51 protein-coding genes and 2 tRNA genes (1 of these 53 only partly in view) are annotated in these 57,671 nt (G+C 39.6%); 25 read left to right on the top strand and 28 right to left on the bottom strand.

The window, feature by feature from the left end:
* Positions 1-105: 105 nt before the first annotated feature.
* Positions 106-1,815, top strand: coding sequence for a cation:proton antiporter (locus WA249_RS00820; protein ID WP_336165959.1), 1,710 nt, complete (start codon positions 106-108; stop codon positions 1,813-1,815).
* 35 nt (positions 1,816-1,850) lie between these two features.
* Here the strand turns inward: WA249_RS00820 and WA249_RS00815 are convergent, their stop codons facing one another.
* The 10 genes from WA249_RS00815 to WA249_RS00770 form a co-directional block, all read right to left on the bottom strand.
* Positions 1,851-2,129: a hypothetical protein gene (locus WA249_RS00815; protein ID WP_002114792.1), complete on the bottom strand. Its 279-nt coding sequence runs from the start codon at positions 2,127-2,129 to the stop codon at positions 1,851-1,853.
* 112 nt (positions 2,130-2,241) lie between these two features.
* Positions 2,242-2,745, bottom strand: a complete 504-nt coding sequence (locus WA249_RS00810) for a DUF6586 family protein (RefSeq protein ID WP_004794811.1) — start codon at positions 2,743-2,745, stop codon at positions 2,242-2,244.
* 81 nt (positions 2,746-2,826) lie between these two features.
* Positions 2,827-3,189: an ASCH domain-containing protein gene (locus WA249_RS00805; protein ID WP_336165957.1), complete on the bottom strand. Its 363-nt coding sequence runs from the start codon at positions 3,187-3,189 to the stop codon at positions 2,827-2,829.
* 9 nt (positions 3,190-3,198) lie between these two features.
* Positions 3,199-3,438, bottom strand: coding sequence for an RNA recognition motif domain-containing protein (locus WA249_RS00800; protein WP_003654760.1), 240 nt, complete (start codon positions 3,436-3,438; stop codon positions 3,199-3,201).
* A 72-nt stretch (positions 3,439-3,510) separates the two neighbouring features.
* The gene (locus tag WA249_RS00795) at positions 3,511-5,490 is read right to left on the bottom strand and encodes an ATP-dependent helicase (protein ID WP_336166122.1); all 1,980 of its coding nucleotides are present in this window, start codon (positions 5,488-5,490) and stop codon (positions 3,511-3,513) included.
* A 113-nt stretch (positions 5,491-5,603) separates the two neighbouring features.
* Positions 5,604-6,185 (bottom strand): HdeD family acid-resistance protein, encoded by a 582-nt coding sequence (locus WA249_RS00790; protein ID WP_005302107.1) that lies wholly within the window; start codon positions 6,183-6,185, stop codon positions 5,604-5,606.
* A gap of 132 nt (positions 6,186-6,317) precedes the next feature.
* Positions 6,318-7,076, bottom strand: a complete 759-nt coding sequence (locus WA249_RS00785) for a hypothetical protein (protein WP_336165955.1) — start codon at positions 7,074-7,076, stop codon at positions 6,318-6,320.
* 88 nt (positions 7,077-7,164) lie between these two features.
* Positions 7,165-9,801: a type I DNA topoisomerase gene (gene topA, locus WA249_RS00780; RefSeq protein WP_336165954.1), complete on the bottom strand. Its 2,637-nt coding sequence runs from the start codon at positions 9,799-9,801 to the stop codon at positions 7,165-7,167.
* Positions 9,802-9,836: 35 nt separating this feature from the next.
* Positions 9,837-10,286, bottom strand: coding sequence for a hypothetical protein (locus WA249_RS00775; RefSeq protein WP_003654749.1), 450 nt, complete (start codon positions 10,284-10,286; stop codon positions 9,837-9,839).
* 148 nt (positions 10,287-10,434) lie between these two features.
* Positions 10,435-10,809, bottom strand: coding sequence for a winged helix-turn-helix transcriptional regulator (locus WA249_RS00770; protein ID WP_336165953.1), 375 nt, complete (start codon positions 10,807-10,809; stop codon positions 10,435-10,437).
* Positions 10,810-10,908: 99 nt separating this feature from the next.
* On the opposite strand from WA249_RS00770, the gene WA249_RS00765 reads away from it, so the two are divergent.
* The gene (locus WA249_RS00765) at positions 10,909-11,919 is read left to right on the top strand and encodes a zinc-binding alcohol dehydrogenase family protein (protein WP_336165952.1); all 1,011 of its coding nucleotides are present in this window, start codon (positions 10,909-10,911) and stop codon (positions 11,917-11,919) included.
* A 54-nt stretch (positions 11,920-11,973) separates the two neighbouring features.
* Here the strand turns inward: WA249_RS00765 and WA249_RS00760 are convergent, their stop codons facing one another.
* Positions 11,974-12,219 carry a SlyX family protein gene (locus WA249_RS00760; RefSeq protein WP_003654743.1) on the bottom strand — a complete coding sequence of 82 codons (246 nt, stop codon included), beginning with the start codon at positions 12,217-12,219 and terminating at the stop codon, positions 11,974-11,976.
* Between the two features lie 32 nt (positions 12,220-12,251).
* Here WA249_RS00760 and WA249_RS00755 point away from each other — a divergent pair, with 32 nt between their 5' ends.
* On the top strand, positions 12,252-14,162 hold the full coding sequence (locus tag WA249_RS00755) for an ATP-binding cassette domain-containing protein (RefSeq protein WP_127493218.1): 1,911 nt from the start codon (positions 12,252-12,254) through the stop codon (positions 14,160-14,162).
* A gap of 18 nt (positions 14,163-14,180) precedes the next feature.
* On the opposite strand, the gene WA249_RS00750 is transcribed toward WA249_RS00755, so the two are convergent.
* Complete coding sequence (locus WA249_RS00750; protein ID WP_336165949.1) at positions 14,181-15,188, bottom strand: acyltransferase family protein; 1,008 nt, start codon at positions 15,186-15,188, stop codon at positions 14,181-14,183.
* Positions 15,189-15,327: 139 nt separating this feature from the next.
* Here WA249_RS00750 and WA249_RS00745 point away from each other — a divergent pair, with 139 nt between their 5' ends.
* The 3 genes from WA249_RS00745 (at position 15,328) to WA249_RS00735 (ending at position 18,381) form a co-directional block, all read left to right on the top strand.
* Positions 15,328-15,960 (top strand): LysE family translocator, encoded by a 633-nt coding sequence (locus WA249_RS00745; RefSeq protein ID WP_336165948.1) that lies wholly within the window; start codon positions 15,328-15,330, stop codon positions 15,958-15,960.
* Positions 15,961-16,076: 116 nt separating this feature from the next.
* Positions 16,077-17,012: an LpxL/LpxP family acyltransferase gene (locus WA249_RS00740; protein WP_336165947.1), complete on the top strand. Its 936-nt coding sequence runs from the start codon at positions 16,077-16,079 to the stop codon at positions 17,010-17,012.
* Between the two features lie 268 nt (positions 17,013-17,280).
* Positions 17,281-18,381, top strand: a complete 1,101-nt coding sequence (locus tag WA249_RS00735; RefSeq protein WP_336165945.1) for a glycosyltransferase family 4 protein — start codon at positions 17,281-17,283, stop codon at positions 18,379-18,381.
* Between the two features lie 58 nt (positions 18,382-18,439).
* Here WA249_RS00735 and gltP read toward each other — a convergent pair whose 3' ends face one another.
* Together gltP and WA249_RS00725 are read right to left on the bottom strand one after the other, a co-directional pair.
* Entirely contained in the window at positions 18,440-19,726 is a 1,287-nt protein-coding gene (gene gltP / locus WA249_RS00730; protein ID WP_336165944.1) for a glutamate/aspartate:proton symporter GltP, read from the bottom strand.
* Positions 19,727-20,427: 701 nt separating this feature from the next.
* Positions 20,428-21,537, bottom strand: a complete 1,110-nt coding sequence (locus WA249_RS00725) for an endonuclease/exonuclease/phosphatase family protein (protein ID WP_336165943.1) — start codon at positions 21,535-21,537, stop codon at positions 20,428-20,430.
* Positions 21,538-21,724: 187 nt separating this feature from the next.
* On the opposite strand from WA249_RS00725, the gene asd reads away from it, so the two are divergent.
* The 5 genes from asd to truA all read left to right on the top strand — a co-directional run bounded on the left by asd (position 21,725) and on the right by truA (position 27,559).
* Positions 21,725-22,843 (top strand): aspartate-semialdehyde dehydrogenase, encoded by a 1,119-nt coding sequence (gene asd / locus WA249_RS00720; RefSeq protein WP_336165942.1) that lies wholly within the window; start codon positions 21,725-21,727, stop codon positions 22,841-22,843.
* A 148-nt stretch (positions 22,844-22,991) separates the two neighbouring features.
* The gene (locus WA249_RS00715) at positions 22,992-24,344 is read left to right on the top strand and encodes a type IV pilus assembly protein FimV (RefSeq protein WP_336165941.1); all 1,353 of its coding nucleotides are present in this window, start codon (positions 22,992-22,994) and stop codon (positions 24,342-24,344) included.
* A gap of 59 nt (positions 24,345-24,403) precedes the next feature.
* A complete protein-coding gene (locus WA249_RS00710) occupies positions 24,404-25,720 on the top strand; it encodes a hypothetical protein (RefSeq protein ID WP_336165940.1) in 1,317 nt (438 codons plus the stop codon).
* Between the two features lie 55 nt (positions 25,721-25,775).
* A complete protein-coding gene (locus WA249_RS00705) occupies positions 25,776-26,747 on the top strand; it encodes an asparaginase (protein WP_336165939.1) in 972 nt (323 codons plus the stop codon).
* A 14-nt stretch (positions 26,748-26,761) separates the two neighbouring features.
* Complete coding sequence (gene truA / locus WA249_RS00700) at positions 26,762-27,559, top strand: tRNA pseudouridine(38-40) synthase TruA (RefSeq protein ID WP_336165937.1); 798 nt, start codon at positions 26,762-26,764, stop codon at positions 27,557-27,559.
* 23 nt (positions 27,560-27,582) lie between these two features.
* Here truA and WA249_RS00695 read toward each other — a convergent pair whose 3' ends face one another.
* A complete protein-coding gene (locus WA249_RS00695) occupies positions 27,583-28,593 on the bottom strand; it encodes an AraC family transcriptional regulator (RefSeq protein WP_005302061.1) in 1,011 nt (336 codons plus the stop codon).
* 263 nt (positions 28,594-28,856) lie between these two features.
* On the opposite strand from WA249_RS00695, the gene infA reads away from it, so the two are divergent.
* Positions 28,857-29,078 carry a translation initiation factor IF-1 gene (gene infA, locus WA249_RS00690; protein WP_001284370.1) on the top strand — a complete coding sequence of 74 codons (222 nt, stop codon included), beginning with the start codon at positions 28,857-28,859 and terminating at the stop codon, positions 29,076-29,078.
* A 51-nt stretch (positions 29,079-29,129) separates the two neighbouring features.
* On the opposite strand, the gene WA249_RS00685 is transcribed toward infA, so the two are convergent.
* A complete protein-coding gene (locus WA249_RS00685; RefSeq protein ID WP_336165935.1) occupies positions 29,130-29,501 on the bottom strand; it encodes a lysozyme inhibitor LprI family protein in 372 nt (123 codons plus the stop codon).
* Between the two features lie 171 nt (positions 29,502-29,672).
* On the opposite strand from WA249_RS00685, the gene WA249_RS00680 reads away from it, so the two are divergent.
* Positions 29,673-30,080 carry a hypothetical protein gene (locus WA249_RS00680; protein WP_336165934.1) on the top strand — a complete coding sequence of 136 codons (408 nt, stop codon included), beginning with the start codon at positions 29,673-29,675 and terminating at the stop codon, positions 30,078-30,080.
* 55 nt (positions 30,081-30,135) lie between these two features.
* Here WA249_RS00680 and leuB read toward each other — a convergent pair whose 3' ends face one another.
* From leuB to leuC, 4 genes are all read right to left on the bottom strand, one after another.
* Entirely contained in the window at positions 30,136-31,215 is a 1,080-nt protein-coding gene (gene leuB / locus WA249_RS00675; protein ID WP_336165933.1) for a 3-isopropylmalate dehydrogenase, read from the bottom strand.
* Positions 31,216-31,253: 38 nt separating this feature from the next.
* Positions 31,254-31,838 (bottom strand): hypothetical protein, encoded by a 585-nt coding sequence (locus WA249_RS00670; protein WP_336165932.1) that lies wholly within the window; start codon positions 31,836-31,838, stop codon positions 31,254-31,256.
* A gap of 112 nt (positions 31,839-31,950) precedes the next feature.
* The gene (gene leuD, locus WA249_RS00665) at positions 31,951-32,598 is read right to left on the bottom strand and encodes a 3-isopropylmalate dehydratase small subunit (protein WP_336165931.1); all 648 of its coding nucleotides are present in this window, start codon (positions 32,596-32,598) and stop codon (positions 31,951-31,953) included.
* 18 nt (positions 32,599-32,616) lie between these two features.
* On the bottom strand, positions 32,617-34,035 hold the full coding sequence (gene leuC, locus WA249_RS00660) for a 3-isopropylmalate dehydratase large subunit (RefSeq protein WP_336165929.1): 1,419 nt from the start codon (positions 34,033-34,035) through the stop codon (positions 32,617-32,619).
* Between the two features lie 237 nt (positions 34,036-34,272).
* Here leuC and WA249_RS00655 point away from each other — a divergent pair, with 237 nt between their 5' ends.
* The 3 genes from WA249_RS00655 to WA249_RS00645 all read left to right on the top strand — a co-directional run bounded on the left by WA249_RS00655 (position 34,273) and on the right by WA249_RS00645 (position 36,409).
* Positions 34,273-34,527 (top strand): DUF2061 domain-containing protein, encoded by a 255-nt coding sequence (locus WA249_RS00655; protein ID WP_171068112.1) that lies wholly within the window; start codon positions 34,273-34,275, stop codon positions 34,525-34,527.
* Positions 34,528-34,642: 115 nt separating this feature from the next.
* Entirely contained in the window at positions 34,643-35,503 is an 861-nt protein-coding gene (locus tag WA249_RS00650) for a LysR family transcriptional regulator (protein WP_016139370.1), read from the top strand.
* Between the two features lie 309 nt (positions 35,504-35,812).
* Positions 35,813-36,409: a hypothetical protein gene (locus tag WA249_RS00645; RefSeq protein ID WP_336165928.1), complete on the top strand. Its 597-nt coding sequence runs from the start codon at positions 35,813-35,815 to the stop codon at positions 36,407-36,409.
* A gap of 19 nt (positions 36,410-36,428) precedes the next feature.
* On the opposite strand, the gene WA249_RS00640 is transcribed toward WA249_RS00645, so the two are convergent.
* Positions 36,429-37,853, bottom strand: coding sequence for a DUF2252 domain-containing protein (locus tag WA249_RS00640; protein ID WP_336165926.1), 1,425 nt, complete (start codon positions 37,851-37,853; stop codon positions 36,429-36,431).
* A gap of 158 nt (positions 37,854-38,011) precedes the next feature.
* Complete coding sequence (locus tag WA249_RS00635) at positions 38,012-38,662, bottom strand: HAD family hydrolase (protein ID WP_336165924.1); 651 nt, start codon at positions 38,660-38,662, stop codon at positions 38,012-38,014.
* A gap of 182 nt (positions 38,663-38,844) precedes the next feature.
* Here WA249_RS00635 and WA249_RS00630 point away from each other — a divergent pair, with 182 nt between their 5' ends.
* The 3 genes from WA249_RS00630 to katG all read left to right on the top strand — a co-directional run bounded on the left by WA249_RS00630 (position 38,845) and on the right by katG (position 44,387).
* Positions 38,845-39,330 carry an RNA pyrophosphohydrolase gene (locus WA249_RS00630; protein WP_004794866.1) on the top strand — a complete coding sequence of 162 codons (486 nt, stop codon included), beginning with the start codon at positions 38,845-38,847 and terminating at the stop codon, positions 39,328-39,330.
* A gap of 85 nt (positions 39,331-39,415) precedes the next feature.
* On the top strand, positions 39,416-41,710 hold the full coding sequence (gene ptsP / locus WA249_RS00625; RefSeq protein WP_336165922.1) for a phosphoenolpyruvate--protein phosphotransferase: 2,295 nt from the start codon (positions 39,416-39,418) through the stop codon (positions 41,708-41,710).
* Between the two features lie 520 nt (positions 41,711-42,230).
* Positions 42,231-44,387: a catalase/peroxidase HPI gene (gene katG / locus WA249_RS00620; protein ID WP_336165921.1), complete on the top strand. Its 2,157-nt coding sequence runs from the start codon at positions 42,231-42,233 to the stop codon at positions 44,385-44,387.
* A gap of 72 nt (positions 44,388-44,459) precedes the next feature.
* On the opposite strand, the gene WA249_RS00615 is transcribed toward katG, so the two are convergent.
* Positions 44,460-45,512: an MBL fold metallo-hydrolase gene (locus WA249_RS00615; RefSeq protein ID WP_336165920.1), complete on the bottom strand. Its 1,053-nt coding sequence runs from the start codon at positions 45,510-45,512 to the stop codon at positions 44,460-44,462.
* A gap of 656 nt (positions 45,513-46,168) precedes the next feature.
* Here WA249_RS00615 and hcaR point away from each other — a divergent pair.
* Both hcaR and WA249_RS00605 read left to right on the top strand, forming a co-directional pair.
* On the top strand, positions 46,169-47,074 hold the full coding sequence (hcaR, locus tag WA249_RS00610) for a DNA-binding transcriptional regulator HcaR (RefSeq protein ID WP_336165918.1): 906 nt from the start codon (positions 46,169-46,171) through the stop codon (positions 47,072-47,074).
* Positions 47,075-47,339: 265 nt separating this feature from the next.
* Positions 47,340-48,017 (top strand): DUF1345 domain-containing protein, encoded by a 678-nt coding sequence (locus tag WA249_RS00605; protein ID WP_336165917.1) that lies wholly within the window; start codon positions 47,340-47,342, stop codon positions 48,015-48,017.
* A gap of 58 nt (positions 48,018-48,075) precedes the next feature.
* Here the strand turns inward: WA249_RS00605 and WA249_RS00600 are convergent, their stop codons facing one another.
* The 4 genes from WA249_RS00600 to WA249_RS00585 all read right to left on the bottom strand — a co-directional run bounded on the left by WA249_RS00600 (position 48,076) and on the right by WA249_RS00585 (position 51,097).
* On the bottom strand, positions 48,076-48,681 hold the full coding sequence (locus tag WA249_RS00600) for a glutathione S-transferase family protein (protein WP_336165916.1): 606 nt from the start codon (positions 48,679-48,681) through the stop codon (positions 48,076-48,078).
* A 49-nt stretch (positions 48,682-48,730) separates the two neighbouring features.
* Positions 48,731-49,423, bottom strand: a complete 693-nt coding sequence (locus WA249_RS00595; protein WP_336165914.1) for a helix-turn-helix transcriptional regulator — start codon at positions 49,421-49,423, stop codon at positions 48,731-48,733.
* A 70-nt stretch (positions 49,424-49,493) separates the two neighbouring features.
* Complete coding sequence (locus tag WA249_RS00590) at positions 49,494-50,168, bottom strand: HAD-IA family hydrolase (RefSeq protein WP_151821905.1); 675 nt, start codon at positions 50,166-50,168, stop codon at positions 49,494-49,496.
* Positions 50,165-51,097: an RluA family pseudouridine synthase gene (locus WA249_RS00585; protein ID WP_004794885.1), complete on the bottom strand. Its 933-nt coding sequence runs from the start codon at positions 51,095-51,097 to the stop codon at positions 50,165-50,167. The genes WA249_RS00590 and WA249_RS00585 overlap by 4 nt, the downstream gene beginning before the upstream one ends.
* 721 nt (positions 51,098-51,818) lie before the next feature.
* Between WA249_RS00585 and WA249_RS00580 the strand changes: the two genes are divergently transcribed.
* From WA249_RS00580 to WA249_RS00565, 4 genes are all read left to right on the top strand, one after another.
* Positions 51,819-55,184 (top strand): Rne/Rng family ribonuclease, encoded by a 3,366-nt coding sequence (locus WA249_RS00580; protein WP_336165913.1) that lies wholly within the window; start codon positions 51,819-51,821, stop codon positions 55,182-55,184.
* Between the two features lie 191 nt (positions 55,185-55,375).
* Positions 55,376-57,217, top strand: a complete 1,842-nt coding sequence (locus WA249_RS00575) for a long-chain-acyl-CoA synthetase (RefSeq protein ID WP_336165912.1) — start codon at positions 55,376-55,378, stop codon at positions 57,215-57,217.
* A 184-nt stretch (positions 57,218-57,401) separates the two neighbouring features.
* Positions 57,402-57,477: transfer RNA gene (locus WA249_RS00570), tRNA-Lys, on the top strand.
* Positions 57,478-57,499: 22 nt separating this feature from the next.
* Positions 57,500-57,575, top strand: a tRNA-Lys gene (locus WA249_RS00565).
* Between the two features lie 63 nt (positions 57,576-57,638).
* Here WA249_RS00565 and WA249_RS00560 read toward each other — a convergent pair.
* Positions 57,639-57,671: the final stretch of a LysR family transcriptional regulator gene (locus WA249_RS00560; protein ID WP_336165911.1), read on the bottom strand. The gene runs 864 nt beyond the window's last position; the window shows 33 of its 897 coding nt (coding positions 865-897); its start codon lies off the right edge, out of view — the gene reads right to left on this strand; the stop codon is at positions 57,639-57,641.

Here is a 57,671-nt window from a genome sequence, read left to right as displayed (position 1 = left end):
TGCATTTTTTTTATAGCTCGCTTTTTTTTGTTAAACTTTCCACATATTTCGCCTTGGCATTTTTTATGCTTGTCTTTAGCCTAACTCACGTAAAAGGAGTTTTTAGTGCCGCATGACGTAGATTTAATTGTTTTACTTGCTGTTGGTTTCGGTGTTGCCCTCTTTTTTGGTTATATTGCAGCCCGATTACGACTTCCTCCTCTTATCGGCTATTTAATTGCCGGAATTATTATTAGCCCGAATACACCCGGCATAGAAGCAGATATTCATCTTGCTAACCAGCTTGCAGAACTCGGGGTCATGTTCCTGATGTTTGGTGTAGGGATGCACTTTTCATTAAATGACTTGCTGCTGGTTCGGCGTATTGCTGTACCAGGCGCGATTTTACAAATTGCGGTCGCCACTCTATTAGGAGTTGGCGTATCCATGCTCTGGGGATGGAGCTTTGGTTCTGCACTCGTTTTTGGCTTAAGCCTGTCGTGTGCGAGTACTGTTGTATTATTAAAAGCTTTAGGAGACAGAGGTCTTTTAGACTCAGTCAACGGCAAAATTGCGGTGGGTTGGCTGTTAGTCGAAGATTTAGTGATGGTACTTGTTTTAGTACTCCTTCCAGCTACAGCAGTTTTACTCGGCGGAAAAGCACCACAAGGTGCAGATGGCAATATCTGGTTAACCCTTGGGCTCACTTTATTAAAAGTAGTTGGCTTTATTGCCTTTATGCTGATTGTAGGTAAACGTGTTGTCCCTATTATTATGCAGTTTGTTGCTCGTTTAGGTTCAAGAGAGTTATTCACCCTTACTGTTGTTGCTGCTGCTGTTTCAATTGCTTATGGATCGTACGCCATTTTTGGGGTTTCAATGGCATTAGGGGCTTTCTTTGCGGGGATGGTTGTTAAAGAATCAGACTTTAGCCACCGTGCAGAAGAAGAAACACTTCCATTACGTGAAATTTTCTCAATTCTGTTTTTCGTGTCTGTAGGCATGCTGTTTGATCCACATATTCTGGTTGAACGTCCACTCCATATTTTGGCCGTTATTGCCATTATTATGGTAGGTAAAACAGTTGCTGCAATGGCTTTGGTTTTATTCTTTCGCTATCCACTTAATACAGCGCTTACAGTTGGCGCGAGTTTAGCCCAAATTGGTGAATTCTCATTTATTTTAGCGACTCTCGGCGTCTCATTAGGTTTATTAACTTTAGAAGCACAAAATCTGATTTTAGCTGGTGCTTTATTTTCAATAACACTCAACTCTTTCATCTTCTCTGCCATTGAGCCTGTACAACGCTGGATTCGTGAGCGTTCTCACTTAGCCCGACTTCTTGAACGTAGTGGTGACCCATTAGCCATGTTACCCGATGAAGTTGATCAGGCTTACTTACGCGATCAGGTTGTCATTGTTGGATATGGCGGTGTGGGACGACGTATCACTGAAAATTTAATTAATGAAAATATTAAAGTCGTTATTGCCGAAGAGAATCGTGAAATCGTAGAAAAGCTACGTCAATCAAATATTGCTGCTGTGAGTGGTGTTGCAACCGAACCAGGTGTTTTAATTCAAGCACATATCATGCATGCAAGACTCTTGGTGATCTCACCTATGGATATTTTAGATATTCACCGTATTGTGGCGATTGCTAAGCAATTAAACCCTCAAATTCAGGTGTTAATTTGCGCAGAAAGTAAAGAAGAAGCCGCGGTGATCAGAGATGAAAATATTGGTGAAGTGTTCTATGCCAAAGAGGAAATGGCAAAGAATATGAGCCATCATATATTAAATCAGATCGAGCTCGCCCATCAGTCAACTATTCATTAACCCATATAAAAAGCGTACTCAAGAGTACGCTTTTTTTAACTCAAGAATTTAGGCTGTTCGTCTAGTACCTCAGCCTGCCATTCATTTACCTGCTTTTCGAGCAGTCCAAATAGTGCAGCCTGAATCATATGCTGAGCAACAACTGGAGTTTGCTCACCCAAGATTGCTTTTACTTCATCGCTAAATTGAATTTTAACCAAGGGTTCATTCTCAGAACCTGCATTACGCAAGGCGAGTTCGCCACCTTCGAGTTGGACTAATTCCAAAACGGCTTCTTGATTTCCAAATAACTCTTTCAATTGCTGTATAGACATATATTTCCTCCATGTTTCAACATGGTGGCAAAGCACCCTTGCACTTTGCATCTCTTGTCTTATTTATATAGGCACACCCGGATTAAATTTCAAGCATCTAAGCAGTTTAATTTTAGAACTCGACCATTTCATTACGAAAACCATCAATTAAATGGCTTAATTCGCGATGCCATTCACGCAAAATCTTAACATCTGGCAACCAAGATTGAGGACCTTGAGTCACTTTGATAATGAGATTAGAAGATGTTTCTTCTTCTGGGGTCGGCTCTTTAGGTTCTGGTGCATATTGACACATACGGTAAGCTCTTTTGAGCTCTGCAACAAAACCATCTTTCGCCAATTGTTGCAAAACGGACACTTCTGGAGAAACTTGTCCTTTTGCCGCCATATGTTCTTCAATAGATTTTAAAGTGGGTTGCAATTCATTTAAACGGTAATAACGTACGAGTTCTTGTAAGAAAGCTAACATTGCGCCATGTAAATGAAACACAGCTGCTTCACGATAGGCTTGTATCTGCTGCACATGATCGGTCTGTTCTGCCTGTTGACACGCTAAGCGCGCAAAATAGAGCTTCTGATTGGTACGATCGGCATGATAACGAGCAACACGTGACATAACTAAACTTTCCTGTTCTAAAATCGCTATTGCAACAGCTATTCTTTAGCTTAACGACTCCATTAATAAAATCAACGTTATTTATGGTAAATCCAGCTCAACTTGATAAATTTTACGTTTCGCTAAAACTTTTAGTGGCTGCTTTATAGGACGAACATTACTTAAAACCCAAGCAAAATACCCTTCGTCCCAAGCAGTTGCACATGCTGGCTTAATTTCATCATTTCGCCAAGCATGAATAGAGTCGACATCAACCAAAGCGACAGCAACTCCCTCTTCTTCATCAGTATCTTTAACCAAAAAATTTTGGTTCTCGACAATTAATAGATCTTTGATTGGCAGTTTTGTAGGTACCCATGAACGCACTTCAAGTGTTTTGATACCTTCAGCGATACGAGTGCCATTTGGCGTTACAATCGAAAGAGCTAAAAACTGTCTTTTCACACTGAAGACTTATTCTTCAGCTGCTTTAACACGAATTCCATTGCCTTTAACTTTAAGCAGGTTCAAGCCTTTAATTGCCTTAATTGCTTCACGTGGGTTAGGCATTTCAACAAAACCAAAACCTTTTGATTTGCCAGTGTCTTTATCAGTAACAAGAACACATGTTTCAACTTTACCAAATGCTTTGAATAACTCTAAAATTTCAGTTTCACTCACAGCACGATCTAAATTACGAACTAATATCTTCATTTTCTAACCTTAATTGGCAATTAAAGGGAGCAGCCAATATATTTAAGTAATCACAGTGTCTTATACAGTAGTTTAATCTAGATCGATACCAAAACCTAAATTTACTGCAGGTGAACGGTTCCATTGCTTTTTAGCAAATGGCTGAGGTACTTGCCTATGAATCTTTGCCTGAACTAAATGTGAAGGAAGATCATTTAGGAAATAACTTTCGATTTTACGACCTTGTTCGTCATAATTGTCTTCTGACCATGTATTGAGGTTTTGCTTAGTCAAAATTAATTCATTTTCTGCACGTGTTAATGCAACATACAATACACGGCGCTCTTCCTCGACGTCATCAAAATCGCCTTGCGCTCTTGCATAAGGATATTGATTTGGTGATACATGAGGTACATAACAGACTTTCTGCTCAGCACCTTTAGCTGAATGAATCGTAATTAAAGTCACTAAATCCTGATCAGCTGCTTTTTCAATTTCAGAAACTGAAATAGGTTCAAGCACATACTCTTCAAGGAACTCACCTAACGATGCATGTTTACGCGCAAGTTGCTTGACCAAATCAAAGTCTTTTAAGCGGCGTGACCAATCTTTAGTTTTATAATTTTGCTCAAGTTGTTCACCTAAAGCATCGAGTGCCAAGCCAATACTTGCTTCAACATGCTGCTGTAATACATCTAGCTGTTTTAAAATTAAAATCGCTTGCAAAGGGACTTTGCCATGACGTTCTAGACGGTTACAGCGCTCCTCAACATCAGCAATTCCCATCAGATCTTGAGCGAGCTTACTCGCACCAACATCACCAATACCATCCCACAAAGTTAAGAAACGCATCCACGCCAAATCATCGTGAGGATTGCTCACAATACGTAGCAGGCTAAGCACATCTTTCACATGTGCAGACTCAAGAAGTTTTACACCACCAATAAAACGGTAAGGTAGTTCAGCAGCAATAAAAGCCCCTTCCAGATATCGTGCACTATAACCTGAACGCACCAAAATCATATGGTCGTGCCAGCTTGCACCTTGCTGATGTCGCGTTATTAAGTCCTGTGCAATCCAGTTTGCTTCTTCATACTCATTACCAAATAGGTGTAGCTGAGGCTTTTGCCCTTGCCCACGATGTGCTTGCAGCTGTTTTTGATAATCAATTGGACTGTGTGCCAATAACCAGTTTGATAAATCAAGGATTTCTTGAGTCGAGCGGTAATTTAAATCCAGTGTATGAATAACTGCGTCAGGTATCCGCTCTTTAAAAGAATGGATATTTTCAAAATCTGCACCGCGAAAACCATAAATCGACTGGGCATCATCACCAACACAAAACAGCTTCACTTTGCCAATCAAGGGCTGCAATAAAGCCCATTGCAAAGGATTGGTATCTTGCATTTCATCAACTAGCAATGCCTGACAAAAACCTGCTACCCAATTCGTTAATGCTTCTGAATTTTGTAAATGGACAGCCACAATTGATAAAATATCGTCGTAATCTAAAAAATTACGTTCTCTTTTACGTTGTTCATAGGTTTTCATTAAATCTGCAATTTGAGCCTTATGCTCATATGCATCTGGAAGCTGTTTAATTAATGCCTCAGAAAGCTTTGTTTGAGTATTTCTCGCATAAGAATATAAATCACACAGCTCTGCGGCTTTAGGCAAGACATTATCTTTATCTTTGCCTCTTAATAAACGAAACATAAGCAACTGATCATCACGATCAATAATACTAAATTGATTTAACCCAAAAGCTTGTGGGTTACGGCGTAGCAAATACATACAAAAAGTATGAAAAGTTGAAGCTCTCAGACCCTTGGCCTGTGCTCCCACATGTTGCTCTACTCTTGCAACAATCTCACTAGCAGCACGTCGAGTAAAAGTTAAAATCTGAATTTGGTTCGCTGGTAAGCCTTGATCAATTAAATAGGCAGCACGAGCAACAATCGTTTTAGTCTTGCCACAACCAGCACCCGCCAAAACTAAACAGTTCTGCGCAGACGTTGTTGCTGCTTTTTTTTGCTGAGCATTTAGTTCATTAATTAATTTTGCAAGACTCATAACACATATCGCTAACACACCAAGGCATAGTTTAACAGAGCCCAGCAAAGATGGGTCTGCCTGTCCTAAAAACAAAAAGAGCACTTAAAGTGCTCTTTGAGTCGATATTATTTTTAAGATACTGTTTTTGAACTAGATGGAAGATGTTTGATGGCTGAAGCTAAACCAAGGAAGTTAATTCCCTGAAATAAGATATCAACAGCAAGGAACATTCCCAGCACCCAAAAAGGTGAATCTTTAGAAACCAAAATTAAAATACCTGTAAATAAGGTGAGCAGTCCTGAAAACAAGGTCCAGCCCCATCCTGTAATAGGCTTAAGTAAAATTGCATTTATAGTACGGATAGCACCAGCAATGATCAGCGCTATAGATAATAGACTAGTCAGCACTACTGCTGTAGTAACTGGAGTAGAAAACGCATAATAACCAGCCATTAAATAAAGCACACCAAACAGTGCCCATAACCATCGGCTTGCGCCTTTAAAAACACTCATAGCCGCGACGAGATGCAAAACACCGCCGACCATCATGAGTATTCCAAATAAAAAAACGACAGAAAAGGTCGCAAATGGTAATGAACTAAATAAAATCAGGCCAAAACCAATAAGCACAAAGCCCAATATCAAATACCATTTACGGTCAGCATGTAACTGATTACGTACTAAATCATTACCTACAGTTTTCATCATGATCATGGCTACTCTTATTATCAGGTATTAGAATTTCATCTACCTAATAATAGTGATGCACTTCACATTTTTTGTCTGTATAAAATCTGCATCGTTTCTTAACAATTGATGTGGATAAAGCAGTATTTATCCACAGTTTTATTTCACCCAACCAATTTCTTGAGCTGTAGGTAAACCTATTATTGTTTCATGTAAGCCATTCGGCATTTTACTACTCTGCTCGGACAAAGCCGTTCGACCACCCATGATTTCGGCATCAGTTTGTGGATATAGAGGCACTTTTTCAGGTTGGGCATAACCTAGAGGATAAATCGGCTGTCCTGTTTTTAAATCATATTTATCTTGTGCTCCAAAGCCATGTAAAAGCTCATGAACGATGACGACTTGATTTTGTGAAGCTTGTGTTTTGTTCGCAAATAAATTCACACTACCAATACGACCTCTTTCTAAAGCAGTCGAATGGATCAAGACTTTCTGATAATTCGGATCATAATAATTTAAGTAAAGTTTGAGTGAGGCTCCACTATCCTCGGGTTGTTTTAATTGCCATGCATAGAAACGAAATTTTAAGCTCCACCAAATAACATGCAAGATATTGGCATTTTCAGGAACCTCAGGTGGTCGTTGCTGCAACTGTTGTCCTAAGCGAATTTCGAAGTTTCCTGATTGCCCGCGATAATGCTGTGACCACTCACGTAAATAGTTTCTGATTGCCCAAAAATCTTCGTTTTTCAACTGATGAATATAGGTCTGTGTTGTCTCTAAACCATCTGCATTAACTGGATGTAAAACAACTACAACTGACCGATTCCAATCTTGATTTTGATCTCGCCATGCTTGAACAGCAACAATCAATAAAATAATTAATAAGCATAAAACCCGAATGTTTTTCCACATTCTTATTCCCCATAAAATTAAAATTTTCTTTTATTGTTTTAGACATAAAAAATGCTAGCTGAGCTAGCATTTTTTATGTTGGACTTGATTAGCCCTCAACCCATTTACCATCTTGATAAATTAGGCTCCATTTAGTTTGTTTACCTTCAGGGGTTTCTGAACCGACATATTGTGATTGATTCTTACGACTGAATTTCACAATTGTTGGATTACCTTCAGGGTCTACATCTGGCGCTTGTAAAATAAATTGATATTTTGGATCAAGCTGAGCTGCCACACTACGTAACTCTGCAACTTTCGGCGCACGTGTTTCACGAATTTTCGGGAACTTACTCGCTGCCAAAAATAGACCAGCTGCTCCATCACGCAACACAAAGAAGTCATCATGTTTCGCTGAACGTAGGTGTTCCATCTTGATCGGTTCTACACGTGGAGGTGCAGGTTGACCACTCTTCAAGACTTTACGGGTATTGTCACAGCTTGTACAAGCGAAATACGGGCCAAAACGACCAGTCTTAAGCTGCATCTCACCGTCACATTTATCACATGGAATCGTTGGGCCATCATAACCCTTAATCTTGAACTCACCTTCTTCAAGCTCAAAACCATCGCAGTCAGGATTGTTGCCACATACGTGCAGTTTACGACCACCATCAATCACATAGCTGTCCATGGCAGTGCCACATTTTTCACAGCGATGCTTAGACATCAAGTCCGCGGTTTCAGCACCATCATCGTCAGATAGCGCAGCCAAAGACTCAACAGGTGTTAAGTTCAGTGTACCTTTGCAACGTTCTTTAGGCGGCAAGTTATAGCCAGAACAACCTAAGAACACACCCGTTGTACCTGTACGAATCTGCATTGGACGTGAGCATTCAGGGCAATGTACTGCTGGTACTTCAACTGGTTGATTACGGCGCATTCCCTGCTCACCCTGAGCATTGGTTAGGCGTTTCTTAAAGTCACCATAGAAAGTGTCTAGTAACTCTTTCCAGTTACGCTCACCCGTTGCGACCTTATCAAGCTGACCTTCGAGGTCTGCCGTAAAGGCATAATTCATCAGGTTATTAAAACTTTCATCCAAACGATCCGTCACAATTTCACCCATTTTTTCGGCGAAAAGACGACGGTTTTCTAACTTAACGTAACCACGTTCCTGAATGGTAGAAATAATCGCTGCATAGGTCGAAGGACGGCCAATACTACGTTTTTCAAGCTCTTTAACTAAAGATGCTTCAGTAAAACGTGCAGGTGGTTTAGTAAAGTGCTGACTTGGATCTAACTTTTCTAATTTTAAAATTTCGCCTACTTTAATTGCAGGTAAAATAATATCGTCATCTGACTTATTCGCGCCACGTACTTTAGTGAAGCCTTCAAATACAAGCGTACGGCCTTTCGCCTTTAACTCAACATTCGCTGCTTCAACAATTAAAGTAGAAGATAAATATTCTGCTGGTGTCATTTGACACGCAACAAACTGACGCCAGATCAAATCATATAGGCGTTGAGCATCACGCTCTACACCCGCAAGTTGATCGCCACTAAGCGCAACATTTGACGGACGAATCGCCTCATGGGCTTCTTGAGCACCCGCTTTGTTCCCATAGCGGTTTGGCTTTGCCGGTATATATTTTTCACCATATTGGCTTTCAATATGCGCACGTACCATGCTTACTGCATCATCACTCAAGAATGTTGAGTCCGTACGCATATAGGTAATAAAACCAGCTTCATATAAACGCTGAGCCAACATCATGGTTTTCTTCACAGAAAAGCCTAAACGTGTACTCGCAGCCTGTTGCAGAGTTGAAGTAATGTAAGGTGCACTTGGATTGACCTTAGTTGGTTTATCTTCACGCTGTGCAACTTTATATTCAGCACCTTTTAAAACATCTAATAAAGCATCAGTTTCAGCTTTATTTTTCAGTTTAAGGGTTTTACCAGCCTGTCTAAATGCTTCAAGACGAATATCATCTTTTTTAGACTGAGTATCTGCAAAAACTTGCCAATATTCTTCTGGAATAAAAGCACGAATTTCTCGCTCACGCTCTACAACCAGTTTTACTGCTACTGACTGCACACGTCCAGCTGATAAACCACGGGCAATTTTTTCCCAAAGTAACGGCGAAACCATAAAGCCCACGACACGGTCTAAGAAACGGCGTGCTTGCTGAGCATTCACACGATTTAAATCTAGGCGTGTTGGCTGTTTAAATGCTTCTTGAATGGCATTTTTGGTGATTTCGTTAAATACCACGCGATGATAACGGCTGTCATCACCACCGATAACTTCTCTTAAGTGCCAAGCAATGGCTTCCCCTTCTCTATCCAAGTCCGTTGCGAGATAGATTGCATCGGCATCTTTGGCGAGTTTTTTGAGTTCAGCTACAACATTTTCTTTACCAGGCAGAACTTCGTAGTGAGCTTCCCAACCATGTTCAGGATCAACGCCCATACGATTAACTAAAGCCTGACTAGCTTTTTGTTCTTTTTCGGCTTCGGTGAGTTTAGTCCGGGCAGCCGGCTTTTTCTCTGTTGATTTACTGCCACCTGTTGGCAAGTCACGTACGTGACCTACAGAAGACTTTACAATGAATTGCGAACCCAAATATTTATTGATGGTTTTCGCTTTGGCAGGCGACTCCACAATCACTAAGGCACGTTTAGGTGCAGCAGGTGCAGTAGATGCTGTGCTTTGAGATGCAGAGCGCGAGGTATTCGCCATATAAAATGTTATTCCTATACCAATAAATTTAAAAATCAGGCTTTAGCCAAGGCCAACAGATATGCCTTCATCTCATCTAATTGTGTTGCTCTCAGGTCTGATTCCTCATCCCAATAAAGCCCTACACAGTTTGCCTGCATATCAATAGCATAAATCCCTTTTAATGCAATGGGAGAATCATTAAATTTCTCATCACCCTGAATTACTTTTAACTTGCCGTCTATAACGCGAGCACGCATTAAAGATAAACGGGCATCGGGAATCAATACACTATAATAAGCAACCATGCTGGCACGTTTTTCAGTGGCCATTGGGACATGTGTCCATTCAGGTGCAACAATTACACGTGGATGCAACCCTATTTTACGGGCTTTATCTCGCATAATACCAAGTGCCTTTTCACGTGGGCTCACTCTTAAACCAAAAATGGAGCCTAGTACGAAAAGAACAATGATAACGGTAACCCAAATTCCCATATTGTCCATAGCAAAACCTATTAATCTCTTTTATTAGAGTTGCATAAGCTGACCAGAAAACGCAAGTTACATCATACAAATAATGCCCGATAAGATCGCAAGACCCAAAATATCAGTATTTCACAGTGCAAATTGCAATGTTGTCACTCAAATATATTTAAGAGTTCTGACCATCAACAAGTGTCAACTTTCCAAATTGGTCGATATGGGCATCCCCCCACAGTTTTAAAGCAAATAAAATTTGCTCAAGACTTTGACCTAATTCAGTCAGGCAATATTCCACTTTAGGCGGAACCTGAGGATAAACTTCCCGATGAATAATTCCGTCTTGCTCTAACTCACGTAACTGATTTGTCAGCATTCTTTGGGTAATGCTCGGAACACGCTTTCGAATTTCATTAAACCGTAAGGTGCCTTCATTAAATAAATGCCAAAGAATGACGCATTTCCACTTTCCGTCAATCAAACTAATGGCTGCCTCAACTGAACAACCCGGAGAACAGTCAAAACTTGAATGTCGTAATTTTGCCATTTTACAGTATCCTTTTTGACACTATGAGCGTTATTTGTCTGTAGTCACCAAATTTAAGCTTACGTTATGATCAAACTCCCAACAAGAGGAATTATGATTATGAAAGCTGTGGCATATCAAAAAGCAGGCCCCATTACATCGCCGGAGGCACTCGTTGGTATTGAACTCGACACTCCCGTGGCAAAAGGCCATGATTTACTTGTTCGTGTTCAGGCGATTTCAGTTAATCCCGTAGATACAAAAATTCGTAACAACGTAAACCCTGAAAATAATCAATGGAAGACTCTTGGTTGGGATGCAGTAGGTGTCGTTGAATCAATTGGAGATCAAGTGTCTCAATTTAAAGTCGGAGATGAAGTCTGGTATGCAGGCGCACTCAATCGTCAAGGCAGTAATAGTGAATTACAGTTGGTTGATGAACGCATTGTGGGTCATAAACCAAAAACTTTAGAAACAACGGAATCTGCTGCTCTTCCTCTAACTGCTATCACAGCATGGGAAATGTTATTTGATCGGTTACAAGTACCCAAAGTTGCCCCAGAAAATACATCTATATTAGTGATTGGCGGAGCTGGTGGAGTAGGCTCAATCACAATTCAGCTACTCAAGCAGTTGACTAACCTCACGATTATTACGACAGCTTCACGAGCAGAAACTAAAGAATGGGTTAAGCAACTTGGTGCTGACTATGTATTAGATCATCGTCAAACTTTACCAGCACAAATCAAGCAATTAGGCTTAACTGCACCTTTATATGTATTCTCGACTACCCAAACAGATCAACATTTATTAGATATCGTAGAGTTAATTGCGCCGCAAGGTCATTTTGGATTAATTGATGACCCCGCACAGTTAGATATTAAGCCTTTTAAATCGAAGTCTGTATCGGTGCATTGGGAATTTATGTTTACACGTTCAATGTTCCAGACTGAAGATATGGAAAAGCAAAGTGAACTATTAAATGAAGTCAGCAAACTGGTTGACGAAGGAAAAATCAAGACAACTGTTTCGCAAATTTTAAGCCCAATTAATGCTCAAAACCTAAAACTGGCTCACCAACAAATTGAAAGTGGTATGACAAAAGGGAAAATTGTATTGCATGGTTTTTAAGCAAAATCCATAAATACCCCTAATAAAATGGCAAGTATTGAACTTGCCATTTTATTAATAGTGGGGAGGTTTATTGGTTAACGGGTCAAAAGCGGCAATCCCTTCTGATAAATCCGATGATTCCATACGTTGATAAAGAAATTGCATTTGTTTTTTTAAATCAGCTATTTCTTGAGTCTGAATAGCGAGTTGTTGATTTAATTCTTCAACTAAATCATCCAAAAATGTAATTCGCACTTGCAAATCTTCAATGGGTGCGGACAATGACGCTTGATCATCATGATATGGTGGTTTAGTCATTTAAATCCTCATTTGAGATTCTGGAAAACATTATGGCCTATATTACCCTAAGGGATGTCCAACTTGCTTTTGGCGGACCTGCCCTGCTCGATGGCGCGAACTTTAATCTAGAACGTGGCGAACGAGTCTGTTTAATTGGTCGTAATGGTGAAGGTAAGTCTACTTTACTTAAACTGATCGAGGGAAGCCTATTACCAGATTCTGGTGAAGTTTCCATTCAAAATGGTCTAACTGTTTCAATGTTAGCCCAAGACGTTCCAATGGACTCTGGCAAAGTAGCTGACATTGTGGCAGATGGTGCAGGAGAAGCTTCAGAAGTACTCAGAGCGTATCATGAAGCGACTGACGCTTGTATGCTAGGAGATATGGAAGCCTGTGACCGTATGGGTAACCTTCAGCATAAGCTAGACCAGCTAGATGGTTGGGCACTAGAAAATAAAGTAAATGCTCTTTTAAGTAAAATGGGACTTGATCCAAATGCAGACTTAGCAGACCTGTCAGGTGGACGTAAACGCCGTGTTTTGCTCGCACGCGCTCTTTTAACACAGCCAGACGTATTACTTCTAGACGAACCAACGAACCATTTAGATGTTGAAAGTATTGAATGGTTAGAAAAATTCTTACTCGATCAAAATAATTTAACGCTTCTATTTATTTCGCATGACCGTTCATTTGTAGATAGCATTGCAACTCGAATCGTGGAACTTGATCGCGGTATTCTACGAGGTTATGAAGGCAATTATTCACGCTATTTAGAACTCAAAGCTCAGCAAATGGAAGCAGAAGAAAAACAGAATGCTTTATTTGATAAAAAGTTAGCTGAAGAAGAAGCTTGGATTCGCCAAGGGATTAAAGCACGTCGTACGCGTAATGAAGGCCGTGTTCGTGCTTTAAAAGATTTACGTGAAGAATCGAAAGCACGTCGCTCACAACAAGGCAAAGTGAGTATGGCAACTCAAGATGCGAATCGTTCGGGTAAATTAGTATTTGATATCGAACATTTAAGTGTCGCTTACGATGACAATTTACTGATCAAAGATTTCTCTACCCTTGTTATGCGTGGCGATCGTATTGGCTTGGTAGGCGATAACGGCGTTGGTAAAACGACATTGATTAAAGCCATTTTAGGTGAACTCGAACATGGCGGTTCAGTTAAAACAGGCACACAGTTAGAAGTTGCCTATTTTGACCAATTACGTAATGCCTTAGACCTTGAAAAAACAGTCATGGCAAACGTTTCAGAAGGCTCTGACTTCGTTGATGTAAATGGCAACCGTCGTCATATCTACAGCTATTTACAAGACTTCTTATTTTCACCTGAACGTGCCCGTACTCCGGTAAAAGCGCTTTCTGGTGGTGAACGAAATCGAATCTTACTGGCTAAATTGCTACTCAAACCGTCAAATCTGATTGTAATGGATGAACCAACCAATGACTTGGATATGGTGACTCTTGAGCTACTTGAAGAAATGTTGTCTGATTACAAAGGTACCTTACTTCTCATCAGCCATGACCGTGCGTTTATGGATAACGTAGTAACATCTACATGGGTATTTGATGGTAAAGGCAATATTGCTGAGTACATCGGTGGCTACCAAGACTATTTGCAGCAACGTCCAGATGACAAAGTAGTCGATCAGAAATCTGACGTTAAAAAAGCTCAGGCAAAAGCTGAAGCAGATAAAGCTGCTGCCCAAAGTACCGTTAAAAAGGTCAAACTGAGTTATAAAGATCAGCGTGAACTTGAACAATTACCCGCTGAAATTGAAAACTTAGAAAAAGAGCAAGCAGAACTTTCTGAGAAACTTGCAGATGGTTCATGGTTTATTAAAGATGCTGATGCAGCAACAAAAGCAAGCCAACGCCTTACAGAAATTGACGAGTTATTACTTGAAAAATTGGAACGTTGGGACGTGCTTGAACAAATGAGCAAAGGCAATTAATAATAAAAGGGGCTTTAATTAAAGCCCCTTTTTTCGATCAAAAAGTTCTAATAATTTTACAAAAGGCTTATAAACAAATAGAGAGATGACGCGAATTAAACGTTCAAATATCTGTAACTGCAAAACCATACAAGTCATGATAGCCAAGACAAAACTGATGAAAATATTTATCTCTACCGAATATTTAAAGCTTAATTGATGGGCCAATACAATAATTACAAAACCATGCAATACATAAACTGGCAGAGTTTTTTGGCCTAAACTAATCCAAGGTTTTTTAAAGTTTTGAGTCAATACGAATAAACTCAGAATCCCCATAACCGATAGCAACATGATTACACTGCGAATCAGCATCCCTTGCCATAGATCTACATGTAACTGTCGATATGACAAACTACCAAATAACCAGTAATAACTATAATGACTTATAGCTGCTACAGCAGTAATTATTAATAATGTGATAACGGCAAATAACTTTGCATAAGGCAACTGTAGAATATACTGAAAAATGGTTCTACCATAGATAGCCCCAATCATAAAAAAAGGCAGAAAAACAAAAACTCGGCCAATCGAATAGTTGTAATTATTGATGGGTGAACAACCGATAAGTAAAGCTAAAATAAGAGAAAATAGAACTGGATAAGCTGTCTTTTTCAATAAAAAAGTAAGAATTGTCCAAGCCATCATACTGAATAAATACCACAATACCCAGTAAGGTCTAGCAAACCATACCCAATGAAACGACCAGTTCCATAAACTTCCGTTATAGAAAGCATCAAGCAATTGAAATAAAATTTGAAAAGGTAAATATAAGGATAAAAAGTAAATTAACTTTTCTAATATTTTTTCTTCTTTAAAAAACATGCCCGAGATAAAAATAAAAGCTGGCATATGAACAAAGTAAATGCCCCCTAAAATCGCTTGATTTATAGGTTCATTCCAGCCAATCAGCCTTTCAAGGTAATGACCTAATACAACCAAAAAAATTAAGACACCCTTGGTGACATCAATATGGAGATTTCTCATAAATTTCTATGAATTCAGGTTATTCATATCATACTTAATTATTTTTATTTTTGATTTAAAAAGACAATGAATAAAGTTTCGCTGTATACAAAATAATTATGATATATCTATAAGCATAATAATATTTAAGGATATTTCCATGCTAGATCTCTCTCAAATTTTAGCATTCGGACTCATTTGTTTGGCGATGGTTCTCACCCCTGGCCCCAACATGATTTATCTCATCTCTCGTTCCATTAGTCAGGGCAAAATCGCAGGATTTATTTCACTGGCCGGTGTCGCTGTTGGTTTTGTATTTTACATGCTATGCGCTTCTTTCGGGATCACAGCACTTGTTGTCGCCGTTCCTTTTGCTTATGACACCATTCGTATTGTAGGGGCCATCTATTTACTCTGGCTTGCATGGAAAGCATTACGTCCAAATGCAGCCCCTATTTTTAATGTAAAAGATTTATCAGTAGACTCCCCAGCTAAACTATTTTTAATGGGTTTTGCGACCAACTTGCTTAATCCAAAAATTGCGATTATGTATTTATCTTTACTGCCACAGTTTATTCATCCACAACAAGGCAGTATTTTAGCGCAGTCTATTCAACTCGGGACGATACAAATATTTGTTAGTGTTTCAGTAAATGCACTTATTGTGTTTTCTGCAGGTAGTATTGCCCTTTTTCTACAACAAAAACCTCTTTGGGCGAATATACAACGCTGGCTCATGGGCACTGTATTGGCCGGACTCGCTGTTAAAATTCTTTTAGAAAATCGCCGATAACTCTACCTTCTTATTTCATCCTCTCTTAACACTCAATTGAACAGTGTATTACGACGATAAATTCAGTTCGTGATACACTTTTGCCAGTTTTAACTTTCTGAACTCTTTATATCGTTATGAGCCAAAAGCAGCCCTATACGCCCGGTGAATTTCAATGGTCCTTTTTATTGCCTAAATATTGGGGTGTTTGGATTGCTATTGTCTTTTTAATGCTTTTGGCTATTTTGCCATGGGCGATACAATGGCGTTTGGCGCAGAGCGTCGCTCATCTAGCTTGGAAATATCTAAAATCACGCCGTAAAACGACGATTCGTAATTTAGAAGTCTGCTTTCCTGAATGGTCTGCCGATAAGGTTCAGCAACAAGCTCAACAAGTTTTTGTAGATATGATGCTTGGGGTGTTTGAAACCTTAAATGCATGGTACAAGCCACGCTGGTTTAAAAACCGTGTCACAATTGAAGGCTTAGAGCACATTAGCAATGCTCAGGCTCAGGGCAAAGGCGTTTTATTACTGGGTACTCACAGCACGCTTCTGGATGCAGGTGGTTATGTTTGTGCTCAATATTTTGAACCTGATGTTGTCTATCGACCTCAAAATAACCCATTGCTCGACATGCTCATTTATCGTTGCCGTGGCACGATTTATAAAGCACAAATCGACCATGATGATATGCGTGGTTTAATTCGTCACCTTAAAGATGGCGATGCAATTTGGTATAGCCCCGACCAAGACTTCGGACTCAAACAAGGTGTTATGGCACCATTTTTTTGTGTACCTGCGGCCACAGTAACTGCACATCGTCGTTTATTAAAAATTTCTAAGGCTGTCGCTGTTCCTTTATATTTTTATCGTCATGGCGATATAGAGAATCCTAAATATCATATCTTGATTGAACCTGCGGTCGACAATATGCCGAGTGAAGACGAAGTTGATGATGCCACCCGCGTGAATAAAATTATTGAAAATCAGCTTCGCATCGCACCAACTCAATATATGTGGTTCCACCGTCGCTTTAAAACACGTCCTGAGGGATATGAAGAGATCTATTGAGATAAAGCTGTGATAATTTTAAATTGATAGTAAGCACAACATTATTTATATGACTCGCGGGAACATCATCCACAACCTGCCCAAAATCAGTGAAGATACTGTTTCTGCGATATAATTTGATATACACAAGCAGTGAACAGGTTTTGTGGATGAGAGTGGTTTTGCCTACTTTTGCCAAAACAAAAGTAGGTCGAACCGAAGGTTAATCTCTAAATTTCGACTTCAAAATCGTAAGATCCCGCTTTGCTACAACCTAAAGGCAAAAACAATGAAAGTGATGCAACTTCTCCCAGAACTCAATAGCGGTGGCGTAGAACGCGGCACACTAGAAATTGCACGTGCGCTGGTTGCACAAGGCCATCAATCACTAGTTGTTTCAAACGGCGGACGCTTAGTTTCACAGCTCGAAGCTGAAGGTTCTACTCACTTAACGCTACCAATTCATAAAAAATCACTTTCAAGCTTGTGGCAAATCCGCCCTTTACGCCAGCTGATTGAACAGCATCAACCAGATATTGTTCATGTTCGCTCACGTGTACCTGCTTGGCTGACTCACTTTGCTTTAAGAAAAATACCTGCGAACAAACGCCCTCACCTCATTAGCACGGTACATGGCTTTTATTCAGTCAATCGTTATAGTGCAATTATGACTCAGGCCGAGAAAGTAATTGCTGTTTCTGACAGCGTAGTTAAGTACATTACTGACCATTATCAAAACTGCCCTCCCCAAGATATTGTTCGGATTTATCGTGGAATTGACCCCGCTGCTTTTCCACATAACTACCAACCATCAGCACAATGGTTTAATCAGGTTTTCAATGACTTTCCTGAACTCGAAAATAAGTTTTTAGTTTGCTTGCCTGGCCGTATTACACGCTTAAAGGGCCATGAAAGCTTAATTGAACTGATGCAAAAACTAGGTGAACAATATCCTCGACTACATGCGGTGGTTGTTGGCGGTGCCGATGTAAAAAAACAGGCCTATTTAAGCGAGTTGCAAAGCACCATTCAAAATAAAGGACTCGCACATAAAATTACCTTCGTCGGTCATCGCTCAGATATACGTGAATGGCTCGCTTTTAGCGACATTGTGCTCTCTCTATCCAATCAGGCAGAAACATTTGGTAGAACAGCATTAGAAGCGCTTTCAGTAGGTACGCCAGTCGTTGGCTGGAACCGTGGAGGCGTGGCCGAGATTTTATCGAATGTCTATCCACAAGGTCTTGTTGAAGTAGGAAATGAAAAGGCTTTACTGGAAACTGTGGAAAAGCATATTGAACAGCCTCAAGTCGTTGCCCCTGTCACCATGCTTAGCTTGAAAGATATGTGCGATCAGACGCTAGCCTTATATGAATCTGTACTGAAATAAACCCATAAAAAACCCGCGATCAACGCGGGTTTTTTATTACAACAAGAAAAAGTCAGATTTATTTAAGCGATGCTTCATAAGCTGCTGCTTTTTCATAGTCGTATTGTTTTTCCCATTTACTAATTACAAGTACAGCAAGCGCGTTACCTACAACGTTCAACGCAGTACGAGCCATATCCATAATACGGTCAACACCAGCAATAAATGCCAAACCTTCTACAGGAATACCAACACTACCTAATGTCGCTAATAACACAACAAACGATACGCCAGGAACACCAGCAATACCTTTAGAAGTAATCATTAAAGTTACAACTAAAATGACCTGTTGGCTAATTGACATTTCAATACCGTAAAGCTGTGCAATAAAGATTGCTGCGATACTTTGGTAAAGTGTAGAACCGTCAAGGTTAAATGAATAACCCGTTGGAATTACAAAACTAGAAATTGCTTTTGGCGCACCGTAAGCTTCCATTTTTTGCATAATGCGCGGTAAAACTGTTTCTGAACTTGCAGTTGAATATGCCAAGATCAGTTCATCTTTCAAAATCTTAAACAAAGTAAAGATATTGATGCTGAACAATTTTGCAGTTAAACCAAGTACCACTATAGCAAAGAATAAAATTGCACCGTAAACCAATACAACCAACTTACCTAATGGAATAAGTGAAGCAAAGCCGAAGTTTGCAACAGTTACAGCGATTAAGCCAAATACACCCACTGGTGCATATTTCATGATGATGTGCGTCACACGGAACATTGTTTCCGATACAGCATGAAATACGTTTAATAATGGATCTTTAGTTGTTGCTGGTAATGAAGATAAACCAATACCAAATAACACAGCAAAGAAAATCACAGGTAACATGTCGCCATGCGCCATTGAACTAATAATGTTCGTTGGGATAAGCGATAATATTGTCTGCATGATGCCATGAGACTGTGACTGAACTTCTTCAGTTGTATGCTTGTATTGAGAAATATCAGTTTGAACCAGTTGAGACATATCAATGCCTGAACCTGGATGGAAGATATTCGCTGCAACCAAGCCAACCAAAATAGCAATAGTGGTAATAATTTCAAAATAGAGAATGGTTTTAAAACCAAGTCGCCCTAAACTTTTCGTACTGCCAACACCTGCAATACCTAAAATTAAGGTAGAGAAAACGATTGGAATAACAATCATTTTAATCAGGCTAATAAAGATCTTACCAAGTGGCGTAAGAACATTAGTTACAATACTGTCTTTGATTTCAGGCTGGTTATGTAAAACAGCCCCGACAACTATCCCTAGGATTAAAGCAATTAAAATTTGCCAAGCAAGGCTAAATTTAAAATTCTTCATAAGACAATCCTTATGCACCGCAAAGTATCAAATATGAGAGGGAGAAGACCACTAACTAAGAGTGAAACCTCAATATGTACAATAATTTCCAAACAGAAATTTAAATGTACAAGCAAATCACAACCCGCCGATCCGGCGAAGTAAACAACAATGCCTGCTGACGATCCAACATGTCAACGATCGGCACATTCTATTGAGATTTACCAATTAAACAAGTCCAATTTATGTCTAAATAGCCCAAAGCCTATATTTATTCACCAATAATCTATAAAAACAAAAACTTATCAAAAAAGTTTTTTGTATCTATTTTCATTGAAAACTACTCGAATATATATAAAAAAATTATGGACTATGACCTATAATTAAATATATTTTAAAATTAAGATAAACTTAAAAATATTTCTTTAATTTACAGTTAATTAAATGGTGTTTATATAAAATATTAACCCGAGTTCTGCGTCCTGCAAAACTCGGGTAAATGAGGTTGTGCTTTCAGGGTATATAATTCTTTTTATCGCTTCCGTTCCAACATCCTATCCATGATGCTATTCCATATCAGCTTTGTGTATCCTTACGTGGGATCGTCCATTCCCGTTTCCGTGTGCCGATGAATGTAGAATAAGTTTTTTATCACCCTCTGCCTATTCGCCCTAGACTCAAATCTTTGTACGATATTGCTTACATCAATTTTCATATTCTTTTTATTTATAAGGCTGCGCAATTTTATCAGTCACAATTTTTTCTTCTTTTTCAGCCTTGGCAATTCCTTCTTGTATGGCGCTTTGAGCCTCTTCTTCATCGGTTTGAGTTTGTTCCAATTCTTCTTGAATATGTTCAAATATGCGTCCAGTCTGCAAAACAACATATACAGGAAAGTGATCAGATCCAATATGTGGCAAACGCTGCATTTTGACCAGACCAAAATCGGTACTATGAAAAATATGGTCTAAAGACCAACGCAGCAATGGATAATCTGCATGAAAAGTATTAATAAAATGTCGCCCAACTCGTGGGTCAAGTAATCCACTAATCCGCTGGAATAAACGCGTAGTACGTGACCACGCGACATCATTCAAATCCCCCATCACAATACAGCTTTCATCTAGATCTTTAATTTGATCCCCCACAATTAAAAGCTCTGCATCACGTAAAGTCGATTCTTTCGCTTCGGTTGGGCTCGGCGGCTTAGGATGCAAACAATAGAGTTGAACTGGCATACCAGATCGTAAAGTCACAGTTGTATGAATAGAGGGAATTTCATCACTTAAAATAAATTTAACCTCAGTATTAGATAAAGGTAACCGACTGTATAAATGCATGCCGTATAGGTTATCTAAAGGCACGGGAACACGATAAGGATAATCTTCTTCAATTTCTTTTAAAGCATTTTCCCACGTCTTATCGCTTTCCAGTGTAAGCAGTAAATCTGGTTTTAATGTATGGATCTGCTCAAGAAGTAAATGGTATTTATCATTTGGGGTTAGAACATTCGATACAATTAATGATATTTGTTTTTGCGAGTCTAACTGGGATGATTTGACCTGTTTAACCTGTTTTTTCCAGAGCAAGGTATAAGGCAAAACCATTTTAAGCTGATAGGCTATGGCCGCCATGAGTACAGCAAGCACTATTTCACGCCATAGATTCCATTCGCTAGGCCAAAACAGCATACCAACAAAGGCTAATAGACCAACAAATAGAATCTGCAAACGAGGAAAATCGGCGCCACGAAACCACCACTCATCACGAGGAATAAGTGACCAGAAACTTAACCAAATCACTAGACCAGCTAGAACTTCGATATAAATCATTGAATTTTCTCTTTTAAGATGATTTGGTTTTTAAAGTTTTTGTCATCTTTATCAATTTTGTATGTAACATAAACAAGATATTCTACTCAATAAACATGGTGTTTTGTTTCTGTAACGCTTGCAGTTGTGGACACTTTTGATACACTCAACTCCCCCTAACAATTTTAACGCACCGAGGCAAAATGACATGAAAGTAGGTCTGGTCGGTTGGCGCGGGATGGTCGGTTCCGTCCTTATGCAACGTATGGTTGAAGAGAATGATTTTGCTCATATTGAGCCATTTTATTTCTCTACCAGTAATGCAGGTGGTGAAGCTCCTTCATTTGGTGGTAAGACTGCCCCAGCACTTATGGAAGCTACAGACATTAATAGTCTGAAGCAAATGGATGTCATTATTACCTGTCAAGGTGGTGACTATACGTCTGAAGTTTTCCCACAGTTAAAAGCAACTGGTTGGGATGGCTACTGGATTGATGCAGCCTCTACTTTACGTATGTCAGATGATGCGATCATCGTTCTTGACCCAGTAAACCTTAATGTCATCAAAGACGGTTTAGTGAACGGCACCAAAACTTTCGTAGGCGGTAACTGTACTGTATCGCTTATGTTGATGGGTGTAGGTTCACTTTTCCAAAACAATTTGGTGGAGTGGATGACTGCTATGACTTATCAAGCAGCATCAGGCGCTGGCGCACAAAACATGCGTGAGCTAATTACTGGTATGGGCTACTTATATAACAATACCAAAACATTGTTAGATGATCCTAAATCTGCAATTTTGGATATTGATCGTCAAGTTGCCGAGTTACAACGTGGCGAAGGTTTCCCATCTGCTAACTTTGGCGTGCCATTAGCTGGATCGTTGATTCCTTACATCGATAAGCAACTTGAAAGCGGTCAGTCAAAAGAAGAGTGGAAAGGTCAAGTTGAAACCAACAAGATCTTGGGTAATTCACAAATTGTTCCAATCGATGGCCACTGTGTACGTATTGGCGCGATGCGTTGTCACTCTCAAGCACTGACAATCAAGTTGAAAAAAGATGTTCCTCTTGATGAAATCGAAGACATGATTCGTACTTCAAACCAATGGGCGAAAGTTGTACCAAACACTCGTGAAGCGTCTATGACTGACCTTACACCTGTTGCTGTAACTGGTACCTTAACTGTACCTGTTGGCCGTTTGCGTAAACTTAATATGGGTAAAGAATATTTAGGCGCATTCACAGTAGGTGATCAGTTACTTTGGGGTGCTGCTGAACCTTTACGTCGCATGTTACGTATCTTAGTAGAATATAAAAACTCATAATTTAGTCTGAATTATTCAGTCAAAACAAAAAGCCGATCACATTAGATCGGCTTTTTCGTAACTGGTTTGTGAAAATTTTACAATTTATTTACATTTCATTATTGTATAATTTTGAACGACTTTACGACTTATTAGGTCATGGATTGAGATGACTGTTTATAACAAATTAAAAATTGCCATTTTCACCATTATGTCTTCGCCTTCTGTTTATGCGATTACATTAGACCCTATACAAATTCAGTCCGCTCCCGGAGATTTGTTATATGCAGAAATGAATTTCCAACAAGCTGACCCCAACTCTACCTTGCAAGTCAGTTTAGCGACTCCTGAAGATTTAAGTGCTTTGGGCGTCACTCATCAGCCTCCGGGAAATCTTAATTTTTATACACGCCAAAATGGTCAAGGCTCTGGGGTTATTGTGATTACCTCGTCTCGCCCTGTGATTAATCCTGAACTCAATATTGTTGTAAAAATTAGTGAAGGTTCTGCAACGCGTTTGCAGCATATCAAAACTGTAATTAAGCCTTCTTCTATAAAAAAGACCGAAAGTACTTTATCCCCTCAGTTTGTTGTGAATGAAAAGGATATTGCTTTAAATCTACCAGAAAGCACCCAGTATGCTTCATCAACTTCGGCCCCAACCCCAACAAACTCGAATAGTGAACAAAACCTTAATATCAACTCTGGACCTGCCCCAGCAATAAATACAAATTCATCTACCCAACTTAGGGAAAACTCTTCGGCTCAGGTAGCTCAACAAGTTGCAACAAGTACTACTCCTGATCAGGCAGCAACAAAAAATCAAAGTAAATCTGCTATCAATAAGTCAGATGTTAATAATTCGCCAAAAACGACGGTTAAAAATTTAACAGCACAAAATAAATCTGCCCCCCCAAAGAGTCTCGAACAAAATTCTGCAAAGAAACAAATATTAAGTCCGTCTAGAGGACCAGTAACTTCAGGTAAATATGTAGTACAGCACAATGAATCTTTATGGAGCATTGCTAATCGTATTGCGGCGAAAACTAAACAGCCTGTTGCAAAAGTCATGCATGATATCCAACAACAAAACCAACATGCTTTTATTCAAGGTGATGTAAACCGTTTACGTCAGGGAATCGCACTAAAACTCACCCACACCCCAACTGCTAAAACTCAGCAAAATAAATCGAAAACAGAAATAATGCATACTGCAAAATCACCTTCTGGCAAAGCTAAATACCGCTTGCAACAAGCAGAAATGAGTATTGTGGCTGAAAATAGCCAAAATTCTACACATGGAAGTGCTAAAAACAGCACACAACAAAGTCAAAACAATACTGAGTTAGCAGTAAAAGTTATGACAAAAAGAGAAAAAACCGTTACATTACAAAAGAATGTAACCAAACTAAATCAAACTTTACGTTTAAAAGACCAACGTATTCAACTTTTGAATGCACGTTTGGCAGAGTTACAACAGCAGTTACAAGCACAGCAACGCACTCACAAGCAAAAACATTAAGTTAAAACCAGAGTGAGCACGCTTTATATTGCAAATATTTATTTTTTAAGGGGAAAGTAATGTTATATGTGATTCCGTTCATCATATTACTCGTGGTCGCTGTCATTTTAAAAAAACGTGAGAATAGCCAGAAACAAGAGGCCACCTCTCCTAAAACGGTAAATAAAAAAACCAATAAAAAAGCAAACTCTAAATCGAGTAAAAACTCGCGTGAAAAAAGTAAAGTAAATGTAGTAGAAGACACTCTTCCACTTATTCCACAAAGCACCCCTGTTCCAGAAGCTGTACGTCAAAAAATCAAACAGCTCATTCAAGAAAAACAATATTCAGCCGCTGAAGCTCAAGTGAATCAGGCGTTAAAAAAAGACAATACTCAGCACGAGCTTTATTTATTATTGCTTGAAGTTCATATTGCACAGAAAGATGAATTTGCGACAACGCAACTGATTAGCCATATTCGTAGCTTGGCATTAAATGAAATAGTGACTCAAGCAGAAGCTAGACAAAAAGAATATGAGGCATTACGAAAAACAGAACATGAGCCATCAAAACACCCTGATGCCATCGATTTTCCCCAAGTTCAAACATACAAAGAGCCAAAAAATACACCTGACACAACAGCCCAGTTTGACCAGTTAACAACAAGTTCTTCTGAAGCTTCTTTTGATGACTTGCAGAAAGACTATACACCTGTAAAGCAAGAAGCTGCTGTTGAAGTTGAGCCTCTGGAATTTAACTTTTCATTCGAAAAAACTGCGGCTACAGAAAATACCAGCCAACCTGTACATGAACCAGAGGTATCAACATCTCAGCAAGGACCCGAAGTATCGTCATCTCAAGAAACAAATGAGCTAGCTGATTTAGAGTTTTCTTTTGACTTGACACCTCTGCATAAAACTGAGGAAAAAACTCAAACAGTAGAAGTGAAAGCAAATCAAGAGAATAACGTCAATGCTTTAGATTTTAACCTTGACTTAAATCCTTCAAGTTCAGAGACCAAATCTGTTGAACAAGCTCCATCATTAGATGAGCTTAAAGTAGCAGAACAAACTCCATTAGAAGCAACTTCAACAGCCTCTCTTGAGTTTTCGTTAGATGAGCCTGCGTTAGTTACAGCACCAGAGATTGAAACTCAAAACCATATAGAGGTAGTAAATCAAGAGACGACTCAAACTCAAATCGAGGATCCACTTCTAGACGCATTTCCAGAATTAAAACAGTTAGATGAAAATGAGCTCGACTTACAACTTGCCGAGCAATACATTAAATTAGGTGCTTATCCAGCAGCACACGCTTTGTTGGCAAGTAATGAGCAAAAATTCAACACAGAGCAACAACAACGCGCGAAAAATCTACTAAATCGCATAGCTTCTTAAGGCCGATCGTTTTACCATAAGCAGTCAAAGATGACTGCTTTTGTGCCTGAAAAAGATGAAAAAAATAGCCTTATTTTATATGGGTGGTACTTTTGGCTGTGTAGGTGAACCTTTAGCGCCTATGCCATATGACCAATTCTTGCCTCAACTTGAAAAAGTTATACCACCCCACTTAACGGTTGACTGTTTTGCTGCCCCCAATATTGTAGATAGCAGCGCTTGTACAGCGCCCGATTGGCTACGTCTTATTCAGCGCATACAACAGCTCCAGCTCGAAGGTTATCAACACTTCGTCGTTATTCATGGTACAGATACTCTTAGTTATGCTGCTGCAACCCTAGCTCGCTTTTTAGGCCAAAGCTGTCATATTGTGATTACTGGTAGCCAATACCCGTTACTCAATGTTCAAGGGGATAATACTCGTGAATTTACTGATGCAATTGAGAACTTATATCTTGCATTAGAACAAGTAATTGCCCTACCTGTAGGTGCGTATCTTGCATTCCATCATCAAGTATTCCATGCACAAACTGTGTTAAAGACACATACGACTGAGCTTGACGCTTTTTCTGGCCTTAAAGCTGAATCTGAATTTACACCTCAGCAAAATGGGTTGATTGTGCAAGATGCGCAAATCGAGCGTGCAGTATCTTTTCAAATTTTGAATTGGATGATGCAACCTATCGCGACCACTCAACTCGTTCAACAATTACGAAACTTACTACCAGCCCCACCTCAATTTTTAGTATTGCAAGGTTTTGGTACTGGAAACATAGCTGTTAATCAAGAGTTGCTAGCAACATTAGATGAACTATATGCACATGGATGCGTTCCGATTCTTACGACTCAGGTGACATTTGGCGGTATTGATCAACGTTATGCGATTAGTGCTTGGGCCAAAACTGCAAAAATTGTCATTAGTGATGCACATAGTCATGCAGATCTCTATGCAAAAGCACTTCAAATCTATTTAAAATACTCAACCCCAGAACAATGGCTCAGCCATTGGAACGAAAATTTGCATTAAATAGAGGTAAAGCCATGCAACGTTATGCAGTCGGTATTGAATTTAGCGGAGTTCAATATCGAGGTTGGCAAACACAACAGCCAGGCGTTGCCAGCGTACAAGAAACCATTGAACGTGTGCTTAGCAAAGTCGCAAATGAGACTATAGCACTCCATGGTGCTGGTCGTACCGATGCAGGAGTACATGCGACAAATATGGTGGCACACTTCGATACGCATGCCATTCGTCCAGAAACAGGATGGTTAAGAGGGGCAAACAGCCAGCTGCCTAAAGATATTTCCATTCAGTGGATTAAGCTGATGGATGAAAGTTTTCATGCCCGCTTTAAAGCGACTGCTCGACGTTACCGCTATATTATATATAACACGCCTCATCGCCCTGCTCTCTTGCATAAACAGGTTACTCACATTTACCAACAGTTAGATGTGAAAAAGATGATTGAAGCGGCAAGTAAATTTGAAGGCACTCATAACTTTGAAAGCTTCCGTGCAGCTGCCTGCCAATCAAATCAGCCTGTTAGACATGTAAAACATTGCCGTTTATTTGAACATGGACGCTATTTGGTGTTAGATATTGAAGCAGATGGTTTCTTACACCATATGGTTCGTAACATTGTTGGATGTTTACTCGAAATTGGTCAAGGCATGTATGAAGTTGATCATATCGATACAATGTTTGCTGCACAGGATCGTAAGGCGGCAGGAGTAACAGCCCCACCCGACGGTCTTTATTTTATTCAGTGTAATTATCCTGAGCAGTTTGATTTACCACAGCCACCGCTTGGACCCCATTGGCTAAACTTACCTGAGTAAGCTTAGTCCAATGCTGTATCTTTCTACCGGTGTTGTTTACGCTTACGGTACTCAACCGGTGTCTCATTTGTCCAACGCTTAAATGCGCGATAGAAAGTACTTGGTTCAGAGAAGCCAGTTAAATACACAATACGCTCAACACTCTCGTTGGTATTTGCCAAGAGTTTTTTAGCTAAACGGCAACGATAATCTGACAAGATTTGCTGAAAACTAGTATTGGCTTCGCTTAGCTGAGTACGTAAGCGACGTGGAGTAATATTCAACTGAGCTGCAACCGTTTCTAAGGTTGTTTCTCCACTTTCTAGCGTTGAACCAATTGCGCGACGAACTTCACCCACTAAATCATAACGAGCCAATTCCTGTAATTTTTCAATCGCGAGCTGCTCATGCAACTGCAATAACTCAGGCTCTGCTTGCCAAAGCTGAAAATCTAGAATAGCTGGATCAAAATATAAACGTGTCTCTTTCTGACCTAAACTGACCGGACAGCCATATACTCGGAAATATTCATCCTCAGAAGCACCTTCGCTAAAATTAAAATCGATGAAGATGGGATGAAATTGCCCTTCGGTAATAAATTTAAAAAATCTAAGGATGCCCGAAATTGCACATTCAGAGAAATGTCGATTAACAAGATTATCGGCACCGATCTGTTGGCCATTGGTTAAATAACAACGCCCTTCTTCAATGACTAGTTTCGCATCAAATGCATCACTAATGAGTCGCTGATAAGCCAAAGCCCGTTTTAGCCCTTCACCAAAAGTTTCACTACTAATAAATAGATGTTCAATGACCTGACCACGGTACAAAGGCAAATGCTCGCCTAAATGCAAACCGATATCTGGATCTTTACTGACTTCCTGAGCGGCAGTCCAAAAGGCATACTGTGCACTTAACGGTGTACGTGCATTTGTATCAACCTGATTTAAAGCAACTCCCGCTTTGGTTAATATTTCTTCTGTTGGCAAACCCGCACGACGAATCGCTTGATAGCCAAAGCGTAATACAACTGATGCATCTGTTAGCTGACCCACGCAGTGCCCTTCCATGTAGATACTTCATTGATATTTAGGGCTGTTGACCTTTACGCAATTAACAGTCCCTAATAACTATGATTTTAGATTAGCGTTGATTGACCAAACTGACAACAGAATTACTCTTCTTTTGTGAAAAAAATTACATCTTTTTTTATTAGTCATACTTTAACCAGATGCTTGAGTAGAAGTATGTCTATCTTGTTTTTTTTAAATAAATTGACTATAATTTGCGCCTTTCCAATTTGATCATCAGGTAGGCTATGGCCAATAAAGAGGAACTCATTGAGTTCGAAGGCGTTGTCACCGAAACGCTTCCTAATACGATGTTCCGTGTACGTCTTGAAAACGGTCACGAAGTTATTGCACACATTTCTGGTAAAATGCGTAAACACTATATTCGTATTCTTACTGGCGACAGTGTAAAAGTCGAAATGACTCCATATGACCTCACTAAAGGTCGTATTACGTACCGTGCTCGCTAATTAGTGAATGCAAAAAAGCCACTTCATGATGTGGCTTTTTTATTGCGTTGTTTATTCACTTAAGCGACTGGTTTTACATCCGACCGTTTGGCATTCACGCAATCTTTCTTGCAGCCAATGGTTTCTTTCTTGCGTTGTCTTTAAACGACATTGCACGTCTACGCTATTCCTATTTGAATCAGTACACTCAGCATCACGTTGACGTATCCATGCGAGCTGAGATTTCTTAAGAATATTTTTCTGTGTGGTATTTAACTTTACTCGTAATGCTTGATAGTTTTTATTCAGATCGACATCTGCACTCGCGTAAATTTTATTTGTACAGTAAATATCATCATAAGTATTACGACTACTATCACAGTTATCAGCATAGACCGTAGTCATTCCAAAGCTACATAAAAATGCTAAAGCAATTTTTCTCATCGTATTTTCCCTTAATTTTCTACTAAATTATTATTAGAACAATGAATGTAAAGATGAATCTAAAGATAAGTTCACCTTTCATTTATCATAAGCTTCCTTTTTTACTTTACAAGTATCCAAATCCAACCTATTGTTCTTTAATAATAAATATAATTTTTTATTGAGATAACAATGAATATAAATATCCGATTTCAGATTGTCCTACTTTGTTTAGTCACGATGAATATGAATGGCTGCACTAGCCATCCACGCCAATCTATAGATTTACAAGAATATTTAAAGGGCTTTCTAGGCAAATCTTCTACAACCATTCGCCAAGATATCAATCTACGGAGTCTTGGTTTTCAAGTTTCTAGTGCGCCACAGAAAACACCTAATCAACTCATCTATACGATTTTACGTCCATTAAACATTCCAATCCCGATGGTAACTAATGTGGACATGAGAGGGAATTCTGTCGCTATACAATCAGGTAATCTGGGTGGCAATTCTTACGATTTGAATTTCAACTGCAAAGTTATTTTTCAGCTTAAAAATGAGATTGCCGAGTCTATTCAATATGAAGGCAAAGCCTGCTAAAACAGAACCATAAAAAAACGCAGCTTAAAGCTGCGTTTTTTTAGCGAAGTAAGTTTTAAGCAAGTACGGCTACAACTGCTTCACCCATCTCAGCTGTACCAACTTTTGTCATACCTTCAGACATAATATCTGCTGTACGCAAGCCTTGATCTAGTACTTGACCTACCGCATCTTCAATTGCTTTTGCAGCAGCTTCTTCGCGGAAGGTATAGCGAAGCATCATTGCAACAGAAAGAATTGTTGCTAATGGGTTAGCCACATTTTGGCCCGCGATGTCAGGTGCAGAACCATGACAAGGCTCATACATACCTTTGCCATTTTCATCCAACGATGCAGATGGCAACATGCCGATTGAACCTGTAAGCATTGCTGCTTCATCAGATAAGATATCGCCAAACAAGTTACCAGTTACGATCACATCAAACTGTTTTGGTGCACGTACAAGCTGCATTGCAGCATTATCGACATACATATGTGAAAGCTGAATGTTTGAATAACTTGCTTGCTGTAAATCAGTAACTGTTTGCTTCCAGAGTTCCGTTACTTCTAAAACGTTTGCTTTATCGACCGAACAAACTTTACCACCACGTAAACCTGCAAGTTCAAAAGCTACTTTTGCAATGCGTTTAATTTCACTTTCAGAATAAACGTCAGTGTTATAGCCTTGTTTTTCACCGTTTTCGAGTTCACGAATACCACGTGGCTGGCCAAAATAGATACCGCCAGTAAGCTCACGAACAATCAGAATATCTAAGCCAGCAACAATTTCAGGCTTTAAGCTAGAAGCATCCGCTAGTTGCGGATAAAGAATGGCCGGGCGCAAGTTAGCAAACAAGTTAAGTTCACTACGAATTTTTAAAAGACCACGTTCAGGACGAATAGAACGCTCGATCGCATCCCATTTTGGTCCGCCTACCGCACCTAATAAAATTGCATCAGCTTTTTTTGCTTGTTCACTCGTTACAGCTGGATACGGTTCACCATGCGCATCAATTGCAGCGCCGCCTAATAAGCCATGTTCCCAAGTTAACGATAAATTAAATTTTTCATTTACTTTATTTAATACTTTTTCTGCTGCCCCAACAATTTCAGGACCAATACCATCACCAGCTAAAATTAAAATCTGTTTAGACATGAACTTTTTCCATTTTCCAAAAACAAGCAGCTTTATGACTACCGCGGTGTTAGTTTTTTCTGTTCAAGGAACTCGCCTAGCCCTGTTGTTACATCAAATGGTCGACAAAAACGGCGAATTACACGCTCATCCTGCTCTAAATCGACACATAATGGATCAGGTACAGAAACATTCAGCAAACTACCCGAACGGTTAGCTTTGTCTCGGTACATTTTAAATGTATAGCGATGGTTGGCATTAAACTGGTGGATCACATGAATTGTTTCTGCCCGATCTGGAGAAATCGGATAGAAACGGATCACCACTTCATATTGTTTAGCAGGCACAGATAAATATAAACTGTTGGGTTGGCCAAGCACTGAACCATGCAACCGCACAATTCCTTGATGAATTGCCTGATTACTAATTCGTCGTGTTTGCGCATCCACTACAGTAATATCATTTAGTCGTTCAAATTCACAACTCTTCGCGCCCGAACAATATATTGCTGCATTCTGCCCCAAATTTTCTTGTTCAGCCTGCTTAATACGGACAGTATCCACTACATTGTACGTGCTCTGACAAGCACTGAGTGTTATTGCGCACAGGCTCAACAAAAAGCTATGAGTAACGTTCCTCTTCATTGTTCAAGCCCAATCCTCATCTAGTGCATAATTTTAAGGTGTTTTTATGCTTTAGCATGTTAGCAAGAGTTTGAACACTACGCCATGGCTATGTTTAAAATGTACCAAAAGGTTAATTTAACTCTTGGAATACCCAAGGACGAACTTGTTTAGTTTTTTCTTCATAAGCACGAATTGCTTCGGCATTTTGAAGCGTTAAACCAATATCATCTAGGCCATTTAACAAGCAATGCTTCCGAAATGGGTCAACTTCAAATTTAAAAGCTTCACCTGTTGGCGTACGTACTTCCTGAGCGGCTAAATCAATTGTTAATTGATAGCCTTCATTTGCCGTACATTCTTTAAATAACTGATCAACAGTTTCTTCTGACAAAATGACAGGTAACATGCCATTTTTAAAACAGTTATTAAAGAAAATATCAGCAAAGCTTGGTGCAATAACAGTACGGAAACCATATTCGTTTAATGCCCACGGCGCATGCTCACGGCTTGAACCACAACCAAAGTTAGTACGAGCAATTAAAACATTTGCTCCTTGATAACGTGGCTGGTTCAAAATGAAATCCGGATTTTTTGGACGAACTGAATTATCTTGTCCCGGATAGCCTTCGTCTAAATAACGAAGTTCATCAAATAAGTTATCGCCAAAACCAGTACGTTTGATTGATTTCAAAAACTGTTTTGGAATAATTAAATCTGTATCAACATTGGCACGATCTAATGGTGCAACGATACCTTGTTCAACTGTATAAGCTTTCATGGTTTGCTCCAGACCGAATTAAAATGAACGAACATCAACAAAGTGACCTGCGATTGCAGCCGCTGCCGCCATTGCCGGGCTCACCAAGTGAGTGCGACCACCATTGCCTTGACGGCCTTCAAAGTTACGGTTAGACGTCGATGCACAGTGTTCACCTGGTTGTAACTTATCTGCATTCATTGCTAAACACATTGAACAACCTGGTTCACGCCATTCAAAACCAGCTTCCAAGAAGATTTTATCCAAACCTTCTTTTTCTGCCTGTTGTTTAACTAAACCTGAACCCGGAACAATCATGGCTTGCTTAATGCTAGAGGCCACTTTACGGCCTTTAACCACTTCAGCCGCAGCACGAATATCTTCAATACGAGAGTTAGTGCAAGAACCAATAAAGACACGATCAAGTTGAATATCAGCTAATGCTTGACCTGCATTTAAGCCCATATATTGATAAGCACGCGTCCAGTCATTACGTTGAACGTCATCTTTCGCTTGTTCTAAAGTTGGCACAGCTTCTGTGACCGGAATAACCATCTCAGGTGAAGTTCCCCAAGACACTTGTGGCTCGATCTCTGCACCATTTAATTCAACTACAGCATCAAACACCGCGTCTTCATCTGAATGCAAAGTGTCCCAGTAAGCAACTGCTTGTTCCCATTGCTCGCCTTTTGGTGCATAGCTACGGCCTTTCACGTATTCAACGGTTTTGTCATCGACAGCAACCATGCCGACACGAGCACCCGCTTCAATCGCCATGTTACATACCGTCATACGTCCTTCAATCGACATATCACGGAACACCTGACCACCAAATTCAATCGCGTAACCTGTACCACCTGCGGTACCAATTTTAGCAATAATTGCCAACACCACATCTTTTGGTGTCACACCTTTGCCTAATACGCCATCTACACGGATTAACATATTTTTAGATTTTTTCTGGATCAAACATTGTGTTGCTAACACATGTTCAACTTCAGATGTTCCAATACCATGCGCCAAGCAACCGAAAGCACCGTGAGTAGCTGTATGTGAATCACCACATACGACTGTCATGCCGGGTAAAGTTAACCCCTGCTCAGGTCCAACGACATGCACAATACCCTGACGGATATCGTTAATATTAAATTCAACAATATTAAAGGCTTTACAATTGTCATCTAAGGTTTGAACCTGAATACGAGACGTATCATCTTCAATACCCGCGATGCCTTGCTCACGTTCTTTTTTAGATGTTGGAACGTTATGGTCTGGTGTAGCAACGTTTGCACTTAAACGCCATGGTTGACGACCCGCAAGTTGCAAACCTTCAAATGCTTGTGGACTAGTCACTTCATGCAATAAATGACGGTCAATATAAAGTAAACATGAGCCATCATCACGCTGTGAAACAACGTGGTCATCCCACAATTTGTCATATAAAGTTTTGCCTGCCATGTCGTCTTGCTCCATTGGACTGGGTAATTCTAATCTTTCTTCGATTATAGCCAGAGTTTCACATAAATCTAATTTATCATTTTTATAAATTAGAAAACTTTTTGGAATCAATTATAATCCCGTTTATAACTATCAAATTTAATAAATCGTTTTTGTTAATGATTATCATTTGCATAATCAATTTTTAATCTTATACTCTCATCTCTATACTAAAAATATCTAAAGTGGCTAAAGAGAATGATCATGGCTAATATTCAAAAATTTGTTGTAAATAATCAACGTACATTAAAGAAAACCTTCAGCTATTACATTATGCATATTAGCGTAGCGATGATAGTTGCATACTTTGTAACAGGTAATATCTGGATGGCTTTAACCCTAAGCATGCTCGAACCAACCGTACAAGCATTTGCTTTTTTCTTCCATGAAAAAGTATGGGCAGCTAAAGATCGCCGCATAACTGCCTTAGCAGAAGAGGAAACAACAGCTTAGGCTAAGATTAGTGCGGTAATTCACAACTTTCTCACTCGTTTTGCTGCAAGCATGATACGATTTTGGCTCGGCAACTTTAGCCCCTCGATTTTTCTATTCCAAGTTGAGTTGTATTATGAATCTTGCAGCCTTTGAAGCTTTTGTAAAAGTTATGGAAACAGGGTCTATCTCTGTGGCAGCAGATCAATTATTTATTACTCAACCTGCTGTAACTAAACGAATTCACAGCTTAGAAGAATATTTTGGTGTAAAGCTATTTGAGTCCGCAGGTCGCGGCGTTCAAGCAACTCATGCTGCACATTCACTATTACCAAAAGTTAAAAACTGGCTAAATGAGCTTGGAGATATCCATCACACCCTAAGCCATGAGCAAACACAGATACAAGGTCGTTTAAAAATTGGAACCAGTCACCACATTGGTTTGCACCATTTACCCGCACCCCTTAAACACTTTGTTCAGCAATTTCCGCAGGTCACCTTAGATGTGCATTTTGTTGACTCAGAGCAAGCCCATGAAAAAGTGTTAGCTGGTGATTTAGAGTTAGCATTTTTAACACTTCCTCCTTCAGGTGATGAGCGCCTTAACTACATTACAATCTGGAATGATCCTTTAGTTTTTGTTGCAGCACCATTTCACCCACTTGCACAAAAAGAGCATCTGACCTTACAAGACCTTATTGAATATCCAAGCTTGTTACCTGCTGCACAAACTTATACTGCTCAAATCACGTTAGCCGAGTTTGAAAAACAAGGGCTTAAACCAAAAATCACCATGAGCAATAACCCTCTTGAGTCTATTCGCATGTTGGTGTCGATTGGTTTGGGTTGGTCAGTTTTACCAAAAACTTTGCTGAACCAAGATATGCAGCAACTGGATTTAGATGTCGAAATGAATCGTCAATTAGGCATGGTGTGGCATCCTGCACGTACTCAATCTAGAGCTATGCAAGAATTGATTAAAATGATGCAGGAATAATTGAATTAATGAATATTTTTTAAAAGTAGATAAATCAGAACAGCAAAAATAGTAAGTCCTAACTAAAACAGATAGCAGCAAATATAATTGCGCCAAATGCACTCAAATAAATATATAAAACAACAATTAATAAAATATAGCAGTAACTAGTTTGGCTATAAATTCTTGTAAAAAGCCATTACTACTCTCATTTTTGGTACGCTTTTTTAGCTATGCTACTTTAATTAACAAATTTATATATTGATTAAAAATAACACTGTAAGCATATATCTTTTACTCTACTATTATTACACTTTTCACTTAAGATTCATGATCGTGAAGAATCAATATTCAAAGATAATTAAAATCAGTTTATACGGCTTCATAATTTTAGCTGTCTTAATTCTTGCAACATTTATTTGGTTTAAACCGATACGTGTTGTTTTCGCACATCATCTTTCATTGCTACATTGTGAAGGTCATATATGTGTAGATGATCCAAAGACAGAGTCTCTTGCAAAGACACTTTATAATCGGGCATTACAAGAAACCCAAGATAAAGTAGGTGCTTTTCATCAGCAGCCAACTATAGTTTTTTGCTCAACTCCACAATGTGCCAATACGTTTGGTATGGAAAAAGCAGCCGCTAAAGCTGTGGGTAATCTCGGGTTATTGATTGCACCGCGTGGTTGGAAAGATTTCTACATCACCCATGAGCTTATTCATCACCGACAAGCCGAAGAATGGGGAAATATTGCAATGCTCACTAAACCCAAATGGCTGGTAGAAGGCATGGCTTACAGTTTAAGTGATGACCCCCGCCCTACCTTATCGGCACCATTTCAGCAATGGCGGGCTCAATTCAAGCTTTGGCATCAACAAAATCCTGACCCAAATATTTGGCACACCACAGAGAAAGTTAAATAATTTATTAAAGTGCATCATCTTAGGCGAGCTGAATCTTACCATCTGCAACTTCATTCATAAATTGCTGATAGTCGTTTAGATTGCGCTCTGCATATTCTTCTGCATACGTTTGTAATACGTCTACAATCGTATCTCCCTCTCCAAGATATCCCATAAGTACATCTGCATTTCCAGCTTTAGCATGGGCATGAGCTAAAGCCAGACCACAGCCTTCAGCATACTTATAGAAATACTCATCATCCATGCTATTAAGATCAAATGAGATTTTCATATCACGTAACTGACGTACATAAAAATGTTGATTTGATATTGAAGAAAATCCAAGACATATATCACTTGCGGCCTGCATGAGTTGCTGGCCATGCACCACACGTTCGCCTTCGTGTTTTACTTTTTCTACAAATAACGGACTAAGAATTGATGAATTCGCTTCTTTCATTTGCAAAATTAACGGTTCACGATCTGCATCCTGAAATAATGCAATCGCTGATCGTGTACCAACACTTCCAACACCAACCACTTTAAAAGCCACATCTGTACATTGATAACGATCAAAAAGTACTTGGCGATCATATTTCAAAGAATCACGATATTGTTGAAAGAATACATCAACATCTTTACTAAATGGTTCATCTGCACTCGGGTGCCATAATAACGGTGCATCATCCACAAAATGACGCAATCCTGTGTCTTGATCTTGCTGTGTAAGCTTCGGCAAAACAGAATACGCACTTCTTCTCTGCTCTGAATCAAGACGCTTCTCGCTTTTCTCTCTTAATTTTCGGCGTTCAGTATTTTCTAGCAAAGTAATGGCATCAATTTTTTCATACCAAACTTGTAGTGGCGAAAGTTTCACACTTTCCAATAAGTGCTGACGATAACTATTCAGCATTATTTTAATTGCTTTTAACCCCACTTTCTTTGCAAGATTAATATCATGCGCCGCAATCACAAAACTAGTTGCTAGACGCTTTACATCCCATTCAAACGGGGCAACTAAAGTTTCATCAAAATCATTGATTCCAAATAACAGGTTACGTTCGGGACTTGCAAAACCACCAAAATTACTTAAATGACAATCCCCACAAATCTGTTGAAATAAACCTGAATTTACTTGTTCCCATGCTTGGTCAAATAGCATCAAAGAAGCCATACCACGATAAAATGTAAATGGAGAACTACTCATCCGTTTTGCACGAATCGGTTTGAGTTTTTCTACACGTCCTTGGTTACTCCAATCATAAATCGTTAAAGCAGTTGTACCTTTTGGTCGTTTAGAAAGCTTTGATAACTGTTCACGCGGTACTTTTTTACGTTGAAGCTTACCTAATTTGAAGCCGTCACTTTTACTTAGTAATTTTCCCTGATAGCTATGACGTGTTAAATCAATACTTTGATCGTTCCAAAGTTGTTTTGGTAATTTAATCTGTGGTGTTTTTAGCATTATTATTACCTCATTTTTAAAATTATAATTTTTTATTAGATATCCCCATATCTAATTTTAGATCAGGATTTATAAGAAATATTCATCATATTAAACATAATTAATTAAGAGTTGGAAGGCCTTAAGATCTAACCCATGGCTCGTCCAACCCTACAATCTTAAATCGACCAGTCCTGAATTTCCCAGTTGTGTTCTTGAGCCAGTTTCTCAAGACGATCATCCGGATTTACCGCAGTCGCATGTGTTGCATATTCAAGTAAAAAACGGTCATTGATTGAATCTGAATAAGCCCAAGACTCAGATACGCTGCGTCCAGCTAACCAGTCATCAAGACGTGCAAGTTTACCTTTTTGATAACATGCCAAGCCCGCAACTTTACCTGTATATTTGCCATCAGCAACTTCAGCATTGGTCGCTAAAATTTCGGTAATACCAAATTCACGGAAAATTGGCGCAGTAATAAAATCACTCGTTGCAGTAATACCCACAATGGTATGCCCCAAGTCTTGATGTTTCTTAATCGCATCAAAACCTTTAGGACGCATTTGTGGGCGAATTACTTTTTGCATGAACAACTGATGAAGCTCAGTTAAGTAGTCATTGTCATGCTTTGTTAAAAATCCAAAGACAAATTCATTATAAGCATATGGGTCAAGTTGCCCTGCTTTGTAATCTTCATAAAATTTATCATTCATCTGACGATGATGAACCGCATCAACCAAACCTTCATTGACTAAAAATTCACCCCACGAGTGGTCTGAATCGGTATTTAACAAGGTATGGTCTAAATCAAACAACGCCAGTTTCATGAAAATTCTCGTTTAAACTGAAATTTAAGAAAAAAAATGTAAATCTATCTCCGCTAGTCGATAGAAATTCGTTAAGATCGTAGCAATTTAAACATTTTACTTTGATCTTTTCGAGCTGGACATAAAAAAGTGTTTGTCCCCGCGATTAAAGTCAACGATATAGACAATATTTAGGTAGCCAAATGATCGATTCAGAAGGTTTCCGACCGAATGTCGGGATCATTTTGGCAAACGATGATGGACAGGTTTTATGGGCAAAGCGCATTGGTCACAATGCTTGGCAGTTTCCACAAGGAGGCATTCAGTTTGGAGAAACTCCTGAACAGGCACTTTTTCGAGAACTGAGAGAAGAAATCGGCTTATTGCCCGAACATGTCCAGATTATTGCGCAAACCAAAGGATGGCTGCGTTATCGTTTGCCACATCGTTACATTCGGTCAGACTCTGACCCCGTATGTATCGGACAGAAACAAAAATGGTTTTTACTGAAATTAACTGCGCATGCAAAAAATATTCAGTTAAACCTCTCCGACCCGCCCGAATTCGATGAATGGCAGTGGGTTAGCTATTGGTATCCTCTTGGACAAGTGGTGAACTTCAAGCGTGATGTTTATCGTAAAGCCATGGTGGAGTTATGTACACAGTTGCCGATGCAACAATTACCCTAAAAATCATTTATCTAGCAAATGATTTTTATTAAAAGTGCTGTTATAAATACATTCATAGTCTAAAAAAATACTGGAGTATACATCCATGTCAAACATGCAACTCGACACTTTACGGCGCATTGTCCAAGAGGTTAATGCGTCCGTCAGTTTGCATGAATCGTTAGACACCATGGTCAATCAGGTTGCTGAGGCCATGAAAGTGGATGTTTGCTCTATTTATTTACTCGATGAACGTAATCAGCGCTATGTCTTGATGGCCTCTAAAGGCTTAAATCCAGAATCTGTAGGTCATGTTTCACTGCAACTTGGTGAAGGCTTGGTCGGTCTGGTCGGGCAACGTGAAGAAATAGTTAATCTTGACAATGCATCAAAACATGAGCGTTTCATGTATTTACCTGAAACAGGTGAAGAAATTTATAACTCATTCCTTGGCGTACCTGTCATGTATCGCCGTAAGGTTATGGGCGTTTTGGTTGTACAAAACAAACTTCCACAAGATTTTAGTGAAGCTGCCGAGTCATTTTTAGTTACGCTGTGTGCCCAGCTTTCTGGTGTTATTGCCCACGCTCACGCAGTTGGAAATATTGACGTATTTCGTAAACCAAGCAATGGCCCTGCCTACAAAACCTTTCAAGGCGCTTCGGGTGCAGGCGGTGTTGCTTTAGGTCGCGCTATTATTTTATATCCACCTGCCGATTTAGCTTCTGTACCTGATCGTGAAGCAGAAGATATTAGTCATGAACTTCGACTTCTAGATCAAGCCATTTCTTCAGTTCGTTCAGAGATTCGTTCTTTAGATGAAAAAATGCATGATTCACTCATGGCAGAAGAACGCGCTTTATTTAGTGTTTTCTTAAGAATGCTAGATGAAAATGCATTGCCGGCAGAAATTAAAGAACTCATTCGTGACGGACATTGGGCACAAGGTGCAGTACGTCGTGTGATTGAAAAGCACACTGCCCTATTTGCACAAATGGAAGATGACTATCTTCGTGAGCGAGTTTCTGATCTTAAAGATTTAGGCCGACGTATTTTAGCCTCGCTGCAAGAAGAAGATTCTAGCCACCGTGAGCTTAGCCCAGATAGTATTTTAATTGGTGAAGAAATCAGTACTGCGGCATTAGTAGAACTGCCTGTAGACAATATTGCGGCAATTGTAACTTCAGAAGGTGCAGCCAATTCACATATGGTGATTGTGGCCCGTGCATTAGGTATTCCAACAGTGGTTGGTGTAACTGAACTGCCGGTTAATACACTTGATGATGCAGAAATGATTGTGGATGCCTATCAAGGCCGTGTTTTTGTAAATCCTCCACGTCGCTTACGCCAACGTTATAAAGAAATTCAAAAAGAAGATGAACAGATCGCAAAAGATCTCAAACAATACGAGACAAAAGAAGCGATTACTCCAGATGGTGTATCTGTTCCACTTTATGTAAACACAGGCCTTATGATTGATGTGGTTCGCGGTGTACAACGCGGAGCTCAAGGAGTTGGTCTATACCGAAGTGAAATTCCATTCATGTTACGGGAACGTTTCCCAGGTGAAGAAGAACAGCGAGCAATCTATCGTCAACAATTAAGCCACTTCGCTAACAAACCTGTGGTGATGCGAACTCTGGATATTGGTGCCGATAAAGACTTGCCTTACTTCAGTATTGAAGAAGAAAATTCGGCATTAGGATGGCGTGGTATTCGTTTCACGCTCGATCATCCCGAGATTTTTTCTTCACAAATTCGCGCAATGCTCAAAGCAAGTATTGGTTTAAATAATTTGCATATTTTATTGCCAATGGTCACTACAGTAAGTGAAGTCGAAGAAGTACTTTATTTACTTGAGCGTGACTGGATGGCGGTGCAAGAAGAAGAGCAAGTTAAAATTACCAAGCCAAAAATTGGAATTATGGTTGAGGTACCAAGCGTACTACTACAAATTGATGAGTTTGCCGAACTCGTCGATTTCTTCTCTGTGGGTTCAAACGACTTAACTCAATACTTACTCGCGGTTGACCGTAATAATCCACATGTGGCAAACGTTTATTCGCATTTCCACCCTTCTATTCTACGTGCTTTAAGTCGTTTGGTTAAAGAATGTCATGAACACAAAAAACCAATCAGTATTTGTGGTGAAATGGCAGGGGATCCATTATCGGCAATTTTGCTCATGGCGATGGGCTTTAATACCCTTTCGATGAGTTCGAGTAACATTTTGCGAGTAAGAAAAGCAATTTGTCATGTACCTATGACAGATGCACAAAAATTACTTGGTGATGTTATGAAAATGAATAATCCGCTTATTGTGAAAAGTTGGCTTGAGTACTATTTTAAAACTCATGGCCTAGCCGACATGGTAAAATCGAATCGAATCGTAAATGTTTAGTATCTAAAGAAAAAGGAGAGCATCGCTCTCCTTTTTTATTTTAAATAACTTAATAAAACTGAATATAAAAATTTCTTTTCAATCTCGGTTGCACGCTAGTTTTTGAACAAAATTACAATCGGTTTTTTAAATCAATACTGACAATTTAATCCATTTGAAAAATAATCCTTCTACTTTTACTATATTTAAAGAGCGTTATTAAAAGATCTTAAGTTGTTCCAACAATTGAAGAGGTAATTCTATGCATCGTTATTTTCAAGCTTCAACTTATTTTTCCTCTTGTTTTTTAACCTTCATACAGTAAATTGGAGGAATAACAATTAAAGGAATCTGATGGATTATTGAATAAACATGATGGGCAGGCATCTTAGTGAAAAGAATTTTTTAAACGGTTTCTCTCACCATTTGTTCACTCATTTCTTTATTTAATAAACATGAGTTTTTAAACCAGAAGTCCAGGAAAATGAGCCCTACTACTTTATCAAGAGCTCAATAATTATTACCCAGAGAGAATATAACCATGTCAGACGAATCAAAATGTCCTTTTTCAGGTCATAACTCAAAACCGCAAGTAACGATTGGTGGTGGCACGCCTAGTTTACATTGGTGGCCAAAACAATTACGTGTTGACTTACTGAACCAACATTCAGAACGTTATAATCCACTCGGTAAAGATTTTAATTATCGCGAAGAATTTCAAAAACTCGACTACTACACACTCAAAGCTGATATCAAAAATGTATTAACAGATTCCCAAGATTGGTGGCCAGCCGATTGGGGAAATTATACGGGCTTATTTATTCGTTTAGCATGGCATGCTGCTGGCACATATCGTATGGGTGATGGCCGTGGTGGAGCTGGGCGTGGTCAACAACGTTTTGCACCATTAAATAGTTGGCCTGACAATGCGAGCTTAGATAAAGCACGCCGCTTACTATGGCCAGTTAAACAAAAATACGGTCAAAAAATATCGTGGGCAGATTTATTTATTCTTGCCGGTAACATTGCGCTTGAGTCTTCTGGCTTCCGCACCTTTGGTTTTGGTGCAGGTCGTGAAGATGTTTGGGAACCAGACAACGATGTAAACTGGGGCGATGAAAAAGAATGGTTAGCTCATCGAAACTCTGAAGCATTGGAAGGCAGTAATCTCGCTGCAACCGAGATGGGTCTAATTTATGTAAACCCTGAAGGTCCTCAAGCCAGTGGGGATCCAAAATCGGCTGCACCATTTATTCGTGCGACTTTTGGCAACATGGCAATGGATGACGAAGAAATTGTTGCATTAATTGCAGGCGGCCATACTTTAGGTAAAACCCACGGTGCTGCCTCTGCTGACCACGTTCAGGCTGATCCTGAAGGCGCCCCAATTGAACAGATGGGCTTTGGCTGGTCAAATAGCTTTGGCACAGGTGTTGGTAAAGACGCGATCACTTCTGGCTTAGAAGTCATTTGGTCACAAACGCCAACACAATGGAGCAATTACTTCTTTGAAAACCTATTCAAATACGAATGGGTACAAGAACGTTCACCTGCTGGTGCAATTCAATGGGTAGCAGCCGATGCAGAAGCGATCATCCCAGATCCATTCGACCCATCAATTAAACGTAAGCCAACAATGCTTACTACAGATTTGACCTTACGTTTTGATCCTGAGTTTGAAAAAATCTCTCGTCGCTTCCATAACGACCCACAAGCTTTCGCCAATGCTTTTGCCCGTGCATGGTTCAAATTAACTCACCGCGATATGGGACCAAAAGCACGTTATCTAGGTCCTGAAGTTCCAGCTGAGGACTTAATTTGGCAAGATCCATTACCTGCTGCTAGCACTGCACCATCGGCTGCCAGCATTGCTGATGCAAAAGCAAAAATTGTTGCACTAGGGCTATCGGCTGGTGAGTTGGTTTCTCTGGGTTGGGCTTCAGCGTCAACGTTCCGTGGTGGAGACAAGCGTGGTGGTGCAAATGGCGCACGTATTGCCTTATCACCGCAACGTGATTGGGAAGTAAACCAAAAAGCTGTTGATACCTTAACTAAAATTGAAGAAATCAAAGCCTCAACTCAGCTGTCATTGGCTGATTTAATTGTGCTAGCAGGCAACGTTGGTGTAGAGCAAGCTGCTCAAGCAGCTGGTTTCAATATTAGCGTTCCATTTGCCTCTGGTCGTGTTGATGCATTACAAAGCCAGACTGATGTCGAATCTTTCCAATTGCTCCGCGGCCTTGCCGATGGTTTTAGAAACTGGAAAAAAGACGGTGTCAATGCAGCAACTGAAGCATTATTAATTGATAAAGCACAGCAACTGACTTTGACTGCACCAGAGTTAACTGCATTGATTGGTGGTTTACGTGTACTAGGCACTAACTGGGATGGTTCGCAACACGGTGTATTCACTCAGCAGGTTGGTGTCCTCAGCACAGACTTCTTCACGAACCTACTCGACATGTCTACGGTATGGGCACCTGCAGATTCATCAGGTGAAGTATTTGAAGGCAAAGATCGTAAAACGGGCACTGTAAAATTTACTGCAACACGTAATGATTTAGTGTTCGGTTCAAACTCAATCTTGCGTGCACTGGTTGAAGTTTATGCTCAGGCAGATGGTAAAGAAAAATTTGTTCAAGACTTTGTAGCGGCATGGACTAAAGTCATGAATCTTGATCGTTTTGACTTAGCTTAATTTAAGTCAAAATGATAAAAGCCAGTTCAAATTGAACTGGCTTTTTTACTTAAATGTAAAATGACGCACTTTTTAGACAGTCAATTTATGCCCTTCTCGAATGCAATAAAAAGGATTCGCAAGTTTCGATGAAGCTTTAATTACTTGAGCTAACGCATGTTCAGGATCTTCTCGATCTTCGTCAGTCAACTGAAAAGTTCGATAATGAATCGCAACAGAACGATGAGCTTGCAAATCTAAATGTGCATGCACAGCATCTTGAGGGTTCATATGAACATAACTCATTAACTTCCGAGGCTCATAAGCTCCGATCGGAAGCAAAGCAACACGCGGCGCCCCATAACGTGCATGAATTTGCTTAAAATGCCCCGCATAACCCGTATCACCAGCAAAGAAACAATGACCTGTTTTAGCTACAACCGAAAAGCCACCCCAGAGTGCTTTATTCTGGTCACGTAGGCCACGACCAGAGCCATGCTGTGCAGGTGTATAGATTATTCTTAGTTCGTGATAGGGAATTTCTTGCCACCAATCCATCTCAATCACATGAAACTCTTTTGGTAGGTAAAAGCCATTCCCGAGTCCAGTATAAATCGGCATTGCAAATTTTTTATGTAGCCATTCAAGCGTAGCCAAATCCATATGATCATAATGATTATGGCTGAGTAGAACACCATGAATTGTCGGTAATTGTTCTAACGCAAAACCTGCGGGACACACACGGCGCGGTCCACGACCCTGTGAAGGGCTTGCATAATCACACCATACTGGATCGGTAATAAAGTTATAAGGCCCGATCTGAACCAATACTGTTGCATGCCCAACAAACCAAACTTGCCAATCATCTAAATCCGCCTGAGGACGATTTTGAGGCAATGCCACAGCCGTGTTTACACGGGCATCATATTCTTTTTGAATATCCACTTTCCATGTAAAAGACTCACGTGTAACTAACCAACGTAATAGCTCTTTTGAACCTCTAGCCGGCGATTTAGGCTGTTGGTTATAAAAACGTGTATTAGATTCACGCCCTGACTCGGGATGATAAAAAGGAGGTCTTATCCATGTATGCGTCCAACAGGACTGAGTCGGCAATTGATATGTTAATGTCGGCTTGTCTTTCATGGGCTTTTCTATGTTTTAGCATCAGCAGAATGGATGTGTTCAGGTTTCTATCTTAACAATTAAAACAAATTAAGCTATGGCACTTACATTTATTTATCATATAAATATCCCTTTTTTTGTGGTCACAGCCAACATAAGTTGAATTAGATTGCCATAAAAAATACACAGATGTGTTGGGTTTATGCGTCAATAATTACCATTCTTATTAAGAGCACTTGTATAACATAACAATCATTAGTCACGTGAAATCGTCAGACAGTTAGTCAATTTTGCCTTAAGAGATCTTACTTTTCTAACTTAAAATATTTGACAACTTGTAGAGCAAAATCTTTAGTAACACTTAAAGCCAGTTCATTCTTAAAGAATTTATATTTTATAATATTAATTTACTCTTCTTCATTTTTGCATAATATGAGAATTCCCTATATTAATATTTAAAACATTTAAATATTTCTTTGATTAAGTAAAAATAATGTATTTAAGCCCTCATAATTAATATATTTTATGAATTATTAAAACTTATATTCACATATTAAATGTTTAATGAAAATTAAAATTCCATTTATTTTATAAATACCTAAAGTACCTTCACGCTATATCCCTTTATGCTTTATACTTCACACAAATCATAGTAAGACATTTTTTGGATTAGTCTTATGGAACTACGCCACCTCCGATATTTCATTACCGTTGCTGAAGAATTAAATTTTAGTAAAGCCGCTCTTAAACTTTTTACCGCACAACCCTCCCTTAGCCAACAAATTAAAGATTTAGAAGAAGATGTTGGTGTACGACTTTTAAATCGCACTAAACGTAAAGTTGAGTTAACTGAAGAAGGTGAAGTCTTTTTAGAACATGCTCGCCTAACCCTTGCTCAAGCTGAGAAAGCAGTTGCACTGGCACGACAGGTTTCTAAAGCTAAACAGCAACTGTTACGCATCGGTTTTGTCCCCATTGCAGAAATGAAAATTTTCCCTTACGTTCTTCCTAATCTGCGATTACAACACCCCGATCTCGTCATTGAATTATCTAACCTAAACAATACTGAACAACTTAAATCCTTAAAAAAAGGTGAGTTGGACATTACCTTTACCCGAGAAAATACAAATAGTGATGAGATCCAAAGCCAATTTGTTTTAACTGAACCCCTGATTTTTTTACTCCCTAAAAATCATCCACTTACTCAGTATGATCGAATTCCTGTTCATGCTTTACACGGCGTTGACTTTATTATTCCTGCTGCCGAGCAGTCACAAACATTACATAACACGATTTTAGACTTTGCCAAAACTCACAATATTGATCTCAACATTGTTCAAAAAGCAGATAGCATGTTGTTTAATATTAACTCACTTGGTTCTGGTTTAGGTTGTACAATTTTACCTGCCTACGTTGCACCTTTAGGAATCAAAAATACAGTAGTTCGCCCACTAGATATCGAGTTACCGACACTGGATTTATTCGTAAATTATCGTAAAAACTCACAGTCTTTAGGCGTCCAAAAATTCATTGACCAGCTCACTAAAGTATTTCATCTGGATAAAAACTTAACTGATACTTAATCAGGAAAGCTATATTTTATTTTTAAGTAGATGATGAATAAGAACAGCTTTATAAAAAGTATAAATAAATATTATTTTTTATTTATACTTTTTATAAACAGTTTAGTCCACGCTTTTATTTTATTTTACTAATCGGTAAAATAAAATATATCTTAAATGTAAAATTAAAAAACTTTGGAATAAAATCCATATAAAACTGAATATTATTTTCACCATTCAATAAAAAACAACATACTTGCCATATAGTAAAAGGAGATTAGGAAAAATGGTTGCAGTATTTCAACATCTTGGACGTAGTGTACTAAACCGCCCTCATTTCTTTATTGCTTTATTCATGGGAATCATAACAGCAAGTATTCTGACATGGTTCACCACATGGAAATGGTCCACCATTTTATTAGCAAGCTGGAATGGGTCTGTCATTTTATATTTATTCCATGTTTGGCAGCTCATGAAAAGTTCTGATCACTCACAAATGCAGCAGCAAGCTAAAAAGCAAGATGAAAGCAAATGGGTCATTATGCTGATTGTTTTACTTGCAATTTCAATGTGCTTAGTGGCTATTTTAGTGCAGTTATCTCAACTTCCTTCTGACCATTTTGAAAAAATAGGACATGTGGCTTTATCCTTATTCACCATTGTTTCAGCATGGCTTTTTATGCACACCGTTTTTGCATTGCACTACGCACATGACTTTTACATGGCATTATCTAGAAATGAAGAAAATGGCGGATTAGAATTTCCAGGAACAAAATATCCCACTTATCCAGATTTCTTATATTTTAGCTATATTATTGGTACTTCGGCACAAACAGCAGATGTATCTGTCACAACTAGACATATGCGTTTACTGAACTTATTTCATTTCGTGCTGGCATTTGGTTTTAACACAACAATTTTAGCAATTTGTATTAATGTTGCTGCCAGCTTTATTAGCAACTAAAACTTATATTTAGAAAATAAAAGAGTCACCCAAATGGGTGACTCTGAACAGCACAGGTTTACAACAATGAGCCCATCGTGCTTTGTTTTAAGCCTTCGCGTTGTTTGATGGTTTCAATATAACGGGTAATGGCAGGATGGGATTCAATAGCACCCATCTTCAATTGCCATAATAGCATTGCACCAACACTTACATCTGCGGCGGTAAATTGTTCACCACACACATACGGATTTGCTTCACTAAGCCCTTGTACTACAGCTTGATAAGCATCGTTGTAATCACCATAACCCACAAACATTTTTTGCTCAGGTGATACATCTATTCCAAGCGCTTTATTAACACCAGCAGCTTCCCATGGGCCTGCCATCAAAAATAACCAGCGATAGTACAAACCACGTTTAGGATCATTGAGTGCAGGAGCTAAACCTTTATCGAAAAATTTATCAGCCAAATAAGCACAGATTGCACCTAACTCATAAATCACGACATCGCCGTCCACCAATACTGGCACTTTTCCAAAAGGGTTAATTTTTAGATATTCCGGTGTTTTCATTTCAGTCTTGTATTCGACTTCAATACGTTCACAATCAACACCTAATTCGACTAAAAGCCAGTCGACCACAACACCACGTGATTCTTTGTTAGTATAAAGTTTAAGGCTCATTTTTATGGCTCCTTGTTTATCGTGGAACCTAGTCTACAAAACCTCTTTGTCAGTTTTTGTCAGTAGTCTTCGATTCTTGTGCCCACCACTGCTGAAATAATTGTTGCTTAAATGATGGATATAATTCTTGGCTTAAACTCAGCTGTTGAATACGATCAAGTCTAAAATGTCTAAAATCCTGCCTGAGTTCACACCATGCAGCCAATAAAATTTTGTCATTAAAATAACCCAAGGCAAAAGGCCACAAGGTTCGAACACTGCTTCGTTGGTGCTCATCATGATAATGCAGCGAAATTTTGACTTGCTGCCGAATGGCTAAACGCACCTGTTCGACTCGATTTTCATCTACAGGCAGCCATGTATTAAACGCTCTTAAAGTCGTTTGCTGTAATAAATATTGGCGATGTTCAGGCAAAACCGAATTCAATTTAGCTAATATTGAGGTAGATGCCGATTGTAAAGATTGATCAGGCACACTCTTCAACCAGTACAATGCCAAAAAAATAGCTTCAACTTCATTTTCATTGAGCGTCATTGGCGGCAGTACAATATCTTCTTTAAGCTGAAAACCTATACCTGCCGATGCCTCAATTGCTACACCCTGCTCACGTAAGCTATCGATATCGCGATAGACACTTCGGACACTAATTCCCATACGCTCAGAGAGAACTTGTGCGGTGATTGGATAACGGGCTTCACGAAGTTGTTGTAAAAGATTTAATAGACGAATAGAACGACTCATTTTTCTCTTCTTATTGTTATTAGACATACAATAAGAGGGAATAAATTCCCCCTTCTTATATTATTCTAAATTATGCAACATCTACCGTAGATAACTTTGCATACTCTCTTAAAAAGTTGTGCAGCTCAGGTACATCTTTAGCAATGGTTAAAGGCTGGAACTGTTGTAGAACTTCGATCGAATGTACACCATAGCCCACACCAATTCGTGGCATGTTTAACCTTTGAGCCATCTCAAGATCATAGCTACTATCACCAATCATTACCGCACGCTCAACACTCACGCCAGTGACTGTTAAGATTTCTTGCAACATGAGTGGATCTGGTTTTGATCTGGTTTCATTGGCTGCTCGAGTCACATCAAAAAGATGAGTACTCTGTGTTTTTGCGATTACACGATCAAGCCCACGACGGTTTTTACCCGTTGCAACTGCAAGTTTTAAACCTTGCGCTTTTAAATCATGTAAGAGTTCAGCAATACCATCAAACCATGCATCATTTGTAGAGTTTGCAATATAGTGATCGCCATAGGCTTTTAAAATTGAATCATGCAACTCAGGTGCTTCTGGAAATAGGGTTTGCATGACTTCAGGCAAGCCTAACCCAATAATGCTTTTCGCAGCTTCATCGGTTAAAGACAATTCGTGCTGCTCTGCGGCATGTTGCAAGCTAGCAACAATCTGTCCAACAGAGTTATATAAAGTCCCATCCCAGTCGAAAATAACTAATTCGGTTTTTAGACTCATTTTGCCACTCTCAAAGCCTTTAATAACTGGGTCATGTCTTCTGGTAATGGTGCTTCAATCGGTGGGTAACCTGGAATATCTAAACGCATCGCATGTAAGCATAGACGACGTGCTTCAGGGCCAGTGTACTCAGTCGTGTGTCCATATTTATCGTCACCAATCAACGGGTGTCCAATGCTTAAACCGTGCACACGAATCTGATGAGTACGGCCAGATAAAGGTGATGCATGAACCAGAGTGGCATTTTTAAAACGCTCTGCTACAACCCATTCGGTTTTACTTGGTTTACCATCTTTAGTTACACGTACACGACGCTCGCCATTTGCTAGCTCATAACGTAATAAAGGTGCATCAATCAGCTGTTTATCTAAGCTCACTTGACCTTTAACAATCGCGGCATAGGTTTTACGAATTTTGTGCTCACGCAACATATCTTGTAGTTGTTTTAATGTGCTACGTTTTTTACTAATCATGACCAGACCGGAAGTATCACGGTCAATACGATGAATAAGTTCTAAATATTTTTTGCCTGTCGCTGCACGTAGTGCCTCAATCAAACCATATGCCATACCACTACCACCATGGACAGCGATACCTGAAGGTTTATTAACAACTAATAGACCTTCATCTTCATAGACCACACGACTTAATAGGCCTTGTGCTACACTGTCACTAACAGGAGCGGCTGTTTCATCTTTTTGTTCGTAACGAATTGGAGCAACGCGAATCTGGTCGCCAATCTCAAGTTTAGTCTCAGCTTTTACACGTTTTTTATTTACTCGAACCTGACTTTCACGAATCAAACGATAAATACGACTTTTAGGTACACCTTTTAAACGCGAGAACAGAAAATTATCAATTCGCTGTCCTGCTTGATGTTCATCCACCTCAAACCAAGTGACACTTTGCCATTGCTGTGTAGAATTCATACTAATATTTAAACCTGATTTTTTGCTAAATTTGATTAATAAATGACCGTTTAGCTTAGTTTTTTCACAAGAAATCTAAGCTTAGCCCATAGGCAGATGCTGCAAGGTTTGATATAGTCAGCGCACGGATACCGCCGTAAGTGAACATCTAATAGGGAATTTCCCTGATTGAAACCTCAATCAAAATGATGCTTTCACCATCAGCTCGGATAGGTCCTAAAGAATTATGCCGACGCCGAAGGCTTATTATATCGGCAAAATGACAAACTGTTGCGTTTAATTCAGTTTGTTCAAAAAAATATGTTACCAACTCTAGTTGGTTATGGAACGTAAACTGATACACATCAGACAAATCGCTCCTTAATGTTGCCTTCAGGCTAAAGCGTTGATGCATTGGAACTGCCGAAAGCACCGATACGATGAACATTCCGTATCAAACTTCTAAAAAGAAGTCACTTCGCGCACAATGACAGTGAAAGTCATTAACCAATGCACCGCTCACCCGCCAGTGAAGCACTAAGGAAGTCCGATTTAAAGGTTGAAGCAGTATTGCCTACATCACATACGAGAATCGAAGTTAAGGCTAAATGTAGCCGGTAACAGATGACTCAGACCACAAATATTTTGAGATCTGGGAAATGATCCGTCATGTTCGATGTTCGTTCAGCACCTTTAAGTTTGTGCGATATGTTTGTGTGGGTCACTATTAGGTGTCACACCCATGAAACGTATGTTGATTAATGCAACTCACGCAGAAGAAGTCCGCGTTGCACTTATCACTGGTAATCGTCTTTACGATTTTGATTTAGAAAATCGTACCCGAGAACAGAAAAAATCCAATATCTATAAAGGCCATGTAACCCGCGTAGAACCTTCTTTAGAAGCTGTGTTTGTTGAATATGGCGCAGGCCGTCAAGGCTTCTTGTCTATGCGCGAAATTGCAAATAGTTATTTCCAAGCAGACCCGCGACAAACTTCAAACATTCGTGAACTCATCACGGAAGGTACTGAATTACTTGTTCAGGTTGAAAAAGAAGAACGTGGTAACAAAGGCGCTGCCCTTTCTACATTCATCTCACTTGCAGGACGTTATTTGGTTCTTATGCCAAACAACCCGAAAGGTGGTGGTATTAGCCGTCAAATTTCAGGTTCTGTACGTGAAGAATTAAAAGAAATTTTAGCTTCTTTAAATTTACCTCGGGGCATGAGCGTTATTGTGCGTACCGCAGGTATTGGCCGTACTCAAGAAGAATTACAGTTAGATTTACAGCATTTGCTTGACCTCTGGGCACAAATCCAAGGTACTGCAAGTTCTGGTCCGTCTCCAATGCTTGTTCACCAAGAAGCTGGCGTAGTTACTCGTGCTATCCGCGATTACTTACGTGATGACGTTGCAGAAATTTTAATTGATAGCGAACAAGCTTATAACGAAGCGTATAACTTTGTTAAAGCAGTTATGCCTCGTCAATTAGACAAACTTAAAACTTATACTTTAAACGAGCCGTTGTTTGCTCATTTTGGTATTGAAAGCCAAATTCAAACTGCTTACGAGCGTGAAGTAAAACTTCCTTCTGGTGGTTCAATCGTAATTGACCAGACTGAAGCTTTAGTTTCAATCGACATTAACTCTGCGAAGTCGACTCGTGGACATGACGTTGAAGAAACTGCACTAAATACAAACCTAGAAGCAGCAGAAGAAATTGCTCGCCAACTTCGTCTTCGTGACATTGGCGGTTTAGTTGTTATCGACTTCATCGATATGACTAAAGAACGCAACCAACGCATGGTTGAAGCAAAACTTCGTGAAGCAACACAAAGCGACCGTGCGCGTATCCAGTTTGGCCAACTCTCTCGTTTTGGCTTAATGGAAATGAGCCGTCAACGCTTACGCCCATCACTTGAAGAAGCAACTGGATATGTTTGCCCACGCTGTCATGGCACGGGTATGGTTCGTGACTTACGTTCACTTTCGCTTTCAATTATGCGTAAAGTAGAAGAAATTGCACTTCGTGAACGTCATGGTGAAGTACAAGTAGAAGTTCCCGTTGAAATTGCAGCGTTCTTACTCAATGAAAAACGCCATAGCCTTGTTTATTTAGAACAAACTTCTGGTGTTCGTGTGACTGTTTTACCTCACCCACACTTAGAAACACCTCACTATGAAATTCAGTACAATCCAGATGGATTTGCACCATCTAGCTATGAGCGTACTGAAGCAACTCGTTCAAGCGAGAAAGAGTTAGGTTATGAATCTTCTGAATGGCATTTAGAAGAAGCAGATCATGGCCATGCTCATGCAGCTCCTGCTGCAAACAACAATGCTGGTCAAAAGAAAGTAAATCAATCAGCTCAACCTTCTGCTGCTCAGCCAAGCACTCAAAAAGCAGCAAGCCCTCTTGCATGGTTAGAGAACCTTTTTGTTCAAAAACAAGCTAAAACTGTTGATCAATCTCGCTCGGCTCAAAATGCTGCTGCAACAATTGAACAAATGGTGAATACTGGTGCTGTAAGCCGTGGCCAGTTTGGACAAGTCGTAGTACCAGCAGTTGCTGAAGTTGTTTCAGCGCCATCTAACAATGCTTACATTTCACAATCTCCTGCTAAACAGGATGTTCGTGAGAATGTTGAAAAAGACGATAAAGTACAACAACGTCCAAACAACAAAAAACGTAAGCACAAAGAGCAACGTGAACAACATCACCATACTCAAGAGCCACAACAACTGCAGCAACAACCACAGCAGCAGCCACAACAGGTTCATGAGGAAGTTGTACAGTTATCACGTCAAGAACAACGTGAGTTAAAACGTCAACAAAAACGTCCGCACCCTGATCAGCCACATCCACAACATCAAAATGATGGACAACAAACTGAAAATGCTGTGCCGCGTCGTGACCGTAATAACCAACAACGTCCGAACCGTCCAAATCGCCACCGCGATCCAAGCGTATTGAATGAAAATCAAAATGCGCCGGCAGCACCAGCAGTTGTTGATGAGAAACAAGTTAAGGTTAATTTGATTGATGCTCCAAAGCATGAAGTCATGAATACAGCCTTAGTGATCAATGTTGATCAGGCACAAAGCGAAATTATTGCTTTAACTCCTGAGCAACATGTTGAACGCACTGAAACAGCGCCTGTTGTTGAAGTCGCTCAAGAGTCAGCTCCAGCACCTGTTGCTGTTGTAGAAGAGAAAGTAACTGCTGAAGTAGAAGCAACTACGACTCCTCCAGCAGACAACAAAACTCAACCGCAAATTCAACGTGCGAGTAATGACCCTCGTATACGTCGCCGTGAACAACGCAACGCAAAACGTGCTAAAGCTGCGGTACCTTCTATTGCCCCATCGCAAATTCCAACTTTGGCGCAATATACGATTGGTAGCTTGATTCGTCATGTTTATGGTGAAGACTGCACAGTATTGATTGAACAGTTTGGTTTAGTTCCAACATTCAATCGTGCATTGCTGAAATTTGCCGAACAGTACACAAGTACTCTAACAACTGAAGTCGTGTCTGATGCTGAAGACAAAAAGCCTGTTACTCGTGATGCAGAGCTTCCAAGCAACAAACCTTCACAAGAAGTAGAGCCTGCACCTGTACTTGCATTGACGCCACAAAAAGAGCAAACACCACGTGTTGCTAATGATCCACGTGAGCGTCGTCGTTTAGCAAAACTTGCTGCTGAACAAGCTTTTGAGCAAGTTAAACAACAACACTCTGCACCAGAAGAAGCTGCTCCTGTAGCTCCGGTTGTTGAAAAAACTGTTGTTGCTCCTGTTGCTGAAACGCAAGCTCCTGTTGAGTCAAAACAACAACCGCTTGAGCTTGATCAGGTGACTGAAGTAGCACAAAGTGAAATAACTGTAGAAGAAGCGCCAGCTGAAACTATTGTTGAAGCTCCCGTTGTGAAACAACCGAAAGCATCGACAAGAGCAAAAGCAGCTACAGAACAAGCAGTAGCACCAGCAGAAGCTACTTCAGAGGTTGAATCAGATGATTCTAAGGCAGATCTGGACAAACCAAATCGCCCTCCTCGTCGTCCTCGTGGTCGTCCACCAAAGAAAGCAAATCCTGTAGCTGAGTAAATCATTTGCTCAATTGCAGCTAATTTAAACAAACCTAGTCATTTCGATGACTAGGTTTTTTTTGTTATTTTTAAACAATTAGGTTGATTGCACTAGAAGAAAAGTTTTAAAAGCATGGTGAACCATGAAAAATACTGTACTTTTGCCAACGCAACCTTTTTTGGATTGATCGAAAAATAAATAGGATTGATATGAGCCAGACAACACAGACCGATATCATTACGCTTGGTGATGTTGCAACAAGACTTCCTAGCTTCATCCCCAAGGTACCCCATATCCTGAATGGTCTTAAACAGGCTTATTTAAGAACAGCAAATACACCAACGGGATTAGGTGTAGCTTTTGAAAAAGCTGTTAAGCGAAATCCGCAAGGTATTGCATTATTATTTGAAGATCAAAGTTACTCATATGAAGCTTTAAACGAATGGGCTAACCAAATTTCTCATTACTATCTCTCCCTCGGCGCACAGAAAGGTGACGTGATTGCCGTAATGGTTGAGAACCGTTCTGAGCTTATCGCCACGATTGTAGGCTTAGCTAAAATTGGGGTAACGATTGCGCTTGTTAATACCTCTCAAGTAGGTAAGGTCCTCGCTCATAGTATCAATCTGGTAAAACCAATTGCCGTCATTGCAGGTGAAGAAGTTCGAGCGGTCATTGATGAAATTCGTCAGGACTTAAATGTTCCTAAAGACCGTTTCCATTGGTTTGCAGATCAGGCTACACGTCAAGATGTGGGAACAGCACCTCAAGGTTATGCCAATCTTGCAATAGAAATTGATCAATTTCCAAAATTTAACCCATCGACTACGCAGTCTGTTCATGGGAATGATGGCCTGTTTTATATTTATACTTCGGGTACTACAGGCTTACCAAAGGCTGTTATTTTCAAACACAGTCGCTGGACGCTCGCATATGGTACCTATGGTCACATTTTAAACCTTGGCCCAGATGATGTGATGTATGTAACTTTACCGCTTTACCATGCAACAGGTGTCGTAGTTTGCTGGTGTGGTGTGATTGCGGGAAGCTCTACCCTTGCAATTCGACGTAAATATTCAACCAGTGCGTTCTGGAAAGATGTTCAGAAATTTAATGCCTCTGCAATTGGCTATGTAGGAGAGCTTTGCCGTTACTTAATGGATGCCCCTATTACAGAAATTGACCGTGCCCATCGCGTAACTAAAATGATCGGTAACGGCATGCGTCCAAACATCTGGGATAAATTCAAACAACGTTTTGGTGTCAAAGAAGTTCTTGAGCTTTATGCATCAAGTGAAGGCAATGTCGGGTTTAGTAATATTTTTAACTTTGACAACACCGTAGGTTTCTCTCCTACGCCATACGCCATTATTGAATTTGATAAAGAGAAAAACGAACCTGTACGCGATAAAAAAGGTTGGTGTAAAAAAGTTAAAGCAGGTGAAATCGGTTTGCTGGTCGGTAAAATTACCAGTCGCTCGCCTTTTGACGGCTATACAGACCCAGAAAAGAATAAATCTGTGATTATGAAAGATGTCTTTAAAAAAGGTGACTCATATTTCAACACAGGTGACCTTGTTCGTAATATTGGTTTCCGTCATGCCCAGTTTGTTGACCGTTTAGGGGATACTTTCCGCTGGAAAGGCGAAAATGTATCTACGACTGAAGTTGAAAACATGGTTTGTGAATACGACAAGATCGCTGAAGCGGTGGTCTATGGTGTAGAAATTCCAAATACCAATGGTCGTGCTGGTATGGCAGCAATCACACTTGCTGATGGTGCCGAGTTAAATGAGTCTGATTTAACAGAAATGGTCACTATATTTAAAAAATGCCTACCCGCTTACGCAGTACCCGTGTTTTTACGTGTGCAAGCTAAAGTTGAAACAACAGGCACTTTTAAATATCAAAAGAATAAATTGAAGGAAGATTCGTTTAATCCAGGCAAAACTTCTGAACGTTTACTCGCTTTATTACCTGGTGCGAACAGCTATTGTGACGTCACAACTGAAATTTTTGACAACATTCAGGCATATAAATACCGTTTTTAGTTCATTTTTTAGCTAAACAAGAGGAAATCGTGCTTTTTATAGGCAATCATGCAAATGTTTTTGATTTACCTCTTGTGTTAGTTGAATAACTTGCTAAAATACGCGACATCAAAACAAAGGTGGTGTTAGAAAACTTTTAGTTATCTTGCACTTCACATTCAAACAGTGTTTGAATGTTTGTTCAGGGTCGTTAGCTCAGCTGGTAGAGCAGCGGACTTTTAATCCGTTGGTCCCGCGTTCGAATCGCGGACGACCCACCACTTATCTGTTTTGAACCTATTTGGGTCGTTAGCTCAGCTGGTAGAGCAGCGGACTTTTAATCCGTTGGTCCCGCGTTCGAATCGCGGACGACCCACCAAATTCTAAAAAGCCTCTCACTGCGAGAGGCTTTTTTTATTGTTATCTTATTTTAATTTCATGACTAAAAGATGACGATGCATTTCTTATATAAAAT

Source organism: Acinetobacter sp. 161(2023), from assembly GCF_037027805.1.
GTDB lineage: Bacteria > Pseudomonadota > Gammaproteobacteria > Pseudomonadales > Moraxellaceae > Acinetobacter.
Note: the sequence above shows the minus strand (reverse complement) of the source record. Positions and strands in the feature narration are given on the sequence as shown.

Coding starts and splice junctions, on each gene's coding strand:
- WA249_RS00815 (WP_002114792.1), bottom strand. CDS start 2,129: ATGTCTATACAGCAATTGAAAGAGTTATTTGGAAATCAAGAAGCCGTT.
- WA249_RS00810 (WP_004794811.1), bottom strand. CDS start 2,745: ATGTCACGTGTTGCTCGTTATCATGCCGATCGTACCAATCAGAAGCTC.
- WA249_RS00800 (WP_003654760.1), bottom strand. CDS start 3,438: ATGAAGATATTAGTTCGTAATTTAGATCGTGCTGTGAGTGAAACTGAA.
- WA249_RS00795 (WP_336166122.1), bottom strand. CDS start 5,490: ATGAGTCTTGCAAAATTAATTAATGAACTAAATGCTCAGCAAAAAAAA.
- WA249_RS00790 (WP_005302107.1), bottom strand. CDS start 6,185: ATGATCATGATGAAAACTGTAGGTAATGATTTAGTACGTAATCAGTTA.
- WA249_RS00785 (WP_336165955.1), bottom strand. CDS start 7,076: ATGTGGAAAAACATTCGGGTTTTATGCTTATTAATTATTTTATTGATT.
- topA (WP_336165954.1), bottom strand. CDS start 9,801: ATGGCGAATACCTCGCGCTCTGCATCTCAAAGCACAGCATCTACTGCA.
- WA249_RS00775 (WP_003654749.1), bottom strand. CDS start 10,286: ATGGACAATATGGGAATTTGGGTTACCGTTATCATTGTTCTTTTCGTA.
- WA249_RS00770 (WP_336165953.1), bottom strand. CDS start 10,809: ATGGCAAAATTACGACATTCAAGTTTTGACTGTTCTCCGGGTTGTTCA.
- WA249_RS00765 (WP_336165952.1), top strand. CDS start 10,909: ATGAAAGCTGTGGCATATCAAAAAGCAGGCCCCATTACATCGCCGGAG.
- WA249_RS00760 (WP_003654743.1), bottom strand. CDS start 12,219: ATGACTAAACCACCATATCATGATGATCAAGCGTCATTGTCCGCACCC.
- WA249_RS00755 (WP_127493218.1), top strand. CDS start 12,252: ATGGCCTATATTACCCTAAGGGATGTCCAACTTGCTTTTGGCGGACCT.
- WA249_RS00750 (WP_336165949.1), bottom strand. CDS start 15,188: ATGAGAAATCTCCATATTGATGTCACCAAGGGTGTCTTAATTTTTTTG.
- WA249_RS00745 (WP_336165948.1), top strand. CDS start 15,328: ATGCTAGATCTCTCTCAAATTTTAGCATTCGGACTCATTTGTTTGGCG.
- WA249_RS00740 (WP_336165947.1), top strand. CDS start 16,077: ATGAGCCAAAAGCAGCCCTATACGCCCGGTGAATTTCAATGGTCCTTT.
- WA249_RS00735 (WP_336165945.1), top strand. CDS start 17,281: ATGAAAGTGATGCAACTTCTCCCAGAACTCAATAGCGGTGGCGTAGAA.
- gltP (WP_336165944.1), bottom strand. CDS start 19,726: ATGAAGAATTTTAAATTTAGCCTTGCTTGGCAAATTTTAATTGCTTTA.
- WA249_RS00725 (WP_336165943.1), bottom strand. CDS start 21,537: ATGATTTATATCGAAGTTCTAGCTGGTCTAGTGATTTGGTTAAGTTTC.
- asd (WP_336165942.1), top strand. CDS start 21,725: ATGAAAGTAGGTCTGGTCGGTTGGCGCGGGATGGTCGGTTCCGTCCTT.
- WA249_RS00715 (WP_336165941.1), top strand. CDS start 22,992: ATGACTGTTTATAACAAATTAAAAATTGCCATTTTCACCATTATGTCT.
- WA249_RS00710 (WP_336165940.1), top strand. CDS start 24,404: ATGTTATATGTGATTCCGTTCATCATATTACTCGTGGTCGCTGTCATT.
- WA249_RS00705 (WP_336165939.1), top strand. CDS start 25,776: ATGAAAAAAATAGCCTTATTTTATATGGGTGGTACTTTTGGCTGTGTA.
- truA (WP_336165937.1), top strand. CDS start 26,762: ATGCAACGTTATGCAGTCGGTATTGAATTTAGCGGAGTTCAATATCGA.
- infA (WP_001284370.1), top strand. CDS start 28,857: ATGGCCAATAAAGAGGAACTCATTGAGTTCGAAGGCGTTGTCACCGAA.
- WA249_RS00685 (WP_336165935.1), bottom strand. CDS start 29,501: ATGAGAAAAATTGCTTTAGCATTTTTATGTAGCTTTGGAATGACTACG.
- WA249_RS00680 (WP_336165934.1), top strand. CDS start 29,673: ATGAATATAAATATCCGATTTCAGATTGTCCTACTTTGTTTAGTCACG.
- leuB (WP_336165933.1), bottom strand. CDS start 31,215: ATGTCTAAACAGATTTTAATTTTAGCTGGTGATGGTATTGGTCCTGAA.
- WA249_RS00670 (WP_336165932.1), bottom strand. CDS start 31,838: ATGAAGAGGAACGTTACTCATAGCTTTTTGTTGAGCCTGTGCGCAATA.
- leuD (WP_336165931.1), bottom strand. CDS start 32,598: ATGAAAGCTTATACAGTTGAACAAGGTATCGTTGCACCATTAGATCGT.
- leuC (WP_336165929.1), bottom strand. CDS start 34,035: ATGGCAGGCAAAACTTTATATGACAAATTGTGGGATGACCACGTTGTT.
- WA249_RS00655 (WP_171068112.1), top strand. CDS start 34,273: ATGATCATGGCTAATATTCAAAAATTTGTTGTAAATAATCAACGTACA.
- WA249_RS00650 (WP_016139370.1), top strand. CDS start 34,643: ATGAATCTTGCAGCCTTTGAAGCTTTTGTAAAAGTTATGGAAACAGGG.
- WA249_RS00645 (WP_336165928.1), top strand. CDS start 35,813: ATGATCGTGAAGAATCAATATTCAAAGATAATTAAAATCAGTTTATAC.
- WA249_RS00640 (WP_336165926.1), bottom strand. CDS start 37,853: ATGCTAAAAACACCACAGATTAAATTACCAAAACAACTTTGGAACGAT.
- WA249_RS00635 (WP_336165924.1), bottom strand. CDS start 38,662: ATGAAACTGGCGTTGTTTGATTTAGACCATACCTTGTTAAATACCGAT.
- WA249_RS00630 (WP_004794866.1), top strand. CDS start 38,845: ATGATCGATTCAGAAGGTTTCCGACCGAATGTCGGGATCATTTTGGCA.
- ptsP (WP_336165922.1), top strand. CDS start 39,416: ATGTCAAACATGCAACTCGACACTTTACGGCGCATTGTCCAAGAGGTT.
- katG (WP_336165921.1), top strand. CDS start 42,231: ATGTCAGACGAATCAAAATGTCCTTTTTCAGGTCATAACTCAAAACCG.
- WA249_RS00615 (WP_336165920.1), bottom strand. CDS start 45,512: ATGAAAGACAAGCCGACATTAACATATCAATTGCCGACTCAGTCCTGT.
- hcaR (WP_336165918.1), top strand. CDS start 46,169: ATGGAACTACGCCACCTCCGATATTTCATTACCGTTGCTGAAGAATTA.
- WA249_RS00605 (WP_336165917.1), top strand. CDS start 47,340: ATGGTTGCAGTATTTCAACATCTTGGACGTAGTGTACTAAACCGCCCT.
- WA249_RS00600 (WP_336165916.1), bottom strand. CDS start 48,681: ATGAGCCTTAAACTTTATACTAACAAAGAATCACGTGGTGTTGTGGTC.
- WA249_RS00595 (WP_336165914.1), bottom strand. CDS start 49,423: ATGAGTCGTTCTATTCGTCTATTAAATCTTTTACAACAACTTCGTGAA.
- WA249_RS00590 (WP_151821905.1), bottom strand. CDS start 50,168: ATGAGTCTAAAAACCGAATTAGTTATTTTCGACTGGGATGGGACTTTA.
- WA249_RS00585 (WP_004794885.1), bottom strand. CDS start 51,097: ATGAATTCTACACAGCAATGGCAAAGTGTCACTTGGTTTGAGGTGGAT.
- WA249_RS00580 (WP_336165913.1), top strand. CDS start 51,819: ATGAAACGTATGTTGATTAATGCAACTCACGCAGAAGAAGTCCGCGTT.
- WA249_RS00575 (WP_336165912.1), top strand. CDS start 55,376: ATGAGCCAGACAACACAGACCGATATCATTACGCTTGGTGATGTTGCA.